General features: G+C 63.5%; 63 protein-coding genes and 1 tRNA gene (2 of these 64 cut by a window edge). 29 read left to right on the top strand and 35 right to left on the bottom strand.

Features of this window, described 5'->3' with window-relative positions; all coding sequences use genetic code 11:
- The 3 genes from EG850_RS08920 to EG850_RS13570 all read right to left on the bottom strand — a co-directional run.
- Positions 1-63, bottom strand: partial view of a DUF368 domain-containing protein gene (locus tag EG850_RS08920; protein ID WP_124972653.1) — the start only. Its footprint begins 942 nt before the window's first position; the window shows 63 of its 1005 coding nt (coding positions 1-63); its start codon is at positions 61-63; its stop codon lies off the left edge, out of view.
- A 188-nt stretch (positions 64-251) separates the two neighbouring features.
- Positions 252-392 (bottom strand): hypothetical protein, encoded by a 141-nt coding sequence (locus tag EG850_RS13285; RefSeq protein ID WP_185715008.1) that lies wholly within the window; start codon positions 390-392, stop codon positions 252-254.
- 35 nt (positions 393-427) lie between these two features.
- Positions 428-1105, bottom strand: coding sequence for an antibiotic biosynthesis monooxygenase (locus EG850_RS13570; protein WP_124972651.1), 678 nt, complete (start codon positions 1103-1105; stop codon positions 428-430).
- Positions 1106-1284: 179 nt separating this feature from the next.
- Here EG850_RS13570 and EG850_RS08910 point away from each other — a divergent pair, with 179 nt between their 5' ends.
- Positions 1285-2154, top strand: coding sequence for a hypothetical protein (locus EG850_RS08910; RefSeq protein WP_124972649.1), 870 nt, complete (start codon positions 1285-1287; stop codon positions 2152-2154).
- Positions 2155-2188: 34 nt separating this feature from the next.
- Positions 2189-2605 (top strand): VOC family protein, encoded by a 417-nt coding sequence (locus EG850_RS08905; RefSeq protein ID WP_124972647.1) that lies wholly within the window; start codon positions 2189-2191, stop codon positions 2603-2605.
- A 169-nt stretch (positions 2606-2774) separates the two neighbouring features.
- Here the strand turns inward: EG850_RS08905 and EG850_RS08900 are convergent, their stop codons facing one another.
- The 3 genes from EG850_RS08900 to EG850_RS08890 are packed head-to-tail and all read right to left on the bottom strand — an operon-like array spanning position 2775 to position 4645.
- A complete protein-coding gene (locus EG850_RS08900) occupies positions 2775-3236 on the bottom strand; it encodes an arsenate reductase ArsC (protein WP_124972645.1) in 462 nt (153 codons plus the stop codon).
- A gap of 42 nt (positions 3237-3278) precedes the next feature.
- The gene (locus tag EG850_RS08895; RefSeq protein ID WP_124972643.1) at positions 3279-3902 is read right to left on the bottom strand and encodes an arsenate-mycothiol transferase ArsC; all 624 of its coding nucleotides are present in this window, start codon (positions 3900-3902) and stop codon (positions 3279-3281) included.
- A gap of 2 nt (positions 3903-3904) precedes the next feature.
- Entirely contained in the window at positions 3905-4645 is a 741-nt protein-coding gene (locus EG850_RS08890) for an aquaporin (protein WP_124972641.1), read from the bottom strand.
- 45 nt (positions 4646-4690) lie between these two features.
- On the opposite strand from EG850_RS08890, the gene EG850_RS08885 reads away from it, so the two are divergent.
- Both EG850_RS08885 and EG850_RS13280 read left to right on the top strand, forming a co-directional pair.
- Entirely contained in the window at positions 4691-5371 is a 681-nt protein-coding gene (locus EG850_RS08885) for an arsenate reductase/protein-tyrosine-phosphatase family protein (protein ID WP_124972639.1), read from the top strand.
- Between the two features lie 118 nt (positions 5372-5489).
- Positions 5490-5648, top strand: coding sequence for a hypothetical protein (locus EG850_RS13280; protein ID WP_185715007.1), 159 nt, complete (start codon positions 5490-5492; stop codon positions 5646-5648).
- 31 nt (positions 5649-5679) lie between these two features.
- Here the strand turns inward: EG850_RS13280 and EG850_RS08880 are convergent, their stop codons facing one another.
- Entirely contained in the window at positions 5680-6357 is a 678-nt protein-coding gene (locus tag EG850_RS08880) for a DUF1801 domain-containing protein (RefSeq protein WP_124972637.1), read from the bottom strand.
- A 125-nt stretch (positions 6358-6482) separates the two neighbouring features.
- Here EG850_RS08880 and EG850_RS08875 point away from each other — a divergent pair, with 125 nt between their 5' ends.
- Both EG850_RS08875 and EG850_RS08870 read left to right on the top strand, forming a co-directional pair.
- The gene (locus EG850_RS08875; RefSeq protein ID WP_124972635.1) at positions 6483-6710 is read left to right on the top strand and encodes a hypothetical protein; all 228 of its coding nucleotides are present in this window, start codon (positions 6483-6485) and stop codon (positions 6708-6710) included.
- A gap of 5 nt (positions 6711-6715) precedes the next feature.
- A complete protein-coding gene (locus EG850_RS08870) occupies positions 6716-6985 on the top strand; it encodes a hypothetical protein (protein WP_185715006.1) in 270 nt (89 codons plus the stop codon).
- Positions 6986-7099: 114 nt separating this feature from the next.
- Here the strand turns inward: EG850_RS08870 and EG850_RS08865 are convergent, their stop codons facing one another.
- The 3 genes from EG850_RS08865 to EG850_RS08855 all read right to left on the bottom strand — a co-directional run bounded on the left by EG850_RS08865 (position 7100) and on the right by EG850_RS08855 (position 8439).
- Positions 7100-7489 (bottom strand): VOC family protein, encoded by a 390-nt coding sequence (locus tag EG850_RS08865; protein ID WP_124972631.1) that lies wholly within the window; start codon positions 7487-7489, stop codon positions 7100-7102.
- A 246-nt stretch (positions 7490-7735) separates the two neighbouring features.
- Positions 7736-8140 (bottom strand): NUDIX domain-containing protein, encoded by a 405-nt coding sequence (locus EG850_RS13760; RefSeq protein WP_124972629.1) that lies wholly within the window; start codon positions 8138-8140, stop codon positions 7736-7738.
- Positions 8137-8439 (bottom strand): HigA family addiction module antitoxin, encoded by a 303-nt coding sequence (locus EG850_RS08855; protein ID WP_124972627.1) that lies wholly within the window; start codon positions 8437-8439, stop codon positions 8137-8139. The genes EG850_RS13760 and EG850_RS08855 overlap by 4 nt, the downstream gene beginning before the upstream one ends.
- Before the next feature lie 309 nt (positions 8440-8748).
- On the opposite strand from EG850_RS08855, the gene EG850_RS08850 reads away from it, so the two are divergent.
- Together EG850_RS08850 and EG850_RS08845 are read left to right on the top strand one after the other, a co-directional pair.
- Entirely contained in the window at positions 8749-9273 is a 525-nt protein-coding gene (locus EG850_RS08850) for a hypothetical protein (RefSeq protein ID WP_124972625.1), read from the top strand.
- 51 nt (positions 9274-9324) lie between these two features.
- Positions 9325-9744 carry a hypothetical protein gene (locus tag EG850_RS08845; RefSeq protein ID WP_124972623.1) on the top strand — a complete coding sequence of 140 codons (420 nt, stop codon included), beginning with the start codon at positions 9325-9327 and terminating at the stop codon, positions 9742-9744.
- 493 nt (positions 9745-10237) lie between these two features.
- Here EG850_RS08845 and EG850_RS08840 read toward each other — a convergent pair whose 3' ends face one another.
- The 4 genes from EG850_RS08840 to EG850_RS08825 all read right to left on the bottom strand — a co-directional run bounded on the left by EG850_RS08840 (position 10238) and on the right by EG850_RS08825 (position 16914).
- A complete protein-coding gene (locus tag EG850_RS08840) occupies positions 10238-13171 on the bottom strand; it encodes a type I restriction endonuclease subunit R (protein WP_124972621.1) in 2934 nt (977 codons plus the stop codon).
- Between the two features lie 2 nt (positions 13172-13173).
- Positions 13174-14391, bottom strand: a complete 1218-nt coding sequence (locus tag EG850_RS08835) for a restriction endonuclease subunit S domain-containing protein (protein ID WP_124972619.1) — start codon at positions 14389-14391, stop codon at positions 13174-13176.
- 137 nt (positions 14392-14528) lie between these two features.
- Positions 14529-16499, bottom strand: coding sequence for a type I restriction-modification system subunit M (locus EG850_RS08830; protein ID WP_124972617.1), 1971 nt, complete (start codon positions 16497-16499; stop codon positions 14529-14531).
- Positions 16500-16698: 199 nt separating this feature from the next.
- Positions 16699-16914: a helix-turn-helix domain-containing protein gene (locus EG850_RS08825; RefSeq protein WP_124972615.1), complete on the bottom strand. Its 216-nt coding sequence runs from the start codon at positions 16912-16914 to the stop codon at positions 16699-16701.
- A gap of 115 nt (positions 16915-17029) precedes the next feature.
- Here EG850_RS08825 and EG850_RS13565 point away from each other — a divergent pair, with 115 nt between their 5' ends.
- The gene (locus EG850_RS13565; protein ID WP_235829264.1) at positions 17030-17923 is read left to right on the top strand and encodes a transposase; all 894 of its coding nucleotides are present in this window, start codon (positions 17030-17032) and stop codon (positions 17921-17923) included.
- 300 nt (positions 17924-18223) lie between these two features.
- Here the strand turns inward: EG850_RS13565 and ychF are convergent, their stop codons facing one another.
- Complete coding sequence (gene ychF / locus EG850_RS08815) at positions 18224-19297, bottom strand: redox-regulated ATPase YchF (protein WP_124972614.1); 1074 nt, start codon at positions 19295-19297, stop codon at positions 18224-18226.
- Between the two features lie 136 nt (positions 19298-19433).
- On the opposite strand from ychF, the gene EG850_RS08810 reads away from it, so the two are divergent.
- The 6 genes from EG850_RS08810 to EG850_RS08785 all read left to right on the top strand — a co-directional run bounded on the left by EG850_RS08810 (position 19434) and on the right by EG850_RS08785 (position 26824).
- Positions 19434-21311 (top strand): potassium transporter Kup, encoded by a 1878-nt coding sequence (locus tag EG850_RS08810; RefSeq protein WP_124972612.1) that lies wholly within the window; start codon positions 19434-19436, stop codon positions 21309-21311.
- Positions 21312-21477: 166 nt separating this feature from the next.
- Entirely contained in the window at positions 21478-22911 is a 1434-nt protein-coding gene (locus tag EG850_RS08805; protein ID WP_124972610.1) for an HNH endonuclease signature motif containing protein, read from the top strand.
- A gap of 149 nt (positions 22912-23060) precedes the next feature.
- A complete protein-coding gene (locus EG850_RS08800) occupies positions 23061-23621 on the top strand; it encodes an NADPH-dependent FMN reductase (protein WP_124972608.1) in 561 nt (186 codons plus the stop codon).
- Positions 23622-23718: 97 nt separating this feature from the next.
- Positions 23719-24333, top strand: coding sequence for an exonuclease domain-containing protein (locus tag EG850_RS08795; RefSeq protein WP_124972606.1), 615 nt, complete (start codon positions 23719-23721; stop codon positions 24331-24333).
- A 49-nt stretch (positions 24334-24382) separates the two neighbouring features.
- Positions 24383-25597: a hypothetical protein gene (locus EG850_RS08790; RefSeq protein ID WP_124972604.1), complete on the top strand. Its 1215-nt coding sequence runs from the start codon at positions 24383-24385 to the stop codon at positions 25595-25597.
- Positions 25598-25675: 78 nt separating this feature from the next.
- Positions 25676-26824: a DNA recombination protein RmuC gene (locus EG850_RS08785; protein ID WP_124972602.1), complete on the top strand. Its 1149-nt coding sequence runs from the start codon at positions 25676-25678 to the stop codon at positions 26822-26824.
- A 29-nt stretch (positions 26825-26853) separates the two neighbouring features.
- Here EG850_RS08785 and glpX read toward each other — a convergent pair whose 3' ends face one another.
- On the bottom strand, positions 26854-27798 hold the full coding sequence (glpX, locus tag EG850_RS08780; protein WP_124972692.1) for a class II fructose-bisphosphatase: 945 nt from the start codon (positions 27796-27798) through the stop codon (positions 26854-26856).
- A gap of 226 nt (positions 27799-28024) precedes the next feature.
- Between glpX and fbaA the strand changes: the two genes are divergently transcribed.
- Both fbaA and EG850_RS08770 read left to right on the top strand, forming a co-directional pair.
- Positions 28025-29053: a class II fructose-bisphosphate aldolase gene (gene fbaA, locus EG850_RS08775; RefSeq protein ID WP_124972600.1), complete on the top strand. Its 1029-nt coding sequence runs from the start codon at positions 28025-28027 to the stop codon at positions 29051-29053.
- Complete coding sequence (locus EG850_RS08770) at positions 28953-29531, top strand: DUF6264 family protein (RefSeq protein ID WP_328588382.1); 579 nt, start codon at positions 28953-28955, stop codon at positions 29529-29531. Before fbaA ends, EG850_RS08770 begins: the two co-directional genes overlap by 101 nt.
- Here the strand turns inward: EG850_RS08770 and EG850_RS08765 are convergent.
- Positions 29528-30613: a 4-hydroxy-3-methylbut-2-enyl diphosphate reductase gene (locus EG850_RS08765; RefSeq protein ID WP_235829263.1), complete on the bottom strand. Its 1086-nt coding sequence runs from the start codon at positions 30611-30613 to the stop codon at positions 29528-29530. The two genes, EG850_RS08770 and EG850_RS08765, sit on opposite strands and share 4 nt — an antisense overlap.
- A 57-nt stretch (positions 30614-30670) precedes the next feature.
- Between EG850_RS08765 and xseA the strand changes: the two genes are divergently transcribed.
- The 3 genes from xseA to EG850_RS08750 are packed head-to-tail and all read left to right on the top strand — an operon-like array spanning position 30671 to position 32819.
- On the top strand, positions 30671-31882 hold the full coding sequence (gene xseA, locus EG850_RS08760) for an exodeoxyribonuclease VII large subunit (RefSeq protein ID WP_124972594.1): 1212 nt from the start codon (positions 30671-30673) through the stop codon (positions 31880-31882).
- A 5-nt stretch (positions 31883-31887) separates the two neighbouring features.
- Positions 31888-32151 (top strand): exodeoxyribonuclease VII small subunit, encoded by a 264-nt coding sequence (locus EG850_RS08755; RefSeq protein ID WP_235829262.1) that lies wholly within the window; start codon positions 31888-31890, stop codon positions 32149-32151.
- Positions 32148-32819 carry a DUF4245 family protein gene (locus EG850_RS08750; RefSeq protein ID WP_124972590.1) on the top strand — a complete coding sequence of 224 codons (672 nt, stop codon included), beginning with the start codon at positions 32148-32150 and terminating at the stop codon, positions 32817-32819. Before EG850_RS08755 ends, EG850_RS08750 begins: the two co-directional genes overlap by 4 nt.
- Positions 32820-32928: 109 nt before the next feature.
- Here the strand turns inward: EG850_RS08750 and EG850_RS08745 are convergent, their stop codons facing one another.
- Both EG850_RS08745 and EG850_RS08740 read right to left on the bottom strand, forming a co-directional pair.
- Positions 32929-34335 (bottom strand): class II fumarate hydratase, encoded by a 1407-nt coding sequence (locus EG850_RS08745; protein WP_124972589.1) that lies wholly within the window; start codon positions 34333-34335, stop codon positions 32929-32931.
- Positions 34336-34376: 41 nt separating this feature from the next.
- Entirely contained in the window at positions 34377-34844 is a 468-nt protein-coding gene (locus tag EG850_RS08740) for an A24 family peptidase (RefSeq protein ID WP_124972587.1), read from the bottom strand.
- A 72-nt stretch (positions 34845-34916) separates the two neighbouring features.
- Here EG850_RS08740 and EG850_RS08735 point away from each other — a divergent pair, with 72 nt between their 5' ends.
- Positions 34917-35660, top strand: coding sequence for a metallophosphoesterase family protein (locus tag EG850_RS08735; RefSeq protein ID WP_124972585.1), 744 nt, complete (start codon positions 34917-34919; stop codon positions 35658-35660).
- Positions 35661-35895: 235 nt separating this feature from the next.
- Here the strand turns inward: EG850_RS08735 and EG850_RS08730 are convergent, their stop codons facing one another.
- Together EG850_RS08730 and EG850_RS08725 are read right to left on the bottom strand one after the other, a co-directional pair.
- Positions 35896-37212, bottom strand: a complete 1317-nt coding sequence (locus EG850_RS08730) for a PhoH family protein (protein WP_235829266.1) — start codon at positions 37210-37212, stop codon at positions 35896-35898.
- Positions 37213-37595: 383 nt separating this feature from the next.
- Entirely contained in the window at positions 37596-38384 is a 789-nt protein-coding gene (locus EG850_RS08725; RefSeq protein WP_124972583.1) for an isoprenyl transferase, read from the bottom strand.
- A 138-nt stretch (positions 38385-38522) separates the two neighbouring features.
- Here EG850_RS08725 and trhA point away from each other — a divergent pair, with 138 nt between their 5' ends.
- Positions 38523-39194 (top strand): PAQR family membrane homeostasis protein TrhA, encoded by a 672-nt coding sequence (trhA, locus tag EG850_RS08720; protein ID WP_124972688.1) that lies wholly within the window; start codon positions 38523-38525, stop codon positions 39192-39194.
- 25 nt (positions 39195-39219) lie between these two features.
- On the opposite strand, the gene EG850_RS08715 is transcribed toward trhA, so the two are convergent.
- Together EG850_RS08715 and mca are read right to left on the bottom strand one after the other, a co-directional pair.
- Complete coding sequence (locus EG850_RS08715; protein WP_124972581.1) at positions 39220-39492, bottom strand: hypothetical protein; 273 nt, start codon at positions 39490-39492, stop codon at positions 39220-39222.
- The gene (mca, locus tag EG850_RS08710; protein ID WP_407920586.1) at positions 39489-40433 is read right to left on the bottom strand and encodes a mycothiol conjugate amidase Mca; all 945 of its coding nucleotides are present in this window, start codon (positions 40431-40433) and stop codon (positions 39489-39491) included. The genes EG850_RS08715 and mca overlap by 4 nt, the downstream gene beginning before the upstream one ends.
- A gap of 63 nt (positions 40434-40496) precedes the next feature.
- On the opposite strand from mca, the gene EG850_RS08705 reads away from it, so the two are divergent.
- On the top strand, positions 40497-40889 hold the full coding sequence (locus tag EG850_RS08705) for a DUF4307 domain-containing protein (RefSeq protein WP_185715004.1): 393 nt from the start codon (positions 40497-40499) through the stop codon (positions 40887-40889).
- Positions 40890-40988: 99 nt separating this feature from the next.
- Positions 40989-41477: a transcription elongation factor GreA gene (gene greA, locus EG850_RS08700; protein ID WP_124972577.1), complete on the top strand. Its 489-nt coding sequence runs from the start codon at positions 40989-40991 to the stop codon at positions 41475-41477.
- On the opposite strand, the gene ilvA is transcribed toward greA, so the two are convergent.
- The 11 genes from ilvA to hisS form a co-directional block, all read right to left on the bottom strand.
- Entirely contained in the window at positions 41474-42727 is a 1254-nt protein-coding gene (gene ilvA / locus EG850_RS08695) for a threonine ammonia-lyase (protein ID WP_124972575.1), read from the bottom strand. The genes greA and ilvA overlap by 4 nt on opposite strands.
- Positions 42724-43932 (bottom strand): AI-2E family transporter, encoded by a 1209-nt coding sequence (locus EG850_RS08690; protein WP_124972573.1) that lies wholly within the window; start codon positions 43930-43932, stop codon positions 42724-42726. The genes ilvA and EG850_RS08690 overlap by 4 nt, the downstream gene beginning before the upstream one ends.
- A complete protein-coding gene (locus EG850_RS08685) occupies positions 43932-44507 on the bottom strand; it encodes a LemA family protein (RefSeq protein WP_124972571.1) in 576 nt (191 codons plus the stop codon). Before EG850_RS08685 ends, EG850_RS08690 begins: the two co-directional genes overlap by 1 nt.
- 51 nt (positions 44508-44558) lie before the next feature.
- Complete coding sequence (locus EG850_RS08680) at positions 44559-45140, bottom strand: hypothetical protein (protein ID WP_124972569.1); 582 nt, start codon at positions 45138-45140, stop codon at positions 44559-44561.
- 22 nt (positions 45141-45162) lie between these two features.
- Positions 45163-45239, bottom strand: a tRNA-Leu gene (locus EG850_RS08675).
- A gap of 98 nt (positions 45240-45337) precedes the next feature.
- Positions 45338-46786, bottom strand: a complete 1449-nt coding sequence (locus EG850_RS08670) for an NAD(P)/FAD-dependent oxidoreductase (protein ID WP_124972567.1) — start codon at positions 46784-46786, stop codon at positions 45338-45340.
- 119 nt (positions 46787-46905) lie between these two features.
- On the bottom strand, positions 46906-47442 hold the full coding sequence (locus tag EG850_RS08665) for a DUF501 domain-containing protein (RefSeq protein WP_124972565.1): 537 nt from the start codon (positions 47440-47442) through the stop codon (positions 46906-46908).
- On the bottom strand, positions 47439-47888 hold the full coding sequence (locus tag EG850_RS08660; RefSeq protein ID WP_185715003.1) for an FtsB family cell division protein: 450 nt from the start codon (positions 47886-47888) through the stop codon (positions 47439-47441). Before EG850_RS08660 ends, EG850_RS08665 begins: the two co-directional genes overlap by 4 nt.
- A gap of 111 nt (positions 47889-47999) precedes the next feature.
- Positions 48000-49283, bottom strand: a complete 1284-nt coding sequence (eno, locus tag EG850_RS08655; protein ID WP_124972561.1) for a phosphopyruvate hydratase — start codon at positions 49281-49283, stop codon at positions 48000-48002.
- A gap of 48 nt (positions 49284-49331) precedes the next feature.
- Positions 49332-50489, bottom strand: coding sequence for a C45 family autoproteolytic acyltransferase/hydolase (locus EG850_RS08650; RefSeq protein ID WP_124972559.1), 1158 nt, complete (start codon positions 50487-50489; stop codon positions 49332-49334).
- 28 nt (positions 50490-50517) lie between these two features.
- Positions 50518-51822 carry a histidine--tRNA ligase gene (gene hisS / locus EG850_RS08645; protein WP_124972557.1) on the bottom strand — a complete coding sequence of 435 codons (1305 nt, stop codon included), beginning with the start codon at positions 51820-51822 and terminating at the stop codon, positions 50518-50520.
- A gap of 60 nt (positions 51823-51882) precedes the next feature.
- On the opposite strand from hisS, the gene EG850_RS08640 reads away from it, so the two are divergent.
- Genes EG850_RS08640 through EG850_RS08630 form a run of 3 tightly spaced genes read left to right on the top strand, consistent with a single transcriptional unit; the run spans position 51883 to position 53817 of the window.
- Positions 51883-52515, top strand: coding sequence for a hypothetical protein (locus tag EG850_RS08640; protein ID WP_124972555.1), 633 nt, complete (start codon positions 51883-51885; stop codon positions 52513-52515).
- A 39-nt stretch (positions 52516-52554) separates the two neighbouring features.
- Complete coding sequence (locus EG850_RS08635) at positions 52555-53268, top strand: lysoplasmalogenase (protein WP_124972553.1); 714 nt, start codon at positions 52555-52557, stop codon at positions 53266-53268.
- A 12-nt stretch (positions 53269-53280) separates the two neighbouring features.
- The gene (locus EG850_RS08630; RefSeq protein WP_124972551.1) at positions 53281-53817 is read left to right on the top strand and encodes a flavodoxin domain-containing protein; all 537 of its coding nucleotides are present in this window, start codon (positions 53281-53283) and stop codon (positions 53815-53817) included.
- On the opposite strand, the gene EG850_RS08625 is transcribed toward EG850_RS08630, so the two are convergent.
- On the bottom strand, positions 53818-54486 hold the full coding sequence (locus EG850_RS08625; protein ID WP_124972549.1) for a MazG family protein: 669 nt from the start codon (positions 54484-54486) through the stop codon (positions 53818-53820).
- An 89-nt stretch (positions 54487-54575) separates the two neighbouring features.
- On the opposite strand from EG850_RS08625, the gene EG850_RS08620 reads away from it, so the two are divergent.
- Together EG850_RS08620 and EG850_RS08615 are read left to right on the top strand one after the other, a co-directional pair.
- On the top strand, positions 54576-56198 hold the full coding sequence (locus EG850_RS08620; protein ID WP_124972547.1) for a DNA-3-methyladenine glycosylase 2 family protein: 1623 nt from the start codon (positions 54576-54578) through the stop codon (positions 56196-56198).
- Positions 56195-56258: the 5' portion of a methylated-DNA--[protein]-cysteine S-methyltransferase gene (locus EG850_RS08615; protein WP_124972546.1), read on the top strand. Its footprint extends 422 nt past the window's final position; 64 of the gene's 486 nt are visible here — the first part of the coding sequence; the start codon lies at positions 56195-56197; the stop codon falls past the right edge of the window. Before EG850_RS08620 ends, EG850_RS08615 begins: the two co-directional genes overlap by 4 nt.

The following is a 56258-nucleotide window of genomic DNA, read 5'->3' as shown; positions in this document are numbered from 1 at the left end:
CCGTGGCCGAGGGGCGCGCTCTGACTCAGATTTGGATGCGTACTGGCGGTCGGATGGCGTCATGCTTGGCTCTCGTGATGCGGTCTGAACTTGCGGTCAACGATCGAGCCTACGCGGCGCCTTCACGGACAGCCTTGTTGGCCTTCCACGCCTACGCAGGAATCATTCGGTAGTCGCCACCGAGTTCACGACATGCTTCGCGTAATTGAAGCCGGTCGACCGAGTGATCGACATTTCAAACAGCGAATCTATTAACGCCACGCTGAGGCCATCACGCCATCGTCACCGAGGTCTGCGAGTGTTTCTTTCAACCAGTCCCAGGCGGTGTCCGCGACAACTGTTCCTGTCTCCAAAGACGGCTCATCAGGCATCTCATGGATATCTGCAGTCATCGCGATTCCCCCTTCACGTAAGTGATACCGCGACATCACGCCGTAGTCGAGAGCCCCGTGACCTCGTAGCGACGCTCAATTCCCGCCGTGGCGCGGCCCCACTCGCTGGTTGCCACTCGTTCTTGGTGGGCGCGGAACGCATCCTCATTGACGAAGCGTTCAGTGACCAACCACTCGAGGGCGGAGGCACCGGGCACTACCGAGAACTCGAGACACCCGGCTTCGGCATGGGTGAGTTCGATGTGCCGAGGAAGATGAGCCCGCACGATTGCAGCTTCGGCCTCAGAGCGACACACGAGCACCCCGGCGAGCACGACTTCTGGCATCTGTTCGGCCTGCAAGTAGGCATAGGGCAAGAGGCTCGCGATTGGCACCGACTGGGGCCCCTGCGCGCCCGGCACGATGACGTGAATATCCGGATGCAGATCAAGCAGCACCTGACGACAGCGACCACACGGGGAAATCACACCACGACCGCCATTCCCCACCGCGACCATCGTCACCAGCGCATCTGCCTGTGCCGCAGCCGCCGCACCGAGCACAACGAGTTCTGCGCAGGGACCACCGGTGAAGTGGTAGACGTTCACGCCCGAATGGATGCGACCCTGCCGATCGACTGCGGCCGCTGCAACCGTGTGCGTATCGCCGTGACGCAAACGCGCAGCGAGCTCAGTGGCTACCGCAATCAGGTCGTCGTCATGTGCCAGGTTCACGGCGCCAACGTACTACGCGCGGTCGCTTCGCGACCAGTGATGCGACTCGTTACACCCACTCACGCTGTTCAAACGCGGCAAAGTCACTGTGGATGAACTCATCGACAGCCGCCTCCAGGTCGTCGAAGAGTCAACCGCTTCCACAGCGCCAGCACGACCCTGCTGAGTAGGGTGACCCCATGGCCGGAGACCCCATCGACCACCCGTTCGCCGCCGCCCCAGGAACCGTCTATGGGTTCCGCACTTCGCCGCTCTTTCCTGACTCGCATCCGATCACTGATCGATACGGCGCCATGGTCATCCTCGGCCACCGCGAAGAGATGGCGATGCTTGGAGTACTCGACGGGGTCTGCACGTCACTGCCGACGATTGAGGCCGCAAAGTCCTGCAACCTGCTGCGCTCCAACCGTTTCGCATTGAACAACCGACCAGCGGCGTTCGCGTGCATGGCGGACGAGAAACCGACTCTCGAAAAGTTCACCCATCTTGGTGAGATTGAACTCACCCCGGCCATGCAAAAGGCAGCCTCGAAATTTCTCCGGGGTCAAGTCATCGGGATGCACTTGAGCACATCAGTCATGGCAGCTCACGATGTCGAGGGCGAGTGGCGCTGGGCGAATGATCGGGATGCACTCATCACCGAGCAGGAACGCGACGCACGGCGCCGTGAGGCAGAACGCACGAAAGAGCGCGAATACCAAGAGAACAGGCTCAAGCACCTGACCTGGGAGCAGCTACTCACCGAGTCACCCCTTGACAATTGGCAGCCATCACCGCCCTATCCGCCCGCAGAAATCCGCGAGGCGATCGTCGGCCGCATCCACGCCGCCTGCCGCGACTTTCAAGCGCTTGGTACGGCACCGCGCATCTCGGTGGCCCGCGAGATCTTGCGCAATATGGTCCACGGCATTCGTGAGGACGACGAGCGCCATGGCTACGGGCTCGAAACCGAAGAGCGCGAAGACATCTTCCGGGTGATCTCCGAAATCGCATTTGTCGCGCGCCACCAAAAGCTCGCATCCGAAGCTGAAGACTGGTTCTACGAGTAGCGCGCCGTCATCGGTTGGGGCTGTATTTGCTGACATGACCTGTTTCGTGTCGCACACCACCGTTGACTGCCGGGATGCATTCCGTCTCGCGGAGTTCTGGAAGGCAGTACTTGGCTACGTCGACGGCTATATCGACACGGCCAACGAACAGAACCAGCCGGGCGACGAGGAGTGCCCGATTCACGATGCGGCCACAGGCCACACCATCCTGTTTCTCGAGGTTCCTGACCCGACGCCAGGAAAGAACAAGCTGCATTTCGATCTACGGCCACGAGCAGGACTCCACCGCGATGAAGAAGTGCAGCGCGTCCTCGGCCTCGGCGGAACGCTCGTCGCTGACCTCCGCGCCACCGACAGTTCCGGGACAGGTTGGGTCACCCTTGCCGACCCGGAAGGCAACCAGTTCTGCATCCTGCGATCTGATGCTGAACGCTCGGTTGCCACAAACTGAGCCTCCTCATCCGCGATTTCGGCGATGGGCAGCAGCCTGGCATGGGCTTCCGTTCCGGGCTCGAACCAGCCTTCAAATGAGAGCGAATCAGCAAAAACGGTTCCAAGCTGCTGCTCACCCGGTGCCGCCGACAAGAAATAGCCTGGGGGGCGAACTGCCACAGACTGCATCAATTGCCGGGCGTAGTGCCTTCTGCTGAGGCGTGCCCACTTGACTTAGCAACCGCAACCCCGAGCTCGTCCAAGAGCCCCAGAACCCGACGCTTGATGTCATCGCGAATCGGTCGCACCGAGTTGACTCCCTTGCCTGCCGGGTCGTCGAGCTCCCAGTCTTCGTAGCGTTTGCCAGGAAAGTAAGGACACGTGTCGCCGCATCCCATAGTGATGACCACGTCAGAAGCCTGCACTGCCTCGGTCGTCAGGATCTTGGGCGACTCGGCCGACATGTCAATGCCCTCTTCAGCCATGGCTTCGGTCGCTGCGGGGTTGATCTGGTCGGCTGGTGCCGACCCGGCAGAGCGAACTTCGACGGCGCCTCCCGAGAGGTGCTGCAAATAGGCGGCGGCCATCTGCGAACGACCAGCATTGTGGACGCAGACGAACAGAACGCTCGGCTTGGTGGTTTCGGTCATGCTGATGCACTCCTTCGCATTCGAGTCAGTTTCGTGGGCGAGTTAGTCAAGAATTTGGCGGAGCAAGTTGGTTACTCGGGCCTGAATGTCGTCACGAATGTCGCGCACGACCTCGATCGGTTGGCCTGCCGGGTCAGCCACGTCCCAGTCCTCGTAACGCTTGCCGGGCAGCACAGGGCAAGCGTCACCGCATCCCATAGTCACGATGACGTCGGCGGCGCGAATGACATTGTCAGTGAGGGGCTTCGGGTAGGCGGTCGTTAGGTCGATCCCGCGTTCCGCAAGCACTTCGACGACGGTTGAGTTGATTTCGCCGCTCGGAGCAGAGCCGGCGGTGCGCACGTGCACGCGGCGCGCAGACAGGTGCTCGGTGAGCGCTGCTGCCATTTGCGAGCGACCTGCGTTCTGCACACAAACAAAAACGATCTCAGGCACAGCCTTGGCTACGAGACCTTCCGCTTGTGCGGCGGCCATGAGCTGCTCACGAGCTTGCCGTGCCACAAACACCGGCAGATAGGTCTTGACCTTTGCTGTCGACTCAAGCACGTCACGCGCGGCTTGCACCGTCGCAGCAACGCGTTCGCGGGTGAACACACCCTCATAGGTGTAGGCGAGGTCATCGACAATTCCGGGATAGGGGTCGAACGTGGTCGGTGATTGAGACATTGCTAGTCACTTTCTGCGTGTTCAAGATTGATGGGGGTGGGCGCGGGGAGCTGGTTGGCGGTTGGCCACAGGGCGTGGATGAGGACGACACCAATCACGAGACCGACGAGTTGCGCCGCGACGAAGGCCAAGGATGAAGTTGGGTCAATGCCGGCAAACGTGTCGGAGAACACGCGGCCGATGGTGACGGCGGGATTAGCGAATGAAGTTGAGCTCGTGAACCAATAGGCGCAGCCGATATAGGCACCGACGGCCGGAGCGACGAGGTTTGCGCGTCCCGTCCTCACGAGTGCGAAAATGACGATGAGCAGGCCACTTGTCGCCACGACTTCCGCGAGGAGATGGGCCACGCTCATGCGATCTCGGGTTGAGAGCGCAATCGGGACTTCGAACATCAGGTTGGCAAGCACGGCGCCGGCGATACCGCCCGCTACTTGCACGATCGAATACACGGCGACCCCGCTGCCGGTCAGGCCACTTCTCGACCGACGACCAAAGTGCCAGTCTGCGATCGACACGACCGGGTTGAAATGGGCTCCCGAGACTGGGCCAAGCACCAGGATGAGGACGGCAAGACCGAACACCGTCGCGAGGCTGTTCTGCAGAAGTTGCAGCCCCACATCGTTTGGAGACAAACGCTGGGCCGCAATTCCTGACCCAACCACGATGGCCACGAGGACGCCGGATCCAAGAAACTCGGCCAGGAGGCGTCGCGCGAGTGGTGGCACATCTGAGTTGCTCATGGAGTCATATTGACTCGCGATGATCACTCAGTCAAGATTGACTCAATGAACATTGAGCGATTTGAAGCCTTGAGCATCCGGGCAGCGCGACACGCCGCGCTGTCTGATGTCACGCGCCTGCAGATCGTCGAGATGCTGACACTCAGTGACCGCTCCTCATCCGAGCTCGGCGAGATGTTGTCGATACCTTCGAATCTGCTCGCTCACCACCTGAAACAACTCGTGGATGCGGGCCTCGTGACGAAACGGCGCTCAGAAGGCGATCGTCGGCGCGTCTATTTCACGCTCAATGACATCCATGGTTTGGCGACCGGCCCACTGACCAGGGAACACATTGTTGCCGGCCGGGTGGTGTTCGTCTGCAGTGCCAACACGGCCAGGTCACATCTCGCCGCAGCCGCGTGGCGACAACACAGTAGCGTCCCGACCATTTCTGGTGGTACGGCGCCCGGCGAACGGATTAATCCGGCCGCAATTGCTGCCGCAAACCGCCACGGTCTTGCGATCCTGGATGTTTCGCCACGCAAGCTTGACGTCCATGCTCAGGCACACGACCTGATCGTCACCGTCTGCGACCGGGCCCACGAAGAACTTGCCGGTGCGGACTGGGCTCACTGGTCGGTTCCCGATCCTGTGACTGCCGACTCGGACAGAGCTTTCGATGCCGCGACCATTGAGCTAGTCGCTCGCGTAGAACGGCTCGCTGAGCACGTCGAAGCAGCATAGGACAATCCGGCAGCATCCCTTCCGCAAGTCGAGATCGGGATTCGCTGACTTAGTTGACACTAGGCGGAATGCTCAAACTTGCCGGCTCGGTTTCGCGGCCAGGTTCCGCTACGACGCGGTGAGCGGCCTTACCTCCCGTGCCAATGAGCACGAGCGCATCGACCAGAGTTCGGTCACGCAATGCGAGGTCGAGCGCGACGTCGCCAAATTCAGCGAAGGCATGAAACTACGCGATGGCTGCGTTGTCGGTGCCGCCACCGTGGATGAGCAAACCTGACTATGTGGGGTTTTCGTTGGGCTCGAGGCGGTCAGTTGCCTGCCCCAGTGTGGGTTTCGTGCTCCCAGCTCATCTTGACAAGCTCTCGCAATACCTCAATGTCGACATCGGCCAACTTGTTGACGTAAAGGCAAGCAACGCTCGTCCGGTGCTTGCCAAGGCGGTCCAAAAGCTCAGTTGCCCCCGGAGCATCTAACGAGAGGTAAAAGGTGTGCGCCACCGACCGTGGACTAAACCCCACTTTTGGCATGTCGCCTTCGCGGCCCGATTCGTAGACGTAGTGCAGTTCCCCGTAGCCGATGATTGACGGTCCCCACATGACACTTTCGGCACCCGTGACTTCGTTGAACAGCTCGATCAGTTGCGCGCCCTCGTCGCGCTGCCGCGGTTTTGGCAAACTCGCGACCCATTCAATCGGGTCGACGCTGGTGGGCTCGGTCTTAGAGTCATTGCGATCGGGTTGACGTCCTTCGGTAAGCGACACCCGGCCACCCTGCACCGCACCTACTGCCGGGTCATCATCGGCAAATGCCCAATTGTGTTCGGCCATCGCGCGACGAAGTGCACCGATCCCCTTTGGGCCCATGCCGTGCAAAGCAAATACATCGGCCATGGGCACGCCGTTGAGCTGACCGAGGTGGGTGTACCCGGCGCTTGCGAGTGCCCTGAGCGCGGGAGCGCCAGTGCGAGGCAAGGGAATCTCCGACATGACGACACGATACGATATTGGGTCGAGTGGCCAGCTTGCGGAGTGCGTCCGGCAGGCAACATTCACAGGATGCGCCCCTATTCCAACTCTCGACAGCGGAGCACATTGCAAGGTAACTTGGAGCTGTGGATGAACCGGTCATCGCGAGTTCTGCACTTAAGCACGGAATCACCGAAGATGAGATTCTGCACGCCTATCGCAACCCCATACGGGCCTGGGATCTTGGTGAAGGATTCACAATGATCATCGGAGCGAACCGAGCCGCACTCATCCTGGAAGTGGGTTATGTCCAGGGCACGACCGCCATCGTTGTCATCCATGCGATGCGGGCACGCGAGAAATTCTTAAGGTGATAAACATGCCACGCACAGTCGAAGAAATCCTTGCCCACGCAGATGAGCTTGTAGCGCGGTTTGAGAGCTACGAACCCGATCCTGCCAATGAAATAAACATCGATTCGGTGCATGCGCTACGCGATGCTGTCGTCGAGCAGTCAAATGCCGAGCGGCACCTGCTTGAAGCAATCAAGCGTGCCCGCGACTCCGGCATGACGTGGGCGAGCATCGGCACCTTTGTCGGCACTTCCGGCGAAGCAGTTCGACAGCGCTATGGCAGGCGGGTCGCCTAGTCTCGCCGCTGCTAGACGTTAAACCTAGACTTCACCATGTTTCGTCGCCAATCTCACGTGACGACTGGTGATGTCGGGTGATCGTTGCTTCACGGAGCAAGAGTGAGGCGCAGGCTAGTCGATCGGAGTCACTTGACCAGGCTCCGCTACCCGATGTGCATCGAAGGCCTTGACGCCCTCCAGGATGCAAAACAGGTTGCCGCCAGGGTCCCGAAGGACCGTCCATCCTTCAGCGCCCGACTGGCCGATGTCAGCCAAGCTTGCCCCCAGATCGAGGGCACGCCTGATCTCGACTGCGGGATCCTCCGGGCGCAAGTCAAGGTGAATCGCGGCATCCATCGGTTGCGCCTGGGAAGGCTGGATGAGCAGAGCGGGCCCAGAACCGACCAGCAGCACCGAATCACTGTGGTTCGGTGCCACTCGATATCCCAAGAAGTCACGCCAGAAGCGCGCCACAGTCCGGGCGTCGAGCGCCTTGATGGTGATCGTCTCGATCTTGATCATGCGTTCTGGATGGGCTGATTGCTGTGGTCGTCGACTATTCGACATCTTCGGCACCGCCTTCCGTCCACCTGATTACCTGAAGGGGTAATACCGAGGCGAGCAATTAACGCTAGACGTTGAAGCGGAACTCCACCGAGTTTCAATACGTATGACCATCACGGCAGCTCGTCACCCCAGCCCACGACCATCGACGGCATGGGGGTCCTAGAGGGAGATCTCACCGACCTTCGCGGCGAAACCGGCACTTCACACGTGAGCGTGCTCGAGGGGAATCCACTGGCATGTCCATCGCTGAACCGAACCACCATCTGAGGGGTCACCTTCGCCGGCGCTCCATTGCCCGCAGTGACTGTCGTCCAGGGGTTCGAGCTGGAAGAAGTATCGCTCGTGCACCTCAGCCTTGGACGGCCAGACGTCGTACCGTTCGACACCCAGAGCATCGATGATGCGAGCTGCGCCGCCAGTCTCTCCCAGAACTTCACGGACGACAGCGGTCGCTGGGGACTCCGACGACTCTATGGCCCCAGCGGGCACCTGGACACCGGCAGTCTCGAGCGGGACGTCGTCGTGCGTGAACACCAGGAGCCGCCCATCACGGACGACGTACCCGACAGCCTTTCGAACGAGCAGACGCTCCGGCCCCGCATTCACGCGACGCTCAGCGGAGTGATCGAAGCGATCTGCTCACCCGCCTGGTCTTCTGCACGGTCCAGCTCGTAGTGACTCTGCAGGTTGATCCAGAACTCCGCCGAGGTCCCGAAGTACTTCGCAAGGCGCAACGCGGTGTCCGCCGTGATGCCTCGCTTACCGTGCACGATCTCGTTGATCCGACGAGGCGGCACCCCGATCGAGACGGCAAGCTTGTTCTGCGTGATGCCGAAGCCCCCGATGAAGTCCTCCATGAGGACTTCATCGGGGTGGATCGGCTCGATCCTGTCAGTGGTAGTCAACGATCTGCACCTCCTCCGGTCCGGCGTCGGTCCACACCAGCGCTTCTGTTCGTGACGATGCTGGCGAGCAGAGCGCGCTCGGGTGAGAGGTGGCGTCTCCCCGAGAGACGACTCCGCCCCGACCGCCTCGGGATGAGGCGACCGGGGCACTGTGCAACTCGACGAAATCGGCGGATCACACGTTGAAGCGGAACTCCACCGAGTTGCGTCACGATTAGGCATCTCGCGGTGATCCCGACTCCACTACTGCCTGTTTGTTATCCCACTACTTATCGTCTACAGTGGGTAGCAACAGAAACGGAGATCACCATGAGTGAATGGATTCCCATCCTGGTACGGGCGGATTACGTCCAGAACGTGATGGACATGATTGTCGAATTGGAAGCAAGTTTTCCCGACGCCATCGATCCCAGAGAGCACATGACGGTCACGCCGGGAAGTCCAGCGGCAGCCGCCCTTCTTCCTTCGGACACAGACGCATCTGAGCCTGACCGGCTTGTCTGGTCTGTGGAGGATTTGAAGCGACTTGCCGCAGGATCCACCGTGACAACTCAAAGGTGGACACTCGCAATGGACGCCTGCTCAGAGCATCCAGGGGAATACTTTTCCACTTCAGAGATCGCAGAGATGACCGGAATGACTATCGCCGAATGGCGTGATGCCCCCCGGAAAATCACTCGCCATCTGAAGACGCACTATGACACAGTGCCCGTCAACGCGGACGGAAACCAAATGTGGCCGCTCCACGCAAAAACCCGCCCGGAGCATCCAGACGAAGTCTCCTGGATGATGACTCCCGCAACAGCCGACCGTTGGAAGCAAGCTCGCGCTTAAGAGCGCTCCCCCTTCACCGACCGCACCTTTGTCAACGAATAGGAAAACCCAATGCAATACGACTCGCTGGATCTCGCCCTGACTGCCAAACGCATTCCGAGGGAAAACTGGCCACTTATACGTCGCATCACGGAATACATCGGGGTTCGCGGCTATCAACTCGCTTCGAACTACGTTAAGGCGAGTCGCTCCAACGGCTGTCCAGACCTGCACATTTATTACGGCTACACGGGCGGGTTCATGTCTGAGCAGGAAGCAATTAATGCAGCGGGCGATGTCGAGCGGTGGCAGTTCGACGGTCGCAGTGGGCTGTGGTCCATCCTGCACCCTGAGAACAAAACCCGAGAGGGAGGTGGAGGGAACGGCCGTCAGACTCACCGTGAGTCAGCGGTGTGTCCAAACTGCCACCTGACCGTGCCGTCGAATAATATCTGCGACACATGCGGCTGGGAGCAATCAGGCCAGGGGTAGGCGACCCTGGTCTGCGGACGATCAGACGTTAAACCGGAATTCCACCGCGTTCCGGTGATTGCGGAACCTTTGGTGCTAAGGGTATCCCTTTGCCACCACATGACCTGGAACCAAGCTATCACCCGGCGTTCTGGCCGAGTCGCGAGGGGGCCAGCGGGCGCGCCACTGGTCGGCTTGGCATGGCTACACGACTCCCTCTACCGAGACGGGAGGTTTGGCCTACCGCCAACGCTGACCCAGTACGGACATTCGCCATCGTGGTTCCCCCAATCGCACGCGTGAGGACCCTCGTGGTGGTGCCAGCCGCCGAAGCGACCAAGATCCTCAGACCAGTGCTCACAGCGAATGACCGTCGGGGCACTCTCGGTGTCACCAGTAGCCATGAGTCCATGATCCCACTCATGCGTCGCCGGCACCGTCGGCACCAACGCGCCCGCACCACGCTCCACTGCTACACCTTCATCTGCGAAGAACCCTTTCGACGCGGTAGCGCTCAAGCACTCTTCCTGTAAGTCGCATTAAACACTGCGTTAGCGAGCCATTTCTTGAAGCTGCTGTTGTCCTGGAATTCCTTGAAGAGTTGGGTGTCATCGGAGATGAGTCGCAGCATGACCTGGCTGAGGGCACGGTCGCTCTCGACGCGGGCGTTTACTGGATCATCGTTGGCCTGCGCGTTCTTGTAGGCCTCGTCCTCGGACACCATCCGCGGGATCTCTTCGGTGATGAACCGCTGCACGCGATCAGCGTCATTCCACTCGATATTTCCAAAGTGATCGTTGAAGCTACGCACAATCGCGGAGAGCCTCTCGAGCTCTGGGTCTGAGCGGTGCCCACCGCCGGCGGCTGGCACCGGATCGAGAGTGCCATCCTCATCGTCAAGGACGATCTTCATGGCGCTGAGCTTCTCGGCCCGGTAAGACTCCAGATCGATATTCTCCAGGATGCCGGCCGAGAGGTCCTCCTCCTTCGGCGCGGGCAGCTTAGGCACCAGGTGGTCGAGGAAGATTGAGCGCTTCTCCCACTCGCTGCTCCCGTACGGCAGCACAGTCGAGAGAAAGTTGTACGTGCGAAGGAACGCCTTCGCACTGCCCTTGAACGCCACCTGATCGTCTTCGTCGGGCATCTCGATATACTCTGCGACACTCACATCGAGCAGCGGGTCGAGCTGGTCACGGCTCTCGCCAGCCAGGTAGCGACTCACGAACTCGTCGATCTGTTCGATCGTGTAGACCGCGAAGGTGTCGAGATCGTTGACCAGGTCATGCAGCTTGTTGGCGTCGGTCTCCTCGGCAAGCACGGTAGTGCGGTAGTACGGCTCAAACGCGCGCTGGATCTCATCAGCGTCGTTGGCGAAGTCGAGCACGAACGTATCGTGCTTGGCAGGATGGGCACGGTTGAGGCGCGACAGCGTCTGCACCGCCAGCACTCCGGAAAGTGCCTTGTCGACGTACATCGTGTGCAGCAGCGGTTCGTCGTATCCCGTCTGGAACTTATTGGCGACGACCAAGATCCGGTATGGATCGGTCTTCACTTGCTCAGCGATGGCGTTGGAGGGGAAGCCGTTCAGGCTGGCCTCAGTCACCTTCATGCCCTTGTATTCGTGCTCGCCGGAGAAGGCGACGACTGCTCGGTACGGGCTCTTGCGCGCAGCGAGTACCTCACGGATCGCGTGGAAGTACTCGATGCATCGCGCGATCGACGAAGTCACCACCATGGCTCTGGCTTGCCCGGCGATCTTGCGCTTCGCCACCACCTGGGCTAGGAAGTGCTCGACCATGATGTCGGACTTCTGCGCGATGGCGTGTGCGTTGCCCTCGACGTACGCCCGGAGCTTCTTCGATGCGCGCTTCGCGTCGAACTCGGGGTCGTCCTCGACGGTCTTCATCAGCTTGTAGTAGCTGCCGACGGGAGTGTAGTTCGCGAGGACATCGACGATGAAGCCCTCCTGGATCGCCTGCTTCATCGTGTACGAGTGAAAGGGTCGGAATCCAGTGCCACCCTCTGCGTTCGGTACGGGCTCGCCGAACATCTCGAGCGTCTTGTTCTTGGGAGTCGCCGTGAACGCGAAGTAGCTCGCGTTCGGTAGCAGCTTCTTGCCCTCGATGATCCGGTTGATCTGGTCCTCGACGGTGTCGTCGTCGATGTCGTCGACGCCGGCAAGAGCTCGGGAGACTGCTGCCGACGTCTTCGAGCCCTGCGACGAGTATGCCTCGTCGATCAAGATGGCAAACGTGCGGTCCCGGTGGTCCGCTCCGATGTCATCCAGGATGTATGGGAACTTCTGCACCGTCGTCACGATGATCTTCTTGCCGGCCGAGATCGCGCGGCGCAGGTCCCCCGACCGATCTGCGTGTACGACAGTCGAACCCACCTGCAGGAACGACTTGATGGTCTGGGTGAGCTGGTTGTCGAGGATGATGCGGTCGGTGACGACGATGATCGAGTCGAATGCGATGCGACCGTCATGGGTCGTCTCGGTCAGCTGATGGGTCAGCCAAGCGATCGAGTTTGACTTGCCACTACCTGCAGAGTGCTGGATCAGGTAGCGGCGACCGGCTCCGTTCGCCTCGACATCGGCGAGCAGCTTCCGGACGACGTCGAGCTGGTGGTAACGCGGGAAGATCGCCTTTGAGACCTTCTTGCCAGTCTTCTGGTTCTTTTCGACAACGGTCTGCGCGTAGTTCTCGATGATCCCCGCGAGGCTTCGCGGAGCGAGCACCTGCCGCCAAAGGTAGTCGGTCATCACGCCGTCGGGGTTCGGCGGGTTGCCGGCCCCGTCGTTGAAGCCCCGGTCGAATGGTAGGAACCAGGAGGAAGCGCCTTTGAGCTGGGTGCAGAATCGGGCTCGCTGGTCGTCGAGAGCGAAGTGCGCGATCGTCCGACCGAATGCGAACAGCGGTTCGCGGGGGTCTCGGTCGCGCTGATACTGCTGTACGGCGTCCTCGACCGTCTGGTTCGTGATGTTGTTCTTCAGCTCGAACGTGAACACCGGCAGTCCATTCACGAACGCGACGAGGTCGACCGCATCGCCAGTGTTGCTCACGCTGTGATGCACCTGCCGTGTGACCACAAAGCGGTTCGCCTCGAAGAGAGCCGCAGCCTTCGGGTTCGCCGCATCGGGCGTCGGATAGTAGAGATCAGCATGCAGACCGAGGTGGTCGATGCCGTTGCGCAGCATGTGCACAACGCCTCGGCGCGTGATCTCGCCCTGGAGCCGCGCAAGGAACTTGTGACGCGTAGGCGTTTCCGACGAAAGTCCAAGCGGCTCAACGAGGTCGGGCTGGGTCGCCTTGATGAACTCAGTGAACCTGCCAAGATCGAGCGCGTAGGAGGCGACGTAGTCGGCAGGCGCACCCTCGGCCCACCCGCCGTCGACCATCTGGTCGACGATGAGCGCTTCCAAGCTCTCTTCGTTGAGACGCCGCATGCTCACTCCTCGCCTTCGCCCAGTACATCCTCAAGGTCATCATCCAACATCGAGTTCAGATCGGTGTCTTGATCCGGGGCGTCAGTCAACGATGCTGCAATCATGCGAACATCGACCTGGCCAGTCACGACGTCAGCGACGAGGCGGGTGCGAAACTCTTCGAGAAGAAAGACTTCACGCCTCAACCTCGCCGCCACGCGAGCGACGTCCGCATCGATGGATTCAAGCTCTTGCACGATCCCCCGTTGGGCGTCCAAATTAGGTATGGGCACCCGGAGCCCACGAACATCAGCGCCACTAAGTTTGTACGTCCCCACCGCTGTGCGACTTGCAGCTTCTATCTGCTCCCTTACTGTCGGAGAGTTCAATGCTGCCACGATGAACCGGGAGTCTATTCCACTTCGCAAACGAATTCTCATAAGGAGGTCCGGATAGATTTGATCTGGCAAATCATCTACAACGCGGGCCGCGCGACCGACCAACTTGAGGTTTCCGTTACCGCGTACGAGGAGAATATCCCCGGCCCGCAACGCGTATTTTTTAACGTCTCGAACTTTAGCGCGCTCCACATACTTGATGTCGGACGCACGCACGTCAACTACGCCATCCCGGACCACTGAAATACTCAGAGATCTAAGACTTCCACTTTCAGATACTTCGGGCGAGATTCCATTCGTCGGGCCTTCCCAGATGACGTTCGCCAGTCGTTGCTCCTGACCGACACCTTCAAGCAGCGAAGCCCGCCGGAAGCCTGCTTGCTCATCCAGAAGCACCATAAGACGTCGCTTGGCGGCGATGGCCTTGTCGATGCGGGTGTTCGCGTGGGCGAGGTACTTCACGATCGCCGCCTGCTCCTCGGCCGGCGGGAGAGGGAATCGAATCATTTTGAAGTGCTCGGGTCTGAGGCTCCACTGATCGGACGTGATGCCGTACGACCAACGCTCAGCTTCTTTCGCGAACTGCGGAGTGCGCACAACGTGGTGCATATACTCAGCGAGGGCTTCTCTCGGAGACATCACGATGTAAGCAGGACTGACGATGCCGCGATAGTTTGATCCGCCTGCGGCTCCTTGCCATGCACGCATCTTGTTGTAGACAACATCGCCGGGACCAACGAGCTTATACTTCGACTTATCGACGTTCGATGAGTCCTTTTTTGACGTAGACGACAGTAGCTCAGCTTGAGGAATCACTCCCCGGCTGATGGTCACCGAGAGCATCTGTTCCTCAACGTGCCCAGAATCCTTACGCTCACTAAAAATAGTCCGTGCTGGCTCCCAGCCCCATGAGCGGGGCACCTCAACCACCCACTCGCCGGCGACTTTGTATGAGCCGTATCGCGGTAGATCCCGAAACATCAACGCTCACCCGCAATTTCAGTGATCAGGTCGTCGGTCTCGGCTTCGAGTGCGCGGATGTCAGCCTGGATCTCGGCGAGTGTGCGCATCGGCACGGGCTTGTAGAAGTGACGGGTGAAGGAAATCTCGTAGCCAATCTTCGTCTTCGAGTCGTCGATCCAGGCATCAGTGGCGTATGGCTCGACTTCGCGACGGAAGAACGCTTCGATGCCGTCGGTATAGTCACCCGCGGACTCGGTGAGCGGCACCTGTTCGGTGTCGCGCAGCTCGGTATCGGGCTCGTACTCGACGACGCGGGCACGACTGTCAATGACAGCTTCATACCTCCCGTGCAGCGGATCGGGTGTCGCCGCATACGGCAGAGCCTTGCGGATGAGAGGCGGCGCGCTCTCGTCGCGCACGCCGTCCTCCTTCAGCTGCTTGATTTCCTTCGCCGTGTAGACACGGTGCGGGTCGACCCCGGCGATGCGCAAGGGCCGTTCGACGGTGATCTTGTGGTACCCGAAGTCCACACCGTCGAATACCTTCGAGTGGTCGGTGTCTTGGTACTCGTCGAATGCCTTGAACGCTTCGAGGACCTTGTCGGCGTCGGTCGAGCTGACCTCGACGCCCTTCTCGCCGAGGTTCTTGCGCAGCGGCGTGAACCATTCGGTGGCGTCGATGAGCTGGACCTTGCCCTTGCGGCGATCTTCCTTGCGGTTGGAGAGCACCCACACGTACGTGGCGATACCGGTGTTGTAGAACATCTTCAGCGGCAGCGCGACGATCGCCTCGAGCCAGTCGTTCTCGATGATCCATCGTCGGATGTTGCTCTCGCCCTGGCCAGCGTCACCGGTGAACAGCGATGAACCGTTATGCACCGATGCGATCCGGGAGCCGAGCTCGGTGCCCTGTTTCATCTTCGAGATCAGGTTCGCGAGGAACATCAATTGCCCGTCGCTGCTCCGCGTCACCAGCGAGTACTCACTGTCATTGTCATGGTTGACGACGAATCGCGGGTCGATGATCTTCTTCGCGCCGCCGAGACGGTCCTGGTCTGTCTTCCAGCTCTTGCCATACGGCGGGTTGGAGAGCATGAAGTCGAACTCCTGCCCTGCGAAGGCGTCGTTCGACAGAGTGGAGTACTCCGGGCCGCCGACGATGTTGTCGGCCGCCTTGCCGTCGCCCTTGAGGATCAGGTCCGCCTTCGCAATCGCGTACGTCTCGGCGTTGATCTCCTGCCCGTAGAGGTGCGTGGAGACCTTCTTGCCGGACAGCTCCGTCAGATGCTTCAGGGTCTCTTCGGCGACGGTCAGCATGCCACCGGTGCCCATCGCACCGTCGTACAGGCGGTACGTGCCCGACGGGATCGCGTCCGCGATCGGTTCGAACATCAACCGAGTCATAAGTCGGACAGCATCGCGAGGTGTCCAGTGCTCGCCGGCCTCTTCGTTGTTCTCCTCGTTGAAGCGGCGCACCAGCTCTTCGAAGACGGTGCCCATCCCGTGGTTGTCCATACCCGCTGGGGAGAGATCGAGGTCTGGAGCGAGGAACTTCTCGATCAACGCACCGAGCGCGTCAGCCTTCGTAAGCCGAGGGAGCTGGTTGCGGAACTCGAAGTTGTCGATGATCTCCTGCACGTTGGGCGAGAAGCCATCGAGGTACGCCTCGAAGTTCTGCCGCATGCGCGTCGAGTTCGACACGTGCCGCAGGTCCTGCAGCGAGAAACCAGATGTGTTGTAGAAGTCCTGCTTGGCAGCATCGCGCAGCGGTGCATCCTGGTCAGCGACGCCCGCCTCGTCCAGCATCTTCTTCATCGCCATCACTGCATCGCGTGTCGGGCCAAGGACGCTGTCCAGGCGACGCAGGACCGTGAAGGGAAGGATCACGTCCCGGTACTTGCCTCGGACATAGAGGTCGCGGAGGACATCGTCAGCGATGTTCCAGATGAGCGCCACGATTCGAGAGTGGTTGATGGAGCTGTGTGGCACGGGGATCCTTCACTTGTGACTAGACAACCTGCCAAGCGGCGGGACGACGAGGCTGGTACTGGTGATGCCGCCCAACCAATACTGAAGGTAGACGGCACCACTGAAATTCTCTCAGCTCGCACGAAGTCTTGCCCGCCCGGGTCAGGCTTCCACGATGCTCATCCCGTCCGCCAGCCAGGACCAACTCACGCAGCGGACATCACCGGCGAACGATTAGAGCGTGCGCCTCGACGCCCAGTTGCTCGGCCAAGGCATCGACGGAGTCCAGAGTGAGGTTGCGCTCCCCACGCTCGATGCCCGCGAGGTACCGAGTCGACACTCCGAGCTCTTCGGCAAGGCCCTCCTGCGACAGTCGGCGCGCAAGGCGCAGATCGCGCACCTGAGCTCCGAGCACCCTTTTCAGCGGTTCTGTCACACCTCAAGCGTCATGTCTGGTAGTCATGACTTCCAGGAAGTTATCGCTTCCAGTTGCGGGCGAGGCCGGGTCGCGCAGGACTCGCACTTCGCCGCATCAGACCTCGAAGGAGAGCATGGCGATGCCCGATTCGCAGCAGATCCCCGACGCGAGCTCGACAGCTCTCCCCCGCGTCCTGCACACACCTCGCAGCAGGGCAATGCTCTCGGAATCGTGGGCTCAAGCAGAGGAGGCAAAGCGGAGGGAGCGGGCAGCCGACGACCTCCAGCTTCCGTATGAAGCCTTTGCAGCCGGCGAACCCTGCCGCGCATGTGGGCGCGCCCTTCTCGGCGAGCCGGCCCTGGGCACGGACGAAGAGTGCCTTGCGCGGATCGACGCCGACAATGCCGAGTTTCGAGCCGAGCACACGGCATGCAAGATGGGTGTTTGGCGTCTCGAGAACAACCGGGTGGAGCACTGTCATCTGTGCTGCCCGTTCCCGCCACTTTCGCCGGCTCAGCGCGATGAGCTCCGACAGCTCCTGTACCCGCACTCATTGCACGTCGACCGCAGCGCCACCTGGCGCGTAGAACTGACCTGCCAGCACGTCGAGACCTTGGTCGGGCATTCCCCTCGCTACGTTGAGCCAACCGTCCAATGCACCGAATGCGCTGTCATCCGCGGCGTGGTCAAAGCCGTGCGAATCGATGACCAGGCGAAGGCTGGTGACGGCGGCAGCGACATCGAGGGCCTCCAGCCCGACTATCAACGACTCACAGATGAGCAATGGAGCTGGATCAAGCACATCGTCCACACAGAAGAGGGCGCTCGCCGCGGGCGGCCACGCACTGACATACGCACGATCGTCGACGCGGCTCTCTACAAGACCCGCACCGGCATCTCGTGGCGCGAGCTCCCAGCTGAGTTCGGGTCATGGCAGACCGCCTTGCGCCGGCACAACCAACTGATCGCGAGCTCCCAGTGGGACGAAATCACGCGCACTCTGGAGGAACGTGACCTGCCCCAGTGAACCGGGGCGTCGTTGATGCGACTGACTTTTGAGTCAGGCTGCTTATTGAGTCAGCGCACCTGCCGAGAGATCGCGCGTCGAACGACTCGAACCCTCCGCAGCATTGGCCAGCCGAGGCTGCGTCCCAGAGGCGCTCCCGCACCGCAGAGAGCAGGATCGGCCCCTGCGGAAGCTCCGCAGGGGCCGATCAAAGTCCCAGGTCAGCGGACCAAACGCTTAGCAACTGATGGTAGATCGGAACTCGTCCGCCAAGCCAAATCGGAAGCTGCGAAGGTAAAATCCCTGGTCAGACGCGCTTTTTTAAACATTGAACCGGAATTCCACGACGTCTCCGTCTTGCATAACGTAGTCCTTGCCCTCCATGCGCACGCGTCCGGCAGCCTTGGCCTCGGCCATCGAACCCGCTGCATCCAGGTCGGCAAACGAGACTGTCTCGGCCTTGATGAAGCCGCGCTCGAAGTCGGTGTGAATCACGCCAGCAGCCTGCGGAGCCTTGTCACCCTTACGAATCGTCCAGGCGCGCGACTCCTTCGGACCTGCCGTCAAGTAAGTCTGGAGGCCCAGTGTGTCGAAGCCGATGCGTGCGAGCTGGTCGAGGCCCGACTCTTCCTGACCAAGCGAGGCGAGCAACTCCATCGCCTCATCCTTCGGCAGGTCGATGAGCTCTGACTCGGTCTTCGCATCCAAGAACACAGCCTTCGCGGGGGCAACCAAGGCGGCAAGCTCCTCGAGCTTCGCCGAGTCGCCCAACACCTCTTCATCGACATTGAACACGTAGATGAACGGCTTCGCGCTCAAGAGCCCGAGCTCACGAATCGGCTCAAGGTCGAGCTTCGTTGACGACAGCAGCTTGCCCTCATCCAACACTGCCTTCGCCTCAAGTGCCGTCGAATGCATCGCCGGGTCAAGCGTCTTGTGCTTCGCACCCTTCTCGTACCGCGGCAGCGCCTTCTCGATCGTCTGCAGGTCGGCGAGGATCAGCTCAGTGTTGATCGTCTCCATGTCGCTCGCGGGCGACACCGTGCCATCAACGTGCACCACATCAGGGTCGGCAAATCCGCGCACGACCTGGCAAATTGCATCCGCTTCGCGAATGTTCGCGAGGAACTGGTTACCGAGCCCCTCACCCTCACTCGCACCCTTCACGATGCCGGCAATGTCAACGAACGACACGGTCGCCGGCAGGATGCGTTCAGATCCGAAGATCTCCGCGAGACGCTCGAGGCGCGGGTCGGGCAGTTCGACGACGCCCACGTTCGGCTCGATGGTCGCGAACGGATAGTTCGCAGCGAGCACCGAGTTCTTGGTGAGTGCGTTAAAGAGCGTCGACTTGCCGACGTTGGGGAGACCGACGATTCCGAGAGTAAGAGCCACGAGGTTCAAGTCTACTCGGCATGTCGCGTTCAAGTTGGTGGCAGCGGCGTGGATGCAGTGCCACACTTCTCGTATGCAATCGCGCACCGCGAATAATCAGGTGCGACGACTTGGTCCAGATGGGCAACCTCGCCGCATGGGCCCGATCCCCGCACTCGTTCTCGGCGCCATCGGCGTTGTCTTCGGTGACATCGGCACCAGCCCGCTCTACTCCCTGCAAACCGTGTTCAGCATTGAGCACAACACGGTCGACCCCTCACGCCAAGACGTACTCGGCGTGATCTCCATGGTGTTTTGGTGCCTCGTCATCATCGTGACCGTCACCTATGCCGGCATCATCATGCGCGCCGATAATGACGGTGAGGGCGGCATTCTTGCGCTCGCTGCGCTGCTCGTGCGCAAGCTCAAGGGCCGGCCGACGCAAACCAAAGTCGCGGTGCTACTTGCCGTGCTTGGCGCCGCGCTCTTTTACGGAGACTCGCTGATCACCCCGGCGATTTCGGTACTCAGTGCGGTCGAAGGACTACAGATTGCGGCGCCCGCGCTTGACCACTATGTCGTGCCGATTGCCGTGGTGATTCTCTCTGCGTTGTTTGCCGTGCAGCGCTGGGGTACGGGCCTCATTGGCAAGGCATTCGGCCCAGTCATGGCCTGCTGGTTCGTCGTGATTGCGGCGCTCGGTTTGCCGCACCTCATCGCGAATCCCGAGATCCTCATCGCGCTCTCGCCGAGCTACGCCTTCGATTTCGTGCTGAGCCGCCCGTTCGTCGCGTTCATCGCGATGGGCGCGGTGGTACTCGCCGTCACCGGCGTCGAGGCGCTCTATGCCGATATGGGTCACTTCGGCCGCAAGCCGATCGTGATCGCCTGGGGTGCCCTCGTCTTCCCCGCGCTCGTGCTCAACTATCTCGGCCAAGGCGCGATGATTCTCGACGAGCCACGCACCACCGACAGCCCGTTCTTCCATCTCGCACCCGCCTGGGCGCAGCTGCCGCTCGTCGTGCTGGCGACCATGGCCACGGTGATCGCTTCCCAGGCGGTGATCTCGGGCGCTTTCTCAGTCTCGCGCCAAGCGACCCGCCTCGAGCTACTCCCCCGCCTCAAGGTGATTCAGACTTCGAAGCACCACGGCGGGCAGATCTTTGTGCCGGTCATCAACGGCGTGCTCTTTGTCGGCGTCCTCGTGCTAGTACTGAGCTTCCGCTCTTCTGAGGCGCTCGCATCCGCCTATGGCCTCTCGGTCACCGGCACGCTCCTGCTTGAACTTTCGCTCGTGCTCCTCATTGCCCACGCCGTCTGGGGTTGGCGGCTCTGGCAAGTGCTCTTGCTTGCGGTCGTGGTTGGTGGCCTCGAATTGATCCTGTTCGCGGCGAACGTCACGAAGATCGCCTCGGGTGGCTGGCTACCGCTCGCGGTCGCGGCAGTTGCGGTGACGATGATGCTCACCTGGCAGCGCGGTTCGCGCATCGCGTTCGGCAATCGCACCCAGCTCGAGGGATCGCTCGAAGCCTGGGTGCGCGATATTCGACTTGCTGGCGTGCAGCGCGTGCCCGGCACCGTTGTGTGTCCGCACGCGCATCCCGAAACGGTGCCGCTGGCGTTGCGTTCAAACGTCGATTTCAATCACGTCATTCATGAGCGCGTGGTGATTGTGTCGATGCGGGATGTGGGCGTACCGCACGTGCCGCTCGCTGAGCGCATTGAGGTCTCGGCGCTCGGCGACACCAGCGACGGCATCGTGCGGGTGATCTGCCGGGTCGGATTCAATGACCCGCGCGATGTTCCGGCGGCGCTGAAGCTCGCCATCGGCAAGTCGCCTGAGCTTGATTTCGACCCGGATGCGGCGGTCTATATGCTCTCGGTCTTCCGGATCGAGCTCGGCCACGAACGAACGATGCCGATCTGGCAGAAGCGCCTATTTGTCGTGCTTGAGAAGCTCTCGGCGAACCGCACGCAGTCGCTTCACCTGCCGCCCGATCGCACCGTGATTGTCGGCGCTGAATCGGTGCTGTAGCGGGCGTTTGCTACGTGAGGGATGCGGCCACCGGAAATGTCGGAGGCTCGTGATCAACTGAGTTCAGCGGCGGATTCGGGCAGTCGGCGGAAATGTCGGAGGCTCGTGGTCCACTGGATTTATCAAGCACGACACGGGCTCGACAGTTTGCGAAGGGGGCGTTGACATGGTGGCATTTCGCGACAGTTCGGAGGCATCACTCGCGCCCGATTCGCGTGACAATCTCGCAGAAGCTCGCAGGCATCTCATCACCGCTCTGCGAGCAAACCAGCGCGCGCAAGCTCACGCCGATGCGATCGAGTCGATGCTGCTGCGCACGGCCTACGAGATTTGCAAGGTTTCAGCCGAGGGCCGCTCGCAATTCGTGCTCGAACACGAACTCAAGTCAATTGCGCTCGAAATCGGCATCGAGACGCGCACGAATGACCGCACGGTCATGTCGCGCATTGATGACGCCTGGTTCTTGCACGAACGCTTTGACGCGACTGCCCTCGCATTTCGACAGGGCGATCTCACGCGTCGTCACGTTGCCGTGATCGTCGAGTGCGGCTCGGTTCTCGAAGATGAGGATGCACGCAGAGAGTACGAGCGTCAGGTGCTCGAGCGCGCGGCCGATACGGCGCCGGCACCGCTGGCACGATTCGCCCGACGTGTTGCCGCCGAACTCTCACCGAAGACCTTTGCGGAACGACACGAAGAGGCGGTCAAGGGTCGCAATGTGCGCGTTCGCGATCTTGATGACGGAATGAGCGAACTCATTGCCTATCTGCCGTCCACAATCGCGCATGCCATCCACGACCGGCTCACGCAACTGGCGAGCGCCAACGTTCGCGCGCGTGATGCCTTCGGGTTCGAAGTTGGCGATCGCCTTGCGGCGCAGGCCGAAGCGGGCGACCCGGCAGCAATGGCACTCTTGGCTGAGCTTGGCGACGAACCGGTTGACTCCCGACGCTACGACGAAATTCGCGCCGATAGCCTCACTGATCTGTTGCTGGCCGGGCAGCTTGATCCGAGCTCTCCGCACGCGGCGATCAACAGCATCCAGGCGCGCGTCGCCATTACGGTGCCCGCGCTGACGCTTGCTGGCGTGAGTGATGAGCCGGCGATGCTGGAGGGTGTATCGCCGATCCCGATTGATACGGCGATGCGCCTCTGTGGTGGGGCAAGTCAGTGGACCCGCGTGCTCACCGATCCGCTCACGGGTGAAGCGGTGGCCGCCGATACATATCGTCCTTCGGCAGCGTTGCGCCGCTTTATCGAAACGCGTGACCGCACCTGTCGCACGCCCGGCTGTCGACGTCCCGCTCGCGATTGCGACATTGATCACAATGTCGAGTGGGCCAACGGCGGCCGCACGGTTGCGGGCAATCTCGCCGCGCTCTGCCGCTATCACCACACACTGCGACACCGCGGGTGGGTGCTCGCGCAGGGAAGGCGCGGCGCGCTGACTTGGGTGAGTCCAGCGGGTCGGCGACACACGAACTATCCCGAGCGTGCGGCTCGACCACGGGGCTCGACCGATGATGATCCGTCAGCGAGATCGTGGAGTTGGACATCGGGATACAAGCCATACGATCCGAGCGATCCGGCGCCGTTTTGACACTGAGCCTCACGTAGTAATTGCGCCCGCGACACGCCAGGGATGCATTATTAGTTGCGCCTACAACTAATAACTGCGAAACTCTATGCATGTTCAAGCTTTTCGGACGCCGTGTCCGAGCAACCACGACAACGAAGGATTCAACCCCCATGGCACTTAAGATCGGCATCATCATCGGCAGCACCCGCCCGGGCCGTCTTGGCACGCAGGTCGCTGACTGGGTGAAGAACGAAGCCGCGAAGCGCGACGGCGTTGAGTACGAGCTCGTCGACATCGCTGACTACAACCTCCCCCTTCTCGACGAGTCGCTCCCGGCCGCCTACGGCCAGTACGAGCACGAGCACACCAAGAAGTGGGCGGCCAAGATCGCCGAGTTCGACGGCTACATCTTCGTCACCCCCGAGTACAACCACTCGACCTCAGGTGCACTCAAGAACGCCATCGACTTCGTCGGCGCCGAGTGGAACAACAAGGCCCTCGGCCTCGTCGGCTACGGTTCGCTCGGCGCTTCGCGTGCCATCGAGCACCTCCGTGGCATCGCCGCTGAGATCCAGCTTGCCGACGTGCGCCAGACCGTGCACTTCTCGCTCTTCACCGACTTCGAAGAGTTCACCACCTTCATCGGCAACGACCGCGCCGCTGGCGAGGCTGAGACCATGTTCGGCCAGGTTGAGGCCTGGGCGGGCGCCCTCAAGTCGCTCCGCGCGTAGTTCCCACTCACGCGACTGGCCCGCCACGGTGTTCGACTCGAACGCAGTGGCGGGCCATCCGCGTTTCCTGTCGGGTGCTCATGCCACCATGGAGTCAATGACCGTTGACTTCGTCGCGCTCGACTTCGAGACCGCAAACCGCTCCCCCGCATCCGCCTGCGCGGTCGGGCTCGTGCGCGTGCGCGGCGGCAAATTCGTCGACCAGGATGCGTGGCTCATCCGCCCGCCGAGCGGCCACGACGAATTCGCTCCCTTCAATGTGCAGCTCCACGGCGTCTCTGCCGAGCGCGTCTCACGCGCGCCCAATTGGCAATCATCACTCGACCGCATCCTCGAATTCACCGGCGACGATGTGCTCGTTGCCCACAACGCACCCTTCGACATTGGCGTGCTCGTAGCCGCCTCGAGAGCAACTCGGCTCCCCATCCCCGCCCTGAAGTACTTCTGCACCCTGCGTCTGGCGCGGCGAAGCTACCAACTGCCCTCGTACTCACTGCCGAGCGCGGCGAAAGCAGCCGGTTACCAGGCCTTCAAACACCACGACGCCCTCGCCGATGCCGAAGCCTGCGCCGCCATCGTCGTCGATGTCGCCCAACAGCTCGGCACCCTGTCAATCGAGGCGCTCAGCGTCAATACCGGTGTACACATCCGCCGCCTCCACGCCGACAACACCACTGCATTGGATGCGCTCGTCGCCGACGCGACGTTTTGACTCGCATCCACCGAACAACCCGCGACCATCGAACGAATTGGAGAGTCCTGTGGCCAAGCCGTACTGGGAGCAATTGCTCGAGCACCCCGACCGTATCGATCCGGCCAGTGGCGCGATGCAGGTGCTTGCCGACGCCGGCGATGCCGCCTATCGCGCGGCGTTGCAACGGTGGAACGTACTGCGTCACGGCGACGACCGCGATGCCCATGCCGGCATCGCACTCGTGCTCGCCGACGCCTTCGATGACTACCGCGCCGTCGACGAAATCGCAGCCACCTGGCCCGAAACCTTCCCCGAGCAATTCGCGTGGCGCACCTTCGTCGCTCCTCCCAGCGAGCCCGTGCGCGCGGCGTTTGGCCCGAAAGCAATTGCCGAACTGCGCACTTGGATGGAGTCAGGCACCGCCGCCGGCCTCCCCGACTCCGCCGCACGCGCTGCCCGCACCCTGCGTGCTGATGACGAGGGCGAGGTCTACCTGCCCGCCCGCCGTCTGCTCATTGAGCGCACCGCCGACAGCGACCCAAATGCTGGTGAACGCGTCGCTGACGAACTCCTCATTGCCGCAGCGGCCGCCACCCCCGAGCGCGATGAATTTCGCCGCGCTGTCCTCTCCTATTGGGGTCAAGAGCAACCCGTCGATGCGGTGCCGACCGCGGAACCCGGGCCCGGCGAATCGCCCGCGTCGTGGACGGCCACCTGCGAACTCATTGCCCGCTCCACCGATGCCGCGTTTGCCGACCGAGTGATCGCGATCGCCGCGACCCACGAGGACGCCTGGCGCGGAGCGGGTTTTGACGCCGAAACCTATGTGCGCGCACTCGAGCAGTCCGCAGGTGACACCGCCGATGAGACCCTGCTCGACGTTGCGAAAGCGCAAGTGCCGGCCTCAGGCCTCGCGGTGCGTTCCCTCGCCGCACGACGTCGCCGCCTTGCGGGCGCGGAACCGCCCCTCGCTGCCCGTCTCGATGCGATCGTTGCGGGGATGCGTGAGTCAGGCATCCTTGACGCCCCGCTTGGCAAGCGCACCCGACTCGCGCTCGCCGAGCGACGCACAGAAGACGAGAATCCCCAAGCGGTAGCCATCGAGGTTGCCGAAGCGCTCGGCCGCCCCACCGGCGACGAACTCGCGCTCGAATGGGCCTCATTCGCGAGCTGGCTCGAGACCGCCGAGTTGCCGGGCCCGACGCCGGTGCCTGCCGCGCCACCGAAGCGGGATGACCGTGGTGACGGCGGGCTGCTCGGCCGATTGTTTGGCCGCGGCTAGCGGGAACACGGAATGAGGTAATCCGCTTTCCCCGAGTCGCACCGTGCCAATGTCGGAGGCTCGTGCGAGCCTACGGGCATGGAACTTCTGCCCATCCTCCTGTCACTGCTCGTCGGCCTCGTGCTCGGCGGTGTGATCGGCACCCTGAGTTCACGTGCCCGGGCGTCCGCCGCCGAAGCGCGCGTCGACGAGCTGCGTGAGGCGCTCACCACACAACGCGAACGACAGGGCGCCGACGACCGGGTGCTGCGCGAACTCGCACCGGTGCGTCATGACCTCGAACGCCTGCATCGCACCATGCACGAACTCGAAGAAGAGCGGCTCGAGCAGGGCGGCCGGCTGAGCGAGCAATTGCGTACACAAGCACAGGCCGATGCCGAGCTGCGGGCCGCGACCGAGCATCTCGCCGCTGCCATGCGTTCGGGCACTGCCCGCGGCAATTGGGGCGAGGCGCAATTGCGCAATCTGCTCGAATCGGCCGGGATGCTCGAGCACGTTGATTTCGCCACCCAAGTCGAGTTGGTCGGCGATAACGGCAAGCTCCGGCCGGATGCAGTGGTGCAACTACCTGGTGAGCACGCGCTGATCATCGACGCGAAGGCACCAATGCATCGCTACCTTGAGGCACTGCGGCTTCCAAATCCAGGCACGGCCGACGATGAGAAGCTGCGAAAGCGCCTGCTTCGCGAACATGCCCAGGCGGTCCGCGGTCACGTCGACACCCTCCGCAACCGCGACTACCCCGCAGCCCTCGACGGATCGCCGCGACTCGTCATCGCCTATCTCCCGAGCGAGGCCGCCCTTGCCGCCGCGGTCAGCGCCGACCCTGCGCTGCTCGATGACGCCTATGCGCGCGACGTGGCACTTGCCTCGCCGACCACACTTTGGGCGATCCTTCGCGCTGTCGCCGCAGCCTGGCAGCAGGAACGAGTAAGCGACTCCGTCGCCGAAGTGTTGCGGCTCTCGAGCGAGCTCTACCGCAGGCTCGGCACCGCATCCACACATCTCGACAAGCTCGCGAAACAGCTCCGAGGATCGGTCGCCGCCTACGACCAACTTATCGGCTCGCTTGAGACGCGCGTCTTGCCGACGGCTCGCAAGCTCGCCGACTACGACGCGACGGCAACCCCCATCCCGCCGCTCAAACCCATTGGCACAACACCGCGCCCCCTCAGCGCCCCCGAATTGATCTCGGATGCGGCTGAAGAGGCGCGGCGGGTGAGCTAGGCGAGGTTTCTCGCTAGGGGACGTGCGATCTACTCGTCGTCACGCAGCCACTTGTCGGCACGGTGCACGGCGGTCACCCGACGGAACGTGCCCGAGCGGGCGCGCAACACCACCGAGTCGGTCGTGATGTGGTCACGCTCGCGGTTCACGCCCTTCACGAGTCCACCGTCGGTGACGCCGGTGCAGACGAAGAAGGTGTTGTCGGTCGTGACGAGGTCGTCCTGAGTCAGGATGCGGTCGAGGTCGTGACCGGCGTCAAGCGCGGCCTGGCGTTCCTGCTCGTTGCGCGGGTAGAGGCGAGTCTGCATCACGCCACCGAGACCCTTGATCGCGCAGGCGGTGATCACACCTTCCGGCGTACCACCAATGCCGACGCACATGTCGAGACGACCCGTCTGCAGCGCCGCGTTGATGCCACCGGCGACATCGCCGTCGAGCAGCAGCTCGGTACCAGCCCCCGAGGCACGAATGTCAGCGATGAGCTGCTCGTGACGCGGACGGTCAAGCACCGCAATCGTCATGTCTTCCACATCCTTGTCGAGCGCCTTCGCCAGGTCGCGGATGTTGTCGCCGATCGGGCGCGAGAGGTCGATGACGCCGCGGCCCGCGGGGCCAGCGACGATCTTCTCCATGTAGAAGACATCCTTCGGGTTGTACATCGAGCCGCGGTCGGCCACGGCGATCACCGAGAGTGCGTTCTGGCGGCCAGCGGCCGTCAGGCTCGTGCCGTCGATCGGGTCAACCGCGACATCGCAGAGCGGGCCCGTACCGTTACCGACGATCTCGCCGTTAAACAGCATCGGGGCTTCATCCTTCTCGCCCTCACCGATGACGACCTCGCCCTGAAACTCGACGGTCGCAAGGAACTTGCGCATCGCATCCACGGCGGCCTTATCGGCGGCATTCTTGTTGCCGCGACCAATGAACGGCACGGCACGGATGGCGGCGGCTTCGGTCGCGCGCACGAGCTCCATCGCGAGGTTTCGGTCGGGATGCGAGAGGAGCTCCGGCTCATTTCCGCTGGCAACATTGACTTCGGTCACGACGAGACCCTTTCGATGGGGAACGAACTGCTTTCAGCGTAGTGGTGAGCGTTCGGAATTCGGTGAACGTGGCTCGGTAGACTTCACCCGCCGATGCTCATCCGGCCGTGTTCATCCACGCCACCACCGGAACACCGGATCACCGCCAAGGAGTGCCATGCCCATCGCCACACCCGACCAGTACGCCGAGATGCTTGACCGCGCCAAGGAGCGTGGCTTCGCCTTCCCCGCGATCAACGTTTCGAGCTCGCAGACCATCAACTCGGTACTGCAGGGCCTCACCGAAGCCGGCTCCGACGGCATCCTTCAGGTCACCACCGGTGGTGCCGACTACTTCGCTGGCCAGACCCGCACGGCCCGTGCATCCGGTGCGCTCGCGATGGCCGCGTTCGCGCACGAGGTCGCCAAGAACTACCCGATCACCGTGGCGCTCCACACCGACCACTGCCCGAAGAACGCGCTCGACAACTTCGTTTACCCGCTGATTGAAGCCTCGACCGAGGCTGTCAAGGCCGGCCGCGAGCCGATCTTCCAGTCGCACATGTGGGACGGCTCGGCCGTGCCGCTCGAAGAGAACCTCGCCATCGCGAAGGACCTCCTCCCCCGTCTCAAGAACAACGGCCAGATCCTCGAGGTCGAAATTGGTGTCGTCGGCGGCGAAGAAGACGGCGTCATGGCCGAAATCAACGACAAGCTCTACACCGACCTCGAAGACGCCATCGCCACCGTCGAAGCCCTCGGCCTCGGCGAGCAGGGCCGCTACATGGCCGCCCTCACCTTCGGCAACGTGCACGGCGTCTACAAGCCCGGCAATGTGAAGCTCCGCCCCGAGCTCCTCGCCGAGATCCAAGCTGGCCTCGCCGAGAAGTACGGCACCGGCCCGAAGCCTCTCGACCTCGTCTTCCACGGTGGCTCGGGTTCGAGCGCCGAAGAGATCGCCGAGGCCGTGAGCAACGGTGTCATCAAGATGAACATCGACACCGACACCCAGTACGCCTTCTCGCGTTCGGTCGCCGACTCAGTGCTCACCAACTACGAGGGCTTCCTCAAGATCGACGGCGAAGTCGGCAACAAGAAGGTCTACGATCCCCGCTCGTGGGGCAAGAAGGCCGAGACTGCCATGGCAAAGCGCGTCATCGAGGCAACCGAGCAGCTCGGTTCGGTCGGTAACTCGCTCACCATCTAACGTGACGAAACCACCAAACAACGGGCCCCGGGGCGACGCTCCGGGGCCCTCCCCCATTCCCACGCCGCCGACGCCGGAAGAACGTCGCAAGGTCACCCGCCGCATCGACCTCATCTACGGCATCGCACTATTCGTCATGGGCATCGTCGCCACGATCAGCAGCATGACCGCGCTCACCGAGAACGCACTCGCCGCCCAAGCGGCCGCGATGTTTGAGCAGTATGAGGCCGGCGACTACGTGCGAGCCGACGGCCTCGCCTGGATTTCGCTCGCGGGCATCATCGTGCATCCGCTCAACTACGCGCTCTGGCTCTGGATCGCACTGGGGCGCTGGCGCGCCGAAAAGCTCGCCGCCTGGTGCGCGATCGTCGGTGCCATCGTGGGCTGGCTCATGTCAACGCTGCTCGTCACGGCCGCGCTCATGATGCATCCGCAATTGACGGATGCAGTGCTCAAGCAGGCAGGACTCGGCGGCTAGCCGAGCCCGGAGTCTTTGTCGCGCACGCCACCATTGCGGCCACCGCGGCCGCCGGTGTCGCAACTGCCGAGGTCGCGGCGTAGCTCCTTGGGGAGCGAGAACATGAGGTCCTCAACGGCCGTCTCCACCTCATCCACGTCGCGGTACCCGGCGGTCGACAGCGCGGCGATGACATCCTGCACGAGCACTTCCGGCACCGAGGCACCTGAAGTCACCCCAACTATTTTCACACCGTCGAGCCATGCCTGGTCGATCTCGTCGGCGTAATCGATGCGGTACGCAGCCTTCGCGCCGTACTCAAGCGCCACCTCAACGAGACGCACCGAGTTCGACGAGTTCGACGAACCCACCACGATCACGAGATCCGACTCAGCGGCGACTTTCTTGATCGCCACCTGGCGGTTCTGCGTCGCATAGCAAATATCGTCGCTCGGCGGGTTTTGCAGATTCGGGAAGCGCGAACGCAGGCGGTTCACCGTCTCCATCGTCTCGTCGACCGAGAGCGTCGTCTGCGAGAGCCACACGACGTTGTCCGGGTCGTCGACGACTACCGTGTCAGCCTCATCCGGGTTGTTCACGATGGTGACCTTGTCGCCACCGTGACCCGCCGTGCCCTCAACTTCTTCGTGGCCAGCGTGCCCAATGAGCAGAATCTGGCGGCCCTGCTTCGAGAAGCGCGTCGCTTCGCGGTGCACCTTCGTCACCAGCGGGCAGGTTGCGTCGATCGTGAGCAGGTTTCGTTCGGCGGCAGCATCCTTGACCATCGGCGAAACGCCGTGCGCCGAAAACACGAGGTGCGAGCCCTCGGGCACCTCGTCGACCTCGTCAACGAAGATCGCGCCGCGGTCCTCAAGCTCGGCCACCACATGCTTGTTATGCACAATCTGCTTGCGCACATAGACCGGCGCACCGTATTGCTCGAGCGCTTTATCCACAGCCACCACCGCGCGGTCAACACCGGCGCAGTATCCTCGAGGAGCGGCGAGCAGCACCCGCTTCGCGCCGTCTACTGGGTGGTCCTCAAGGACCACGGCGGGCCGCCGCACAAGCGGCGTGGGCAGAGCGATCACGGGTTCAGTCACGCCCTCCAGTCTACTGAGATCCCCGGAAATCGGGCGGAGAAGCCAAAAGGGAGGCCCATGGCCGCGAACGAGTCGACCCCCGAGCATCCCTTTCAGGTGCAGTACATCGCCCAAGCCATTCACGATTGGGTCGCCCGCCTTGGCTCCGTCTGGGTCGAGGGCGAACTCACGAGCTTCGATGTGCGCGGCGGCCACGCCTACGGCAAACTGCGCGACCTCGAAGCCGACGTCAACCTGTCGATCGTCGTGTGGCGATCGGTGCGCGAACGCCTTCAAGACAAGTTCGCGAAGGGTGACCGCGTCATCGTCTACGCGAAGCCCGACGTCTGGGTCAAGGGCGGCACGCTCTCGCTCCAGGTCACCGATATGCGGCATGCCGGCATCGGCAATCTGCTTGCCGAACTCGAAAAGCTTCGCCGCAAGCTCGCCGACGAGGGGCTGTTTGCGGATGCCCGCAAGGTTCCGCTCCCCTTCCTGCCGCAGTGCATCGGTCTCATCACCGGCAAAGACTCGGATGCAGAAAAGGACGTACGCCGCAACGCCGAGTTGCGCTGGCCCGCCGTTCGCTTCCGCACGATCCACACCCGCGTGCAGGGCGAAAACACGGTGCCCGAGGTGATCGCAGCGCTGCGCGAACTCGACGCTGACCCCGAAGTAGACGTCATCATCATTGCCCGAGGTGGCGGTGATTTCTTGCACCTGCTGCCCTTCTCAGACGAGCAACTCGTGCGTGCAGCCGCCGAGGTGGTGACGCCGCTCGTGAGCGCCATCGGCCACGAGGCTGACCGGCCGCTGCTCGATGAAGTTGCCGATTTACGCGCCTCGACGCCGACCGATGCCGCGAAGCGAGTCGTCCCCGATGTCGCCGAACAGCTCGATCTCGTGACGCAGTACCGGGCGCGCATCCGCCGTCGTGTTACCGACCAGGTGACGTTTGAGACCCGCCAGCTCGAAGCACTGCGCTCACGCCCTTCGCTCGCGCAACCGAGCTGGATCATCGACCGCCACGGCGAAGAGCTCATGCGCCTCGCCCTGCGCGGCGAAGAACTCGCTCGCCGCTCGATCGACCGCGCCGAGGATGCAACAAAGTCACTGCAACAGCGGCTCGTCGCGCTCTCGCCCGAGGGCACCCTGCGACGGGGCTACGCAATCGTCGAGCGCACTGACCTAGCCGAACCACAGGTCATCACCGAAACCGCCGCCGCACCCGCCGGCGCACACCTCCGCATCCGATTCACCGATGGCCGAATTGAGGCGACCGTAGAATGAACTCCATGCCCGCATCCAACTCCGCCGAGCAGGCGACCACGCCCGAACTGCGCCCGGTAGCCGAACTCAGCTTCGAGCAGGCGCGCGACGAGCTCGCCCTCGTCGTGCAGCAGCTCGAACAGGGCTCATTGCCGCTTGAAACGGCGCTGCGCCTCTGGGAACGCGGCGAAGAACTCGCGGCCCGCTGCGAAGAGTGGCTTAAGGGCGCACGCGAGCGCCTCGAGCGCGTGCGCGCGGAGCACCGCGCTGACAGCGAGGCCGACGCGTGACGCCCGAGCACACCTCGAACGAGCACCTGAGCGAACCCGGCCCCATCCGCGCCGATCTCGGACGCCCGGAGACTGCGCAAGAAGAGGCTGATCGCAAGGCCGAAAACACGCGCCTGCACCGCGCCCGGCAAAACCTGCGCAATCTCGCAGCCGCGCTCGGGGTGACCGTGCTGGTCGTGCTGGTGCTCGTGCTCATCGTGCCGCGCAACGACAACCCACGCAGCTACGACGTCGACTATGCGGCGGCGGCCAGCGAGGCACAGCCCGGCTACACCGAGCAGCTTGCTGCACCGAAGGTGCCCGAGAACTGGGCTGCGAACCGTGCTGAGATCCGTGAGGGCGCCGATGGCGTGACGGAGTGGTACATCGGCTACGTCGTCAACGACGGTGACACCCCCGTTGGCTTTGTCGGCATGAGCCAGGGCATCAATGCCAACGAGACCTGGGTCGTCGACAAGGTCGAGCGCCGTGCCAAGACCGGCGAAATCGCCCTCGGCGGCGTGACTTGGGCCGAGTACGACCACACCGACCTCACCGCCGAAGAGGCGGGCAACACTCGCTACAGCCTTGTTGGCAAGATCGGCGATTCGACGTTCGTGGTTTACGGCTCGCACTCGGCGCTCGACGTGCAGGCGCTCGCGACGCTCATTGCGGAGCAGCACCGCTAGGCTCGCGCTCGGGCCGAAGCGAGCTCAACACGGGCCACAACTAGCAGAACAAAAGGGCCGTCCCGGGAACTAGCTCCCGGGACGGCCCACTTCGACCGAGCTCGCGCGACTAGAGGTTCGGCGAGGTCATCTTGAGCACGTCCAGGCGTGCATCCAGATCTTCTTCGGTGATCTCACCGCACTCGACGAAGCCGAGGTCAATGACGGCCTCGCGCACGGTGATCTTGTTCGCAACCGCGTGCTTCGCAACCTTCGCCGCAGCCTCGTAGCCAATGACGCGGTTGAGCGGGGTGACGATCGACGGCGACGACTCGGCGAGCGCACGAGCGTGCTCCTCGTTCGCGACGAGACCCTTGATGGTCTTGTCGGCGAGCACCTTCGACGAGTTCGCGAGCAGGCGAATCGACTCGAGGAGCGCCGTGCCCATCACCGGGATCTGCACATTGAGTTCGAACGAACCCGACGCACCGGCAAACGCGATCGCCGCGTCGTTACCGATGATGCGCGAGCAGACCATGAGCACGGCCTCCGGCACCACCGGGTTGACCTTGCCAGGCATGATCGACGAACCGGGCTGCAGGTCGGGGATCTGCAGTTCACCAAGACCCGTGTTCGGGCCCGAACCCATCCAGCGCAGGTCGTTGTTGATCTTCACGAGCGACACCGCGATGGTGCGCAGTGCCCCCGAGGCCTCAACGAGCGCATCCCGCGCACCCTGCGCCTCGAAGTGGTCGGCAGCTTCGTGCAGCGGCAGGCCGGTGTTTGCCGCGAGCTCAGCGATGACCTGCTCCGAGAAGCCCTTCGGCGTGTTGATGCCGGTACCGGTCGCGGTGCCACCAAGCGGCACCTCGGCAACGCGCTCGATGGTCGCGTTGACTCGGTCAATGCCGAGGCGAATCTGGCGGGCGTAGCCCGCGAACTCCTGGCCGAGGGTGACCGGAGTGGCGTCCATGAGGTGCGTGCGGCCCGCCTTCACGGCGTCCTTCCACAGCTCTGCCTTCTCTTCAAGGTCGACGGCGAGGTACTCGAGCGCCGGGATGAGGTCCTCAAGCAGCGCGCCGGTGACGGCCACGTGCACCGAGGTCGGGAACACGTCGTTCGACGACTGCGAGGCGTTGACGTGGTCGTTCGGGTGCACCGTGTCGCCGAGCGAGTCGGTCGCGAGCTTCGAAAGCACCTCGTTCGTGTTCATGTTCGACGAGGTACCCGAACCGGTCTGGTACACGTCGATCGGGAACTGGTCGAGGTGCTTGCCACCAATGACCTCTTCAGCCGCGGCAACGATGGCGCCCGAGCGTGCGTCGTCGATGATGCCGAGCTTGGCGTTCACGATTGCTGCGGCGCGCTTGATCTGTGCGAGCGCAATGATCTGTCGAGCTTCGAGGCCCTGTCCCGAAATCGGGAAGTTCTCGACCGCACGCTGCGTCTGAGCGGCGTAGAGCGCGTCCTTCGGAACTCGCACCTCGCCCATCGTGTCGTGCTCGATGCGGTACTCGATGTCGTTCGACTCCACCACGTTGTGACCCTTTCAAGAAGAGAGTTGTTACTCGATCCAGCCTACGCGAGATACCCCGTCCAATAGCCGAGCAAGAGCCACGGCCCGAACGGGATGCGCTGGCTTACGTCGCGCCGACGAACGAGCGTCACGAGCGCGGCGACTCCCCCGGTCACGATCGCCGCGAGCGCACCTACAGCGGCATGCATCGGATGCACGAGCAAGAGTCCCACGGTGAGCGGCACGGCGAGCTTCGCATCCCCCATGCCGAAGCCACCCGCGAGCCCGAGGCCGATGAGCACGACCAGCGCGGCGACACTAGTGAGGAGTGTCACAAGCGGGAACTCGCCTGCCTCAAGCCAGGCGACGACGAGCGCAACGCCGGCGACGCCCCAGCCAGGCATGACCAGGTCGTTTGGCAGCCGGTGTTCGGCGAGGTCGGTCACCACGAGCTTCGGCGTCACGAGCGCCACCCAGAGGGCGACGCTGAGCGCAGCTGCGGTGTAGGTGAAGGTCGTGTCGAGGAGCACGGCGGCACCGTAGCTCGATCAAGCGAAGTGCGCCGTCACTTCTCCACAGGCGTAGCTTGCGATGCTGGTGACATGACGCCAGCTGCCGCCGTTGATCCGCTCGCCACCCCAAAGCTCCTCGCCATCGCCGGCGATTGGCACGCGAACACCGAGTACGCCGTGCGCTCGATAGCCGAGGCGCGACGGCGCGGGGCCGAAACGATCGTGCACGTGGGCGATTTCGGTTACTTGTTTGCGTCCGAATTTCTTGAGGCACTGGATGCAGCGCTCGGGCCGGTGCCGCTGCTGTTCGTCGAGGGCAACCACGAAGACTCCGATCTGCTCGAGTCGATTGCGCTGGATGAACGGGGGTTGCGACATCTTTCTGCTCGCGTGTGGCATCTGCCGCGCGGATTTCGGTGGGCGTGGGCCGGCCGCACCTGGCTCGCCTGCGGCGGCGCCACGTCAGTCGACAAGCAGGCGCGCGAGGCGGGCGTGAGCTGGTGGCCCCAAGAAGCGGTCACCGATGCCGATGTGGCGCGCATCGCCGCTGAGGGCGCGGTCGATGTGCTCGTGAGCCACGACTCCCCCGCCGGCGCCGACACCCCCTGCGATTGGGAGGGGCGGTTTCCCGCGGAAGAACTCGCGCTCGCCGCCGGCCACCGTGAGCGGATGCGACGCCTAGTCGATGCGGTACAGCCCAAGCGCATCTTTCACGGGCACTACCACACGCGCTATGACACGCAGTTCGCCGGGGCGCACATCACCGGGCTCGACCGGGATGGTGCACCGCTCGAGCAGAACCTGCTCGTAATCGATCCTGCGCGGGTGATCTGACCGCATCCACGTGCCAAGCGGAACCAGTGCCGTGCCAAGTGGAACCAGGGCCGGTGCGAAGTGCGTGACACACGCGCACTGACCAGGGGTTTCCCTCATCGCCACGTCCGTGCGGGTTCCGGAAGGCACGAATTCGGTTCCGGTTGGTACGCGCCGAGTTCCACTTGGCACGCACCCCGACACTGCCCGGCACACGTGAGGGCCCCAGCGCATCCACTGGGGCCCTCATGCGCAACTACGCGTCAAGCAGCTCCGTCACGAGTGCCGCGATCTCGCTACGCTCCGAGCGAGTGAGCGTGATGTGGCCAAAGAGTCGGTGACCCTTGAGCGTCTCAATCACCGAGGCGATGCCATCGTGGCGGCCCACCCGCAGATTGTCGCGTTGCGCGACATCGTGGGTGAGCACCACCCGAGAGTTCTGGCCAATACGCGAGAGCATCGTGAGCAGCACGTTCCGCTCAAGCGACTGCGCCTCATCCACGACCACAAACGCATCGTGCAGCGAGCGGCCACGGATGTGGGTGAGCGGCAGAATCTCGAGCATCCCCCGGTCAATCACCTCGTCGAGCACGTTCTCCGACACGATCGACGAGAGCGTGTCGTAGACGGCCTGACCCCAAGGGTTCATCTTTTCGTCTTGGTCGCCAGGCAGATAGCCGAGTTCCTGGCCACCGACCGCGTAGAGCGGCCGGAAGACCATAATCTTGCGCTGCAGACCACGCTCAAGCACCGACTCGAGGCCCGCCGCGAGCGCGAGCGCCGACTTGCCCGTACCCGCATTACCACCGAGCGAGACGATGCCAACCGAGGGGTCAAGCAAGAGGTCGATCGCCAGCCGCTGTTCTGCGGAGCGGCCGTGCACGCCGAACACATCGCGGTCGCCGCGCACGAGTCGCACCCGCTGGTCGCCGATCACGCGGCCGAGGGCCGAACCGCGCTCTGAGCTGATCACCACCGAAGTGTTCACCGGCAGCCCGTCAACGGCTTCGGTCGAGATCTCTTCCTCCTCGTAGAGCGCGTTCATTGCCTCGCCGCCGAGGTCGATCTGCGACAGGCCAGTGTAGCCGGTGTCACGGGCGAGCTCATGACGGTACTCATCGGCGGCGATACCGATCGACGAGGCCTTCACGCGCATCGGGAGGTCTTTCGACACCACCGTGACATCGCAACCCTCGGCCGCGAGATTCGCGGCAACCGCAAGGATGCGGGAGTCATTGTCGCCGAGCTGCATTCCGCTGGGGAGCACCTGCTGGTTCGAGTGGTTAAGTTCCACGCGCAGTGTGCCGCCCTCATCCCCTACTGGAATCGGGAAGTCGAGGCGGCCGTGGCTGATGCGGAATTGGTCGAGCAACCGCAGCGCCTGGCGGGCGAAATAGCCGATTTCGGGATCGTGACGCTTCTTTTCCAGCTCGGTGATCACGATGATCGGGATGACGACCTCGTGTTCGGCGAACCGGAGCAACGCGCGCGGGTCGCTGAGCAATACCGAAGTGTCGAGCACATAGGTGCGCACCTTCGTTGCGTTGCCCGCGTTGCCTTCCTCGTCGAGGATGCGGCCGGGTTCGTCGATTGCGTTCTGCTCGTGCAGTTCGCTGTCGGTCGGGTGGGTGTTCGTCGTGGTGGTCACGGCGGTCTCGCTCCTCGCCGAGCTGCGGTGCTCGTTGTGGTGTTGCAAGGCGGCCACGTGATCGCGGGTGTCGAAACGAACTTACGTGGCCGTCTCGATCAGGAACTCCCCCTGATGCCGCCAAACTAACCCGCGACACCCTGACAAGCCGTGAACCGGGGACCATTCCGGCGAATCGCTAGGGAGACGTCACGAGTTGTTACCTAGCGTTTCCCAAATTCACAACGGGTGTAGACCAGAGTGACCAGTGTGACGGATGTGACTTCTCATCCTCCAAGCTCGGCTTGAAGGTTGCGACACGCCGCGCGCTATTTGCCGTAGCGGCGCTCGCGGCTCGCGAAATCGCGCAGCGCACGCAAGAAATCGACCTCGCGAAGGTCGGGGCCGAGCGCCTCCACAAAATAGAACTCCGAGTGCGCCGATTGCCAGAGCATGAAGTCGCTCAGCCGCTGCTCGCCCGAGGTGCGAATCACGAGATCGGGGTCGGGCTGGCCACCCGTGTAGAGGTGTTCACCAATGAGATCCGGCGTCACAATATCGGCCAGCTCGGCAATGGTGCCGCCCCGGTCAGCGTGCCCGCGCACAATGGCGCGCATCGCATCCACGATTTCACTGCGCCCGCCGTACCCAACCGCGAGATTTACGTGCATCCCGGTGCGTCGGGCACTCACCGACTGTGCGTTCGAAAGGGCCGAAGCAAGCTCCTCATCGAGTCCCTCGACCGAACCCACATGCTGCACCTGCCAGCGCTCATTCTCGGCGATCTGGCCGGCGAGCTTCGCGATGATCCCCTGCAATTGCGCCAGTTCGGCACCGGCGCGGCTCGTGAGGTTGTCGCGCGAGAGCAGATACAGCGTCACCGTGCCAATACCCGCGCGGTCACACCAGCTGAGAAACTCGATCATCTTCGCGGCACCGGCCCGGTGTCCGTCGGCGGCATCGGCGAGACCGAGTTGCTTCGCCCAACGCCGATTACCGTCAATGATCATGGCAATGTGCCGAGGGCGGGCGGCCACGCGATCAAGCGCTCGCCACAGACGCCGCGCATAGAGGCGGTACAGCACCTCGGGCGGCCAGGCGGACGATCGCAAACTCACCCCTTCAATCTACCGGCATGTGGGTTGCCACCAATTCTGCGCCGCAGTGCATCCACAGGGCGTATCGTCGGCCACGTGAGTACACCGACGGCGACCCCGCAACACCATTCAAACGACAACGCCGCCAACCCGCTCGGTGTGCGCGAGCAGCTTCTCGCGGTCACGAGCCCCGCCTGGCGCGGCTGGATCCACACGGTCGCGACGCCGCTTGCGGCAGTGCTCGGCACCATGCTCTTCGCGTTCACCGATAGCGCGAAGGCGGTCTTCGCCGTCTCGGTCTACACGGCCTGCTCGATTCTGCTCTTCGGCATGTCGGCGCTATATCACCGCGGCAAGTGGGGTCCGCGCGCGAAGGCACTTCTGCGCCGCTTCGATCACGCGAACATCTTCCTGCTCATCGCCGGCACGTACACGCCGCTTGCACTTCTCGCACTGCCACCCGAAAAGGGCTGGTTGCTGTTCTGGCTCGTGTGGGCCGTCGCCTTCGTCGGCATCGTGCTCAATGTGCTCTGGATCAGCATGCCGCGCTGGCTCTCCGTGGGCCTCTACCTCGCCATGGGCTGGATCGCCGTCATGTACCTCGGCGACCTGCTGCAGGCATCCGTGGCGATGATGGTGCTCGTCGCGGTTGGCGGCCTCATCTACACCGTTGGTGCACTCATGTACGCGTTCAAGCGCCCGAACCCGTGGCCGAACAACTTCGGTTTCCACGAACTCTTCCACGCGGCAACGATCGCCGCCTGGGCATGCCACTGGGCGGCCATTCTGCTCATCGTGCTCAACCCGCTCGGCGCGAGCGGGGCGGCGTAGCTCGAGTTCCTACCAGCTGGCGCGCTTAGCGGGATGCGGTGTCGGGCTTCGGCTCGTCACCGGCCGCTTCTGCGGTCGGCACCTCATTGGCGGCCGCGCCAGCAGCCGCCTCAGCCTCAAGCTGCTCGCGCACCGCATAGCGGGCCTGCAGCCGCGACATACGATTCATCAGGCCCATTGCAATGAGGCCCACCGCTAGGAAGAGTCCGATCGTGACGAAGAACCCGACGGGCCCCGGCGTTACCTGCGCGGGATCAAAGGTCGGCGTCTCCACCGGTGTGCTCATGAGCCAGATCACCAGGCAACTCCCTCATCAATTACGCCGGCGAAGAGGTCAGCTTCAAGCTCACCGTTCTCGACCAGCGACACACGGCTCGCAATGAGCTCATAGTCCTCATATGGATAGGCAATCGCCTCGACGTCGCGCGGAAAGCCGAAGAAAAACTCATTGTCCGGGGCCACCTGGCTCGCGTGGGCGCGCAAAGCATCATCACGGCGCAGCAGGTAATCGCGCACCTCGATCTGCGTGGTGAGTCGCTGCTGCCGCTCGAGCACGCGACCGAGCGCTTCCTCCATCCGGTCAGCGAGGTGCACGTAATCGGTGTGCTCTTTCAGCTCGCTGATGAGTGACTTGAAGCGACCCGGGTTCATCGTGCGGTCGTAGTAGAGCTTCTGCACGCTCCACGGCTCACCGAGCTCGGGGTAGCGGTCATCAGCGGCCTCATCCCAGGCGCGCATCGAAATCTCGTGCGTGCGAATGTGATCGGGATGCGGGTAGCCACCGTTTTCGTCATAGGTCACGAGCACATGCGGCTTGAATTCGCGGATGAGGCGGATGAGCGGGCGGACGCTCGTCTCGATCGGAATCGCCGCGAACGTGCCGGGCTCTAGCGTGCCGTCTTCGCGCGCCATACCCGAGTCGCGGTAGCCGAGCCAGCGGTGCTCGATGCCGAGGATGCGCTGAGCTTCGGCCATCTCGACGCGGCGCAGACCCGTGAGGTCGCGCTCGGCGTGGGCACGCGATTGCAGGGCGGCGTTGAGCAGGTCACCGGCTTCACCACCGGTGCAGCTCACAATCATGACCTCGGCACCGCGGTCTTCATACATGGCGTAGGTGCCCGCACCCTTGCTCGACTCATCATCGGGATGGGCATGCACTGCCAGTAGCCGTAGCGTCACGTAGACCCGCTCCTGTTCGTGGTGTTCAAGTAGTTCGTGGTCGCCTGGCCGCCCAGCCAATCGGGGCAAGGTATCCTGGCAACGACTCACCAGCTTATCTCGCAGGGATGCACATTGACGGATTTGACCGAACGTTACGGCGCTCGCCCGGGCCGTTCGATCGATGATTCGACGTCGAATCGCTGGTGGTGGCTTGGGGTTGTCGGCCTCGTCATTGGTGTCATCGTGTTCTGGGCGTTGACCTCACTCACCCCTGACGCGACCATTGAGACGCAAACCGCGCGCTTTGGTGTGGAGTCCGACACCCACGTGACCGTCGAGTCGCGGGTATCGGTACAACCAGGCACTCCCCTCGCCTGTGCCGTTGAGGCGCAGAACGATCGCAATACCGTTGTCGGTTGGAAGGTCGTGGAACTCCCCGCGAGCGCCGAGGCGCACCAGGTCGTGCGCGTTGATCTCGAGACCACCCAGCGCGCGACGCTCGTGCAGATGCGCGAGTGCTGGGTGATCGAGTAGCTGCGCCCCTCCCTACAGCTACCTACTCGCCATTTGCTAGGATCTTGCGGAGCCTCGACAACCGGTCGGGGCTTCCGTGGTATTTCCGAGGAGTTGCACATGTCCACCCAGCCCGAGTCGACCTGGTTGACGCAGGAGACGTTTGACCGTCTCAGTGACGAGCTGGCGCACCTCTCCACCACGCGTCGCCAAGAGATCGCCCGCGAGATCCAGGAAGCCCGCGAAGACGGCGACCTCAAGGAGAACGCCGGCTACCACGCAGCCAAGGATGAGCAGGGCAAGATCGAGGCGCGCATCCGCGAACTCGAGGGCATGCTCAAGACCGCGGTTGTCGGCGAGGCGCCCGAAGCATCCGGCGTCGTTGAACTCGGCACCGTCGTGACCGCGACCATTGCCGGTCGCGAACAGAAGTTCCTCTTCGCCGACCCCGAACTCGAATCGCAGACTGAACTGCGCGTCTTCTCCCCCGACAGCCCGCTCGGCCAGGCCATCGAGGGCCTCAAGATCGGCGCAACCACGAGCTACGCCGCCCCGAACGGCAACGACATCGACGTGAAGATCGTCGATGTCGAAACCTTCCGCGGCTAGATCGTGGCGTCTCGGTCTACGCGGGGCTCGTACCCGGCTGCGCGCAGCGAGTCGAGCACGAGCCGCGCATGATCGGTGCCGCGGGTCTCAACCGAGATTTCGAGCTCTACCTGCGTGATCTGCAGACCCTTGTTGTGTCGGGTGTGCAGCACCTCGATGACGTTCGCGTTGATGTCGGCGAGGATCGTCGCGATGCGTGCGAGGTGACCCGGCACATCGTGCAGGCCAATGATGATGCGCATGTAGCGGTCTGAGGCAGTCAGACCCTGCGAGATCACCTTTTCGAGCATCATCGGGTCGATATTGCCGCCCGACAGCACCGCGACGGTATTGCCGGTGCCCTGAATCTTGCCGGCAAGCATGGCCGCCACCGGCGTTGCGCCAGCGGGTTCGACGACGAGCTTCGCCCGCTCGAGCAAGAGCAAAATTGCGCGCGAGATGTCTTCGTCGCTCACGGTGACGATTTCATCCACGTGCTTACGCACGAGCTCGAACGTAAGCGAGCCCGGTTCATCCACGGCGATACCGTCGGCGATCGTCGCCTTCGCATCGATCTTTACCGGCTGCCCGGCTTCAATCGACACCGGGAACGGCGCCGAGTTCGCGGCCTGCACCCCGATAACGCGGATCTTGCGACCGAGCTCCCGAGCTTTGAGGTCAACGAGCGAGGCGACACCGGCGATGAGCCCACCGCCACCGATCGGCACGATGATGGTGTCGACCTCGGGCAATTGGTCGAGAATATCGAGCCCGAGGGTCGCCTGGCCGGTGATGACATCCGGGTGGTTATAGGGATGAATGAACGTCGCGCCGGTCTCGCGGGCGTACTCCTGGGCCCCGGCGAGTGCCTCGGCGACGTTGTAGCCGTGGAGCACGACATCGGCGCCGTAGTTGCGCGTCGCCTCGAGCTTCGGAATCGGCACGCCGACCGGCATGTAGATCGTTGCCGGGATGCCGAGTTCACGGGCCGCGTAGGCGACGCCCTGGGCGTGGTTACCGGCCGAGGCGGCAACGACACCACGCTCGCGCTCTTCGGCGGTGAGGAGGGCGAGGCGGTTCGTGGCACCACGAATCTTGTACGAACCGGTGCGCTGCATGTTCTCGCACTTGAGGAAGACCGGCGAGCCGACGTACTTCTGCAAGAACTTCGCGGAATCGAGCAGCGTCACGCGGGTGATGCGACCAACTATGTCCTGCGCGGCCTCGATGGCTTCGAGAGTGGGTTCGAATGTGGTGTCGAGGTCGGTCATGTGGAGCTGGTCTTCTTCCTGCGAAGGTGCGAAAGCGGGATGCGTTTAGGCACTAGTCTGCCGTGTTCGTCGGCGTCTGATGACAACCCCTCGGTTGGATCAGGCTCATCTCGCCATTTTCCGGCGCGAATATATCGCACCATCGCCTTGATCGCGGCCACGACCGGCACGGCAAAGACGGCGCCGGCGATGCCCGCGAAAAGGGACCCCGCACTGACGGAGAGCAGTACGGCAAGCGGATGCAATTGCACCGCCTGGCCCATGATGAGCGGCTGGAGCACATTGGCTTCGATGGCCATGACACCAACGACGATGACGAGCATGATCACGGCATTCCAGAAGCCGTTCGCGAGGAGCGCGATGATCACCGCGACGGCTCCCGAGGCGAAGGCACCGACGAGTGGCACGAACGCGCCGAGGAACACGAGGATGCCGATGGCGAGCGAATAGGGCACGCCGAGAATGACCGCGCCGATGAAGATGCCGACCGCGTCGATAAGGGCGACGACGACCTGCACACGCACGTAGTGGCCGGTCGAGATCCACGCGCGCTCGCCGGCCCCATCCACTGCTGCCCGCGCGGCGCGTGGGAAGAGCGACACAACGAAGAGCCAGATGCGGCGGCCATCAAGCAAATAGAAGATGATCGCAAAGAGTGCCACAAGCGAGCCCGCGCCGATGGAGGCGACGGTGGTGCCGGCGGTGAGCGTGCCTTGGATGAGCGTGCCGACGTTCTGGCGAATCCATTCGGTGGCCTCGGCAAGCCACTGGTTGACCTGCTCTTCAGAGATGTGCAGCGGGCTCGCCTCAACCCACTGCAAGAGCTCGCGATAGCGGCGCTCGAGCTGCGCGACATCGAATTGGTCGCCGCTGCGGAAGGCGAGCACGACAAGCAGAATGAGGAGAGCCACGCCAGCGAAGAGGGCAATGAGCGCTGCGATCATGGCGAGCCACTTGGGCCAGTGCCAGCGCCGGGTCAGGGTGTTGGTGAGCGGCACGAGGAGCGCCGTGATGAGCACCGCCACGAGCAGCGGCACCACGATGATGCTGGCCTGCCCGAGCAGCCAGACGAGGGGAATGGCCCCGAGCACGATGGCGATCCATCGCCACGACCAGGCAGCGGCGATACGCACCGGCTTCGAGACGAAATGCGCATCGGTGTCGCGCGGGCGAGGTTCGGGTGCGTTCGCGGGCTCGTCGATCATCAGAATTGCACGCGCGGCGGCTCCGCGATGGCGGCCCGATCGGCGACTTCAAAGAACTCGCGCGCCCGTACTCCGGCGGCACCGGCGACGAGCTTGCCGGGGCAGCCCTGCACGCGCGCGTTCAAGCCACGCACGCTGCCGTTGTAGGCGCGACGAGCCGATTGAATCTTGTCTTCGGTTTGGCCGAGGTCGGCCTTGAGGTGCACGAACTCTGGCGATGCCGTGAGCTTCGGGAAGGCGTCGGCAATGCCGTAGAGCGCCCGCAACGCCCCCTGAAAGTGGTTCTCGGCGGTCGAGGCCTCACTCGGCGTCGTAGCTTCGAGCGTTTCGGTGCGCGCTTGTTCCATTGCTGCGAAGGCCGACTGTTCGTGGTCGGCATAGCCGCGCACCGCCTGAACGATACTCGGGACGAGGTCGCCTCGACGCTTGAGCTGGACGGCAATGTCATGCCACGCCTCATCCACCTGCACCTGCTGCTTGAGCAGATTTGAGCGAGTTGCAAAGAACCAAATGACGAGGATGAGCAGAAGCACGACGAGCGCGCCCGCGACGATAAGCCAGCCGAGGTTGTCCATATTTCGCAGTCTAACGAGGCGAGGTTGAGGCGGCGGTGACGAGTTCGCAGACTACTGCGCGAAGCGAGTGAGTTCGGCCTTCCAGAACGCCCGCCAGTGCTCGACGTCATCGGCCGAGCCAAGCTTGTCGTGGTTCACCGCGAGCGCCGTCTTCTCCCCCGTTGGCTTTGTCTGCATATTGACGCTGAGCGTCGAGCCATCCTCGAGCCCACAGCGCCAATAGCGCCATTTCTCGGTGCTGGATGCGGCGGGCTTGCGGCTGAGGAGCACGCCATTGAACTCGACCACCGAGTCGAACCGCGCCTGCCAGCGTTCGAGCACTGCATCCATGTCGCCGGGAAGCGTCTTTGAGACCGTGACGCTGAAGCTGCCATCGCAGGTTTGGCCGACCTGCCGGCGACCGATGTGGCGTTCGTAGGCAACGGTCACGCCCTGGGCCCACCACTCCGGGCTCGTCGACTTGCCAACTTCGAGGATGCGGGCGAGCGCGAGGCGGGCCATATCGGTGTGGTCGAGCTTCGCTGCATCCTGTGCTTCGAGGTAGTCGACCCAGTCGTGCCAAGCGATGCCCGAGCCGGTCTCGAGGGCCTTGGCGTTGGCTGGTGCGGTGGGGCGCAGGACTGGCTCGCTCATGGCGCCAGCCTAATGGTGCTTGTGGTCCCCCGGGCGGGACTCGAACCCGCAGCTCAGCGATTTTAAGTCGCTTGCCTCTGCCAATTGGGCTACCGGGGGTGTTGTGGGGGTGGATGCTGTGGCCAGTTACAGTGCGACGCCGCCGCATCCGGGATGCGGCGGCGTCGCACGTACGTCACTGGCCAGCAGACCTGGGGCTACTTGGCCTCAGCCTTGGGCGCCTCAGCCTTGGGCGCCTCAGCCTTGGGCGCAGCCGACTCGTCAACCTTGGGAGCCGCGGGCTTCGGGCCGGGCTTTGCCGCCTCAGCCGGCTTCGCGTCAGCGGCCGGGCGCGGCTTCGCGGCGAAGCGCTCGAAGAACGCCTTCGGCTGCGAGACCTCGCTCAGCGACACGAAGTCGCGGCCGAGGATGAGCTGCAGCGCCCAGTTCGCGAACACACGCACCTTGCGCTCGTAGGTCGGGATCGCCATGCCGTGGTAGCCACGGTGCATCGCCCAGGCCGGAAGGCCCGTGATGCCGGTCTTGCCCGACTGGAACGCGCCGACGCCCATACCGAGACCTGCAACCGCCCCGATGTTCTCGTGGTAGTAGTCGGTCGGAGCGTCGCCACGCAGCGTCGCCACGATGTTGTCGGCGAGCACGCGCGCCTGGCGCACCGCGTGCTGGGCGTTCGGAACGCAGAAGCCGTTCACGCCACCGCCCGAGAGGTCGGGCACGGCCGACACGTCGCCAGCGGTCCAGGCGTCCTTCACGATGCCCTCGTCGCCCTCGACGCGCAGGTCGGCGCGCGCACGCAGGTTGCCGCGCTCGTTGACCGGCAGGTCGGTGAAGCCCTTGACGAGGGGGTTCGCCATCATGCCGGCGGTCCAGACGATGACGTCGGTCGGGAACTTGTCGCCCGCCGAGGTCTCGACCACGCCGTCCACAGCCGAGGTGCACTGGGTATTGAGGTGCACGGTGGCGCCGCGCTCGGCGAGGTTCTTGATGACCCAGAGCGCCGTCTGCTCCGAAACCTCGGGCATGATGCGCGGTGCGGCCTCAATGAGGTGGAACTGCACATCGTCGAACTGCAGCGAGGGGTAGTCGGCGAGCAGGGCCGTCGCGAGCGAACGCATCTCGGCGAACGCCTCGATACCAGCGAAGCCGCCACCGACAACCACGAAGGTGAGCAGGCGAGAGCGCTCAGGGCCGGGGGCCATGGTCGATGCGCGGTTGAAGTTGTCGATCATGGTGTCGCGCACCCAGATCGCCTCTTCGATGTGCTTGAGGCCGACGGCGTTCTCGGCAATGCCAGCGATCGGGAAGGTGCGGCTCACGGCACCAGCGGTGACCACGACGATGTCGTAGCCGAGCTGGTAAGCGTCGCCGTCTTCCGGCTTGATCGTCGCGGTCTTAGTGGCGTGGTCGATGTTCGTGACTTCAGCCGTGATGACTCGCGTGCGCTTGAGGTGGCGGCGCAGCGAAACAACAGCGTGACGGGGCTCAATCGAACCACCCGCAACCTCGGGTAGGAACGGCTGGTACGTCATGTACGGCAGCGGGTCGACCAGCGTTACCTGGGCCTCTCCCGGGTTGAGCTTCTTCTCGAGCTGGCGGGCCGCGGTGAAGCCAGCGTAGCCACCACCCACAATCAGGATCTTCGTCACGCGTATACCCCTTTCAAGGGTCGTCATCTTCGAAAAACGCTACCGATCAAGTGTAGTCACCTTCGGCAAACCAATCCGGCGAGAAGCTGGGCAGAGCGTGTGCTGAGGCTCTCGAAGCACTATTCCGCACGCAGTGCCGCACCCGGGTCGTCGCACTGACAACGCTCCGGGCTCCAGGCCGACTCGCGCAGCGCCCAGTCCCCCATCGGGTTGACGCCGGGGCCAGCCGCGAGGGCGTGACCGGCGAGCGCGTGCAGGCACTTGACCCGTGTCGGCATCCCACCTGCGGTGACGTTCGCAATCTCGGCGACGTGCTCGACCGCTTCGCGCTGGGCGAGATACTGCTCGTGCGCGCGCTGGTAGGCGGCCTGGAGTTCCGGGTCGGTCGCGAGCGCATCCTGCATTTCGACCATGAGGTGCGCAACTTCGAGCCGCGACATTTCGGCCGTGGCTTCGGGATGCGTGAGGTAGTAGAGGGTCGGGAACGGCGTGCCGTCATCGAGACGGGGAGCGGTGATCACGACGACCGGATTGCCGCAGACACAGCGTGCTCCGACGCCGAGCACACCGCGAGCCGGTCGACCCAATTGCGCGGTAACGACGGCAATATCGCGTTCGGTGGCGGGCGGGAACGGGGATTGCGCATCCTGGGTCATGGAGTCTCCTGCGATGTGGGCGCGGAATCGGCATTCGCCGCGCGGATGAGCGACTCGAGGTAGAGCGCTGCCGGGTCAGATTTGGTTTCGTGCATGTCAACCGAGACATCCACCGGGGCAAGCGGCGCACGCTGACCGCCGCTGTCGACGACGAAGTAGCTGGTGTCCCCGGGTTCGACGAACAAGAGTCGCCCGCGAGCCTGTGCGCGCACATAGGCAGGATCATCCCAACGAGCTTTCTCGGTGGTGAGCTGGTCAAGATCGGCACTTGCCGTGGCGATATCGGCCTCAAGATCGCGGATGCGCTGCTGCTGCGAAATGAGCTGGTTGACCGTCGGCGTGAGCATGCCGACGCCGATGATGAGCACGCCGATGAGCAGGAGCGATCCGCCGGTCGGGCGTCGGCCCGCGCGGCGAGAGTTGCCCGGCTGCTTCGTGGAGGTCATCTGATCCATTGTGCCGGACAGCGCCCACTGCGCCTGAACACGACTGCGGCCGGTCCCGAATCGAGACCGGCCGCAGTGCTGTGAATCTAGCGAATGACGAGTGCGCGGTGATTACTTGGCGTTGAAGCGCGGGAACGCCGAGGCGCCGGCGTAGCGGGCCTGCTCACCGAGTTCCTCTTCGATGCGCAGCAGCTCGTTGTACTTCGCGACACGGTCGGTGCGGGCCGGGGCGCCGGTCTTGATCTGACCGCAGTTGGTGGCCACCGCGAGGTGCGCAATGGTGGTGTCTTCGGTCTCACCAGAACGGTGCGAGAGCACTGCGGTGTAGAGGTGGCTCTGCGCGAGGGCGACAGCGTCGAGGGTCTCGGTGAGGGTACCGATCTGGTTCACCTTGACGAGGATCGAGTTCGCGACCTTCTGGTCGAGACCGCGCTGCAGACGCTCGGGGTTCGTGACGAACAGGTCGTCGCCGACGAGCTGCACCTTGTCGCCGATGCGCTTGGTGAGCTCGACATAGCCGTCCCAGTCTTCCTCAGCGAGCGGGTCCTCGATCGAGACGATCGGGTACTCGGCAATGAGCTCCTCATAGAAGTCAACCATTTCGGCGGCCGAGAGTTCCTTGCCCTCGAACTTGTAGACCCCATCCGAGTAGAACTCGGTCGAGGCCACGTCGAGACCGAGCGCAATGTCGCTGCCGAGCTCGAAGCGGGTCTGGCCGAGCGCCTCAACAATGAGGTCGAGCGCCGCACGGGTCGACGGCACATCGGGAGCGAAGCCACCCTCGTCACCGAGGCCGGTCGACAGGCCCTTCGACTGGATGGTCTTCTTGAGCTGGTGGTAGACCTCGGCACCCCACTGCAGGGCTTCCTTGAAGGTCGCGGCACCGATCGGGAAGATCATGAACTCCTGCACGTCAACGCCCGTGTCAGCGTGGGCACCACCGTTGATGATGTTCATCATTGGCACCGGAAGCACGTGCGCGTTCGCGCCACCGACGTAGCGGTAGAGCGGCAGGTTCGCCGAGTCGGCTGCGGCCTTCGCGGTCGCGAGGCTGACACCGAGGATGGCGTTCGCACCGAGGCGCGACTTGTTCTCGGTGCCGTCGAGCTCGATCAGCTCAGCGTCGATGGCGCGCTGGTCGTTCGCGTCAAAGAACTCAATGGCCGGGTTGATCTCGTCGGCCACGCCCTGGACTGCCTTTTCGACACCCTTGCCGAGGTAGCGGTCGGCATCGCCGTCGCGCAGCTCGTAGGCCTCGAAGGCGCCCGTCGAGGCACCCGAGGGAACGGCGGCGCGACCCTGCGCACCGTCTTCCAGAGTGACCTCAACTTCGACGGTCGGGTTGCCGCGGGAGTCGAGAATTTCACGGGCGAAGACGTCAACAATGAACGACACGGGATGCTCCTCATGGTTGGGATGGTGCGCAGTGTTCGCGGCGCCAGTCTAGTGGGCCGAGGTTGCCGCTTCCGTGGAATCTGAACCCGGCACCGCGAAGGTGCGCAGGGGCGCATCGCCGAGCGGAATTCCAGCCTTGATCGAGAAGGTTTGCTCGACGGGTCGGGTGATCATCGTGGCGAGAGTGTGCCAGCGACGGCCTATGGGCTCTGACAGCGCTGGCAGGCAGGTCAGCTGGCCAAACTGGTTTGGTTCGGAGTCGAGCAATTGCAGAAGGTCGTCGACGCCATTGATCTCAGGCTCTCGTGCCGTGCGCTCGCGCAACACCGCTTGGCGCGCCCAGGCGTCAGCGTCTGAATCCGTCTCCTCCGGGTTGCGGTACTCACCTTGCCGCAGGCGCGGGGTCTGGAAGCGGTTGGTGTGGACGAGCCAGTCGTGGAGCGGCTCAACGAGCTCCGCGCCAGCCGGTGAGAGTTCGACCGTGACGGCCCGGGCACCATCGTGGATCGAGATTGCCGAGGACGCGCTCACCGGCGCATTGCGGGCGATCTCGACGGCTTCGTCGAACGAACCAGCTTCGGCGAGGATGCGACCAGCAACCAGATGCACCGGCACTCCCCCAGCGTGGTCCTCTTGGTGGAAGAGGATGTCGAGATGAACGCCAATTCCGGCGCTGTTCACGCCGATCTTCGAAATGATGCCGGACTCGGTCATGCCGACGTAGGACTGCTTACCGCCCGAAATCGCGACCGGGTGCCAGCAATCCACCATGTGGTCGTGCCAGTCCCAGGTTTGGATACCAACGGTGCTCGCCGCCGACGCATCAATCTGCACGGCAACCGAACACTCACGCGCGCCCGCCCCGGCACCAAGACGCCGCGCCTCGGCGAGGAGCTCCGTTCGCGTGTTGAGGAACCAGACGTGCTCGGCCGGGAGGCCCGCACCCTGTGCCATGCCGTTGATCTCGTCGGCGCCTTCCGGCCACCAGCGTCGCACCGCATCGATGGTGCGGGCGATCAGGTCGCCACGCTCGAGCGGCTCACCGCCTACGGTGCGGAAGAGTTCGTCGTAAGTGTCGTGCAGGGCCGCGATGCGCGCGCAGAGGGCACGCCCGCGCAGCTCACCGCGACGGATCGGGTCGGAGGCGCTTGCCTCAATGAGTTCCGGAAGCTGTGCCGCGACGGCGGCATCTTGCGCGCGGATCACAGGTGTCGTCCTGTCCGAGACCGAAGCGTCAGCCCAACGGCTCGAGCGTGATCGAGTGCGGGTCGTCGAGGTGTTCTTCGCGTAGGTGCGCCACGTGAGTGAAGCCTTCGGCTGCCGCTCGTTCGAGCAGGTTGCGGGCGTTCTTTGGTCGCGCCTCCAGGCGCACCCGCTCTCCTCGAGCCATGAGCGACGCCTTGAGAGTCACGAGCGCATCCACGGGCATCCGCTTGTCATAGAGCCCGATGATCGCAACCTCGGCTGCCGACTCGCGCTCTTCGACCAAGTCAACGATGCGCTCGAACCCGATCGAGAAACCGCAGGCCGGCACATCCTGGCCAAGGAAGCGCCCAATCATGCCGTCATACCGGCCACCGCCACCAACCGACGAGCCCGAACTCGGATGCGCGACCTCGAAGATCGTGCCGGTGTAGTACCCCATCCCCCGCACGAGCGTCGGGTCATACACGAGCGCACCGCCGCCGCCAGCCGCGACCGCGTCGGCAATGCCGCCGAGCGACTCGGCCGCGGCAATCGCATCCGGCCGTGCCCGCAACTCTTCCGGCAGCGAAGCGAGCACCGACTCGGTCGACAGCGGGATGCCCTCAGCAAGCACCGGCGCCCATCCCTCAAGCGCGAGGCGCAGTTTCGCGGCCGCAGCTGCATCCACCTGCTCGAGCTCAGCAGTCACGCCCTCGACACCGATCTTGTCGAGTTTGTCGACCGAAATGAGCGCACCGGACTGCTGCTCGGCAGCAAACCCGCTCCAGTCAAGCAGCGCCGTGAGCAGGCGCCGGTCGTTCACCCGGAACGTGCAATCGTGCAGGCCAAGGGCACCGAGAGCGTCGGCACCCGCAATGAGCAATTCCGCCTCAGCAAGCGACGAAGCCTCACCCAAAATGTCAATATCGCACTGCACGAACTGGCGATAGCGGCCCTTCTGCGGCCGTTCCGCCCGCCACACCGGGCCAATCTGCAGCGCCCGGAAGACATTCGGCAGCGTGCCACGGTGCGTAGCGACATAGCGCGCGAGCGGCACGGTGAGGTCAAACCGCAAGCCCAAATCACTCAACGCGAGCGCATCATCAGCATCGGCCGCCCGCTGCAAATCAGCCTGCTCGAGCCCGCGGCGCATCACCGCGAACGACAGCTTCTCGTTATCGCCGCCCATGCCCGAGTGCAGACGCTCCGAGTCCTCCACCACCGGCGTCTCGATCTCATCGAACCCATGGGATGCATACACCTTGCGAATGGTGGCGAGCACGCGCTCACGACGACGCTTGTCTGCGGGGAGGAAATCGCGCATCCCGCGCGGTGGGTTGATCTGAGTGGCCATTGCTCCATTATCGCCCGGAGTCGGATGCGCACCTCGTCGACAACTCGCTAGCCTGCCGTCATGGCCGCGAAATCCACACCACAAGCGCTCCCCGGCGAGATCTGGGTCAAGATTCCCAACAAGATGGGCACGATCTTTGCCGGCGGCGCCATTCTGCTGGTAATCGGCGGGCTCGGGCTTTGGGGCGTCTATTTTGATCAGAACGCCACGCTCGAGGGCGCAGAGACCGTCTTCATTCCGCTCATCAGCTGGGGCTGTTTTCTCGCGGGCCTCGCGGTATTCCTGTTCAGCTTCAACATTCTGCGTGCGCGTTGGATCGCCGTGTCACCGATCGGGGTTCGCTATATCGACCCGAAGATGCCGGCCGAACAGTGGCAACTCGAGTGGCACGAAATTGACTCGCTCGACCTGCAGGTCGCACACGTGCGCCGCTCAAACTCGAGTTCCTCGGCACTCATGGGGCGACCCCAGTCGGTGCGGGTTCGCCTGGTCATCCGCGCCATCGGGTGGGATGTGTACGAGCGCTACCGCAGCCTGCGTGCAGGCCGAAATATTGACGGGCCCGACTCGACATCAATGGTGTTTGGTGATCAGCCGAAGCTCATCCAGCCCCTCGACGCCGCCCTGCGCCAATACGGCGGTCACCGCTATCGCGGCGTCATCGACGAGGGCCAGACAAGCTCACCGCTCTAAATCTGGGCGGAACGCCGACCTCATGGGAAACTAACTCCCATGACCCGCCGAATCCTGTGGTTCGCGCTGCCGTTCCTGGCCGTCGCGCTCGTACACCTCATCGCCGCGGCCGTGCAGGCACAGACGCTTGCCGCCGTGACCCAGGCTCTGCTCATGCCGACGCTCGCGCTCGTGCTACTCGCCCCGCATCCCGATGCCGCGGGCAATGGCTGGTGGCCGCGCACTCGCCTGTTCGCGCTCGTCGCCCTGTTCTTCTCGTTTCTCGGCGACCTCCTCCCCCGCTTCTTCGATGGCGACCTCAGCTTCGCGGTGCTCATCGGATGCTTCTTCTTCGCCCAGCTCGCCTGGATCGCCGCGCTCTACCCGCGCCTGCGCCACTCGATCGTGGTCGTGCAACGCTGGCGGCTCGTGCTCTACGCGGTGCTCGCGATCATCGTCCTCGTGCTGTGCCTGCCCGCCGCGGGTGCGCTCGCACCACTCGTCATTGTCTACGCGGTCGCGCTCACGGCAATGGCAATTCTTGCGACCGGATGGGGCAGCTTCGGCACCGTCGGTGGCCTGCTCTTCCTCGTCTCGGATGCGCTCATCGCGATCTTCACGTTCCGTCCCGAATTCGACCCGGGCCAGCCGGCGCGTTCGCTCCTCATCATGACGACCTACATTGCGGCGCAGTTCCTGCTCGTGCTTGCCGTGCGTCAGTTCAGCGAGAAAGCCCGCCAGCCGGTCGTCGGTCGCGGCATCGCGGGCGTTTAGGCGCAGATACCCATGATCGCCCTCGTCACCTACCGCTCTCGCTACGGCCACTCGCGTCGCTACGCGCAGTGGCTTGCCGAATCCCTCAGCGCGCAATGCGTTGACCTCGATGAGTCGCCACCCGCGTCGTTCGACGGCGTGGACGTCGCTGTCGTTATCGCGCCGATCTACGCGGGTAGCTTGCTTGATCTCGATGCGTTCATGAAGCCGGCCATTGCCGCTCCGGCAACGAAGCTCATTGGCGTGACGGTCTGCGGTGGTAACCCCGAGAGCGCCGACACCAAGAAAATTCTTGACGGAGCTACAGCGGCAGCGACACCAACCGAACTCAGCAACCGGATGCGCTGGTTCCACCTGCGCGGTGGCATCGACTACCCAAACCTGCACTTCGCCGATCGCACGATCATGAAGTTCGCGAACCAACGGATTAAGCAGCAGGCGCGGGGCGGCGATGCGGATGCTGCTGAGCAGGTCGCTGGCATTGGGAAACACCTCGACCACAGCAACCCGGATGCGCTGGCCCCGGTCATCGCGTACGCGCGCAGCTAGCTATTCCGCCGCACGGATGCGGTCAGCAAGTCGACGCACCGCGCCCCGCAGCGCCCGCTCCGCATCAAAACCGGCCTCGCGCCCGGCAGCTACCGTCGCGAGGAGCGCGTCACCAAACGCATCCTCGGCCTGGGCCTCCCCACTCACCTCAGCCGCGAGCGCCTCTGGAGCCGTGTCGACCAGCCCCGCGCCCTTGCCGAGCACTTTGTCGGCGAGCGCCAATGCCGGCATGCCAAAGGCGACCCCGTCGAGCACCGAGTTGCGCTGCGCTTTCTCGATCGCCTTCGCGTCATTCCACATGCGGATGATCTCGTCGATATCGCGAGTCGGCGTCGCGCCAAACACATGCGGATTGCGCCGCTCGAGCTTGTCGATCTGGTCACGGGCAACTGCCTCAAGATCAAAGCCGGCGCCGAGTGCCCCACCGATTTCGGTGTGAAAGAGCACCTGAAAGAGCACGTCGCCGAGTTCTTCGCGGATATCGTCTGGCGTGCCCGCCTCGATCGCTTCGACGAGTTCGGCAGTCTCCTCTTGCAGATAGGGCACGAGCGAGGAGTTCGTCTGCGCTTCGTACCAGGCGCATCCGCCTTTGCCGCGAAAGCGGTCGACGAGGGCAATCAATCGCAGTAACTGCTCGTGCTCGGATGCGGGGGCCGGGTCGATCGTCATGCTTGCTATTCTCGCGGGTCGGTGCTCAGCGAAACCGTCAGGTCCGTTTTCCGCCAGCGCCGCCGCGCATCCCGTGCTGAAATCTCTGTATGACCAGTGCCACCAACCCGCGTTGTGCGCTCGGCGACCCCGGGTTCGCTGAGCGTTATCGGGCAATCGATGCGCGGGATGCGCGCTTCGACGGGCAGTTCTTCACGGGCGTCCTCTCGACCGGCATCTACTGCCGCCCTTCCTGCCCAGCGCGCACGCCGAAGCCCGAGAACGTCGTGTTTTTCCGCACCTCAGCGGCCGCGCACGAATCCGGCCTGCGGGCCTGCAAACGTTGCCTGCCCGAGGCCACGCCCGGCTCCCCCGAATGGCGCTTGCGCCAGGATGCAGCGGGTCGCGCCATGCGCCTCATCGACGATGGCCTCGTCGATCGCGAGGGCGTGGATGGACTCGCGCGGCGCTTGTCGGTGACCCCGCGGCATCTGCGACGCCTGCTCATTGCTGAACTCGGGGCCACCCCGCTTGCGCTCGCACGTGCTCGCCGCGCCCAGGCGGCCCGGGCACTCCTCGTCGGCACCGAGCTGCCGATCGCTCAGCTTGCCTTTGCGTCCGGCTTCGGGTCGGTGCGGCAGTGCAACGACACCGTGCGAGAAGTGTTTGGGCTGACGCCGAGCGAGCTTCGTGCGCGCCGTGCCTCGAGCAACACGCCTCAGGCGTTGGCGGATGCGATTGCTCCATCACCAGCACAACGCATCCGCCTCGACATTGAGCTCCCAGTGCGAGCTCCCTTCGACGCCCGCGGCGCCTTTTCTTGGCTCGCCGATCGCGCCATCGCCGGGCTCGAAGTCGTCGACCTCGAGGGGCCAGTGCTGCGCTACGCGCGCATCTTCGAACTGCCAGCCGGGCCCGCGGTGGCTGAAGTGCGCGCGCATCCTCGCGGCGACCACGAGTGGCAGCTCACCGCGACGCTCGAACTCACCGAACTCACCGAACTCACCGAACTCGCCGATGTCGCACCGGCGGTGGCGCGCCTGCGCCGCCTGCTTGATCTCGATGCCGATCCGCTCGCCATCGATCAGGCGCTGCGCGATGACCCCGCGCTTGCGCCGCTCGTCGCCCGCGTCCCAGGTATTCGGATGCCCGGAGCCGTCGATCCCGCCGAGTATGTCGTGCGCGCGATCGTCGGCCAGCAGATTTCGGTTGCCGCGGCACGGAAGCATCTGGGTCGGCTCGTTGAGCTTGTCGGCGAACCGTTCACCACCGACATTCCCGGACTCAATCGACGATTTCCGAGCACCGCCACCATCGCCGCCCTCCCCGACCCGCCTGCGATCGGCGACCTCGATCCCGAGCGACCGCTACGCCTCCCGCGCCGACAGATCGCCACGGTGCTCGCGGCGGCACGGGCGCTGAGCACTGGTGAACTCAGCCTGCATCCTGGGATCACGCCGAGTGAATTGCGCGGCAGGCTGCTGGAGTTGCCCGGCATCGGCCAGTGGACTGCCGAATATCTCGCGATGCGACTCACCGGCGATCCCGATGCCTGGCCGATTGGCGATGTCGCGCTCCTCGCCGGGGCGCGACGGGTGGGGTTGCTCGGGCCCGAACCCGCCGCATCCGACCACCGAATGCTCGCCCGCCGCGCGACCGACTGGTCGCCCTGGCGCTCCTACGCCGCCCTCCATCTCTGGCGAGCCGCCAGCGAACCGAAAGATCACACATGACCACCATTGCCACACCCCACGGTCCATTCTCAGTACTTGTCGATTCGCAAGGCACGGTGC

This window comes from Gulosibacter macacae (genome assembly GCF_003865375.1).
GTDB classification, from domain to species: Bacteria; Actinomycetota; Actinomycetes; order Actinomycetales; family Microbacteriaceae; genus Gulosibacter; species Gulosibacter macacae.
The sequence above is the reverse complement of the archived record's forward strand: the minus strand, read 5'-3'. Positions and strand labels throughout refer to the sequence as shown.

Coding starts and splice junctions, on each gene's coding strand:
- EG850_RS08840 (WP_124972621.1), bottom strand. CDS start 13,171: ATGCGGCGTCTCAACGAAGAGAGCTTGGAAGCGCTCATCGTCGACCAG.
- hisS (WP_124972557.1), bottom strand. CDS start 51,822: ATGGCCACTCAGATCAACCCACCGCGCGGGATGCGCGATTTCCTCCCC.
- EG850_RS13285 (WP_185715008.1), bottom strand. CDS start 392: ATGACTGCAGATATCCATGAGATGCCTGATGAGCCGTCTTTGGAGACA.
- EG850_RS08810 (WP_124972612.1), top strand. CDS start 19,434: ATGGGCCCGATCCCCGCACTCGTTCTCGGCGCCATCGGCGTTGTCTTC.
- EG850_RS08660 (WP_185715003.1), bottom strand. CDS start 47,888: ATGACCTCCACGAAGCAGCCGGGCAACTCTCGCCGCGCGGGCCGACGC.
- EG850_RS08865 (WP_124972631.1), bottom strand. CDS start 7,489: ATGATCAAGATCGAGACGATCACCATCAAGGCGCTCGACGCCCGGACT.
- EG850_RS08905 (WP_124972647.1), top strand. CDS start 2,189: ATGACCTGTTTCGTGTCGCACACCACCGTTGACTGCCGGGATGCATTC.
- greA (WP_124972577.1), top strand. CDS start 40,989: ATGTCCACCCAGCCCGAGTCGACCTGGTTGACGCAGGAGACGTTTGAC.
- EG850_RS08640 (WP_124972555.1), top strand. CDS start 51,883: ATGGCCGCGAAATCCACACCACAAGCGCTCCCCGGCGAGATCTGGGTC.
- xseA (WP_124972594.1), top strand. CDS start 30,671: ATGGCCGCGAACGAGTCGACCCCCGAGCATCCCTTTCAGGTGCAGTAC.
- EG850_RS08890 (WP_124972641.1), bottom strand. CDS start 4,645: ATGAGCAACTCAGATGTGCCACCACTCGCGCGACGCCTCCTGGCCGAG.
- EG850_RS08795 (WP_124972606.1), top strand. CDS start 23,719: ATGACCGTTGACTTCGTCGCGCTCGACTTCGAGACCGCAAACCGCTCC.
- EG850_RS08620 (WP_124972547.1), top strand. CDS start 54,576: ATGACCAGTGCCACCAACCCGCGTTGTGCGCTCGGCGACCCCGGGTTC.
- EG850_RS08800 (WP_124972608.1), top strand. CDS start 23,061: ATGGCACTTAAGATCGGCATCATCATCGGCAGCACCCGCCCGGGCCGT.
- EG850_RS08735 (WP_124972585.1), top strand. CDS start 34,917: ATGACGCCAGCTGCCGCCGTTGATCCGCTCGCCACCCCAAAGCTCCTC.
- EG850_RS08910 (WP_124972649.1), top strand. CDS start 1,285: ATGGCCGGAGACCCCATCGACCACCCGTTCGCCGCCGCCCCAGGAACC.
- EG850_RS08885 (WP_124972639.1), top strand. CDS start 4,691: ATGAACATTGAGCGATTTGAAGCCTTGAGCATCCGGGCAGCGCGACAC.
- EG850_RS08755 (WP_235829262.1), top strand. CDS start 31,888: ATGCCCGCATCCAACTCCGCCGAGCAGGCGACCACGCCCGAACTGCGC.
- EG850_RS08900 (WP_124972645.1), bottom strand. CDS start 3,236: ATGACCGAAACCACCAAGCCGAGCGTTCTGTTCGTCTGCGTCCACAAT.
- EG850_RS08690 (WP_124972573.1), bottom strand. CDS start 43,932: ATGATCGACGAGCCCGCGAACGCACCCGAACCTCGCCCGCGCGACACC.
- EG850_RS08850 (WP_124972625.1), top strand. CDS start 8,749: ATGAGTGAATGGATTCCCATCCTGGTACGGGCGGATTACGTCCAGAAC.
- EG850_RS08805 (WP_124972610.1), top strand. CDS start 21,478: ATGGTGGCATTTCGCGACAGTTCGGAGGCATCACTCGCGCCCGATTCG.
- EG850_RS08785 (WP_124972602.1), top strand. CDS start 25,676: ATGGAACTTCTGCCCATCCTCCTGTCACTGCTCGTCGGCCTCGTGCTC.
- EG850_RS08835 (WP_124972619.1), bottom strand. CDS start 14,391: ATGCTCTCGGTGACCATCAGCCGGGGAGTGATTCCTCAAGCTGAGCTA.
- EG850_RS08665 (WP_124972565.1), bottom strand. CDS start 47,442: ATGACCCAGGATGCGCAATCCCCGTTCCCGCCCGCCACCGAACGCGAT.
- ilvA (WP_124972575.1), bottom strand. CDS start 42,727: ATGACCGACCTCGACACCACATTCGAACCCACTCTCGAAGCCATCGAG.
- EG850_RS08635 (WP_124972553.1), top strand. CDS start 52,555: ATGACCCGCCGAATCCTGTGGTTCGCGCTGCCGTTCCTGGCCGTCGCG.
- EG850_RS08880 (WP_124972637.1), bottom strand. CDS start 6,357: ATGTCGGAGATTCCCTTGCCTCGCACTGGCGCTCCCGCGCTCAGGGCA.
- glpX (WP_124972692.1), bottom strand. CDS start 27,798: ATGGAGCTCGTGCGCGCGACCGAAGCCGCCGCCATCCGTGCCGTGCCG.
- fbaA (WP_124972600.1), top strand. CDS start 28,025: ATGCCCATCGCCACACCCGACCAGTACGCCGAGATGCTTGACCGCGCC.
- EG850_RS08630 (WP_124972551.1), top strand. CDS start 53,281: ATGATCGCCCTCGTCACCTACCGCTCTCGCTACGGCCACTCGCGTCGC.
- EG850_RS08845 (WP_124972623.1), top strand. CDS start 9,325: ATGCAATACGACTCGCTGGATCTCGCCCTGACTGCCAAACGCATTCCG.
- EG850_RS08870 (WP_185715006.1), top strand. CDS start 6,716: ATGCCACGCACAGTCGAAGAAATCCTTGCCCACGCAGATGAGCTTGTA.
- EG850_RS08895 (WP_124972643.1), bottom strand. CDS start 3,902: ATGTCTCAATCACCGACCACGTTCGACCCCTATCCCGGAATTGTCGAT.
- EG850_RS08685 (WP_124972571.1), bottom strand. CDS start 44,507: ATGGACAACCTCGGCTGGCTTATCGTCGCGGGCGCGCTCGTCGTGCTT.
- EG850_RS08680 (WP_124972569.1), bottom strand. CDS start 45,140: ATGAGCGAGCCAGTCCTGCGCCCCACCGCACCAGCCAACGCCAAGGCC.
- EG850_RS13565 (WP_235829264.1), top strand. CDS start 17,030: ATGGCGATGCCCGATTCGCAGCAGATCCCCGACGCGAGCTCGACAGCT.
- EG850_RS08625 (WP_124972549.1), bottom strand. CDS start 54,486: ATGACGATCGACCCGGCCCCCGCATCCGAGCACGAGCAGTTACTGCGA.